The sequence below is a fragment of the Nocardioides sp. genome (genome assembly GCF_031397825.1).
Taxonomy (GTDB): Bacteria; Actinomycetota; Actinomycetes; order Propionibacteriales; family Nocardioidaceae; genus Nocardioides.
On record NZ_JANNML010000242.1, the window covers coordinates 1 to 56,629 of the forward strand.

Annotated in this window: 53 protein-coding genes, 1 pseudogene and 1 CRISPR repeat array (1 of these 55 cut by a window edge); of the genes and pseudogenes, 36 read left to right on the forward strand and 18 right to left on the reverse strand. The window is 70.4% G+C overall.

Features of this window, described 5'->3' with window-relative positions; all coding sequences use genetic code 11:
• Together RMN98_RS20410 and RMN98_RS20415 are read left to right on the forward strand one after the other, a co-directional pair.
• Positions 1-573, forward strand: a 573-nt coding sequence (locus tag RMN98_RS20410) for an ATP-binding protein (protein WP_309650660.1), incomplete at its 5' end; no start/stop codon positions are given.
• Complete coding sequence (locus RMN98_RS20415; protein WP_309650661.1) at positions 566-1,195, forward strand: response regulator transcription factor; 630 nt, start codon at positions 566-568, stop codon at positions 1,193-1,195. The genes RMN98_RS20410 and RMN98_RS20415, both read left to right, overlap by 8 nt.
• A gap of 31 nt (positions 1,196-1,226) precedes the next feature.
• Positions 1,227-1,376: a CRISPR direct-repeat array (repeat unit 19 nt; unit sequence GGTTGGTGACCAATCCGCA).
• Between the two features lie 13 nt (positions 1,377-1,389).
• Here the strand turns inward: RMN98_RS20415 and RMN98_RS20420 are convergent.
• Positions 1,390-2,268, reverse strand: a pseudogene (locus RMN98_RS20420) (RecB family exonuclease); the annotation flags it as partial.
• Positions 2,269-2,356: 88 nt separating this feature from the next.
• Here RMN98_RS20420 and RMN98_RS20425 point away from each other — a divergent pair.
• The 4 genes from RMN98_RS20425 (at position 2,357) to arc (ending at position 7,209) form a co-directional block, all read left to right on the forward strand.
• Positions 2,357-3,490 (forward strand): M50 family metallopeptidase, encoded by a 1,134-nt coding sequence (locus RMN98_RS20425; protein WP_309650662.1) that lies wholly within the window; start codon positions 2,357-2,359, stop codon positions 3,488-3,490.
• A 42-nt stretch (positions 3,491-3,532) separates the two neighbouring features.
• Entirely contained in the window at positions 3,533-4,549 is a 1,017-nt protein-coding gene (locus tag RMN98_RS20430) for a tRNA (adenine-N1)-methyltransferase (protein WP_309650663.1), read from the forward strand.
• The gene (locus RMN98_RS20435; RefSeq protein ID WP_309650664.1) at positions 4,546-5,277 is read left to right on the forward strand and encodes a glutamine amidotransferase; all 732 of its coding nucleotides are present in this window, start codon (positions 4,546-4,548) and stop codon (positions 5,275-5,277) included. The genes RMN98_RS20430 and RMN98_RS20435 overlap by 4 nt, the downstream gene beginning before the upstream one ends.
• A gap of 177 nt (positions 5,278-5,454) precedes the next feature.
• Positions 5,455-7,209, forward strand: a complete 1,755-nt coding sequence (gene arc / locus RMN98_RS20440; protein WP_309650665.1) for a proteasome ATPase — start codon at positions 5,455-5,457, stop codon at positions 7,207-7,209.
• Positions 7,210-7,335: 126 nt separating this feature from the next.
• Here arc and RMN98_RS20445 read toward each other — a convergent pair whose 3' ends face one another.
• Positions 7,336-7,959, reverse strand: a complete 624-nt coding sequence (locus RMN98_RS20445) for a class I SAM-dependent methyltransferase (protein ID WP_309650666.1) — start codon at positions 7,957-7,959, stop codon at positions 7,336-7,338.
• 210 nt (positions 7,960-8,169) lie between these two features.
• Here RMN98_RS20445 and dop point away from each other — a divergent pair, with 210 nt between their 5' ends.
• The 15 genes from dop (at position 8,170) to RMN98_RS20520 (ending at position 23,529) form a co-directional block, all read left to right on the forward strand.
• Positions 8,170-9,678 carry a depupylase/deamidase Dop gene (gene dop, locus RMN98_RS20450; RefSeq protein ID WP_309650667.1) on the forward strand — a complete coding sequence of 503 codons (1,509 nt, stop codon included), beginning with the start codon at positions 8,170-8,172 and terminating at the stop codon, positions 9,676-9,678.
• A 155-nt stretch (positions 9,679-9,833) separates the two neighbouring features.
• Entirely contained in the window at positions 9,834-10,031 is a 198-nt protein-coding gene (locus tag RMN98_RS20455; protein ID WP_309650668.1) for a ubiquitin-like protein Pup, read from the forward strand.
• Positions 10,028-10,882 (forward strand): proteasome subunit beta, encoded by an 855-nt coding sequence (gene prcB, locus RMN98_RS20460; protein WP_309650669.1) that lies wholly within the window; start codon positions 10,028-10,030, stop codon positions 10,880-10,882. Before RMN98_RS20455 ends, prcB begins: the two co-directional genes overlap by 4 nt.
• Positions 10,879-11,772, forward strand: a complete 894-nt coding sequence (prcA, locus tag RMN98_RS20465) for a proteasome subunit alpha (RefSeq protein ID WP_309650670.1) — start codon at positions 10,879-10,881, stop codon at positions 11,770-11,772. The genes prcB and prcA overlap by 4 nt, the downstream gene beginning before the upstream one ends.
• A gap of 11 nt (positions 11,773-11,783) precedes the next feature.
• Positions 11,784-12,308: an NUDIX hydrolase gene (locus RMN98_RS20470; protein ID WP_309650671.1), complete on the forward strand. Its 525-nt coding sequence runs from the start codon at positions 11,784-11,786 to the stop codon at positions 12,306-12,308.
• A gap of 163 nt (positions 12,309-12,471) precedes the next feature.
• The gene (locus RMN98_RS20475) at positions 12,472-13,479 is read left to right on the forward strand and encodes a hypothetical protein (protein ID WP_309650672.1); all 1,008 of its coding nucleotides are present in this window, start codon (positions 12,472-12,474) and stop codon (positions 13,477-13,479) included.
• A 90-nt stretch (positions 13,480-13,569) separates the two neighbouring features.
• Entirely contained in the window at positions 13,570-14,931 is a 1,362-nt protein-coding gene (pafA, locus tag RMN98_RS20480; RefSeq protein ID WP_309650673.1) for a Pup--protein ligase, read from the forward strand.
• Between the two features lie 284 nt (positions 14,932-15,215).
• Positions 15,216-16,025 (forward strand): FKBP-type peptidyl-prolyl cis-trans isomerase, encoded by an 810-nt coding sequence (locus RMN98_RS20485; RefSeq protein ID WP_309650674.1) that lies wholly within the window; start codon positions 15,216-15,218, stop codon positions 16,023-16,025.
• A gap of 63 nt (positions 16,026-16,088) precedes the next feature.
• Positions 16,089-17,069, forward strand: a complete 981-nt coding sequence (locus RMN98_RS20490; protein WP_309650675.1) for a WYL domain-containing protein — start codon at positions 16,089-16,091, stop codon at positions 17,067-17,069.
• Positions 17,066-18,040, forward strand: a complete 975-nt coding sequence (locus RMN98_RS20495) for a WYL domain-containing protein (protein WP_309650676.1) — start codon at positions 17,066-17,068, stop codon at positions 18,038-18,040. The genes RMN98_RS20490 and RMN98_RS20495 overlap by 4 nt, the downstream gene beginning before the upstream one ends.
• A gap of 48 nt (positions 18,041-18,088) precedes the next feature.
• Complete coding sequence (tatA, locus tag RMN98_RS20500; RefSeq protein WP_309650677.1) at positions 18,089-18,406, forward strand: twin-arginine translocase TatA/TatE family subunit; 318 nt, start codon at positions 18,089-18,091, stop codon at positions 18,404-18,406.
• 28 nt (positions 18,407-18,434) lie between these two features.
• Positions 18,435-19,271, forward strand: coding sequence for a twin-arginine translocase subunit TatC (gene tatC, locus RMN98_RS20505; RefSeq protein ID WP_309650678.1), 837 nt, complete (start codon positions 18,435-18,437; stop codon positions 19,269-19,271).
• On the forward strand, positions 19,268-19,663 hold the full coding sequence (locus RMN98_RS20510; RefSeq protein ID WP_309650679.1) for a hypothetical protein: 396 nt from the start codon (positions 19,268-19,270) through the stop codon (positions 19,661-19,663). Before tatC ends, RMN98_RS20510 begins: the two co-directional genes overlap by 4 nt.
• Positions 19,664-19,846: 183 nt before the next feature.
• The gene (locus tag RMN98_RS20515) at positions 19,847-20,728 is read left to right on the forward strand and encodes a diacylglycerol kinase (protein WP_309650680.1); all 882 of its coding nucleotides are present in this window, start codon (positions 19,847-19,849) and stop codon (positions 20,726-20,728) included.
• The gene (locus RMN98_RS20520) at positions 20,725-23,529 is read left to right on the forward strand and encodes a DEAD/DEAH box helicase (RefSeq protein ID WP_309650681.1); all 2,805 of its coding nucleotides are present in this window, start codon (positions 20,725-20,727) and stop codon (positions 23,527-23,529) included. Before RMN98_RS20515 ends, RMN98_RS20520 begins: the two co-directional genes overlap by 4 nt.
• A gap of 117 nt (positions 23,530-23,646) precedes the next feature.
• Here RMN98_RS20520 and RMN98_RS20525 read toward each other — a convergent pair whose 3' ends face one another.
• Positions 23,647-24,306 carry an SDR family oxidoreductase gene (locus tag RMN98_RS20525; protein WP_309650682.1) on the reverse strand — a complete coding sequence of 220 codons (660 nt, stop codon included), beginning with the start codon at positions 24,304-24,306 and terminating at the stop codon, positions 23,647-23,649.
• Between the two features lie 24 nt (positions 24,307-24,330).
• Positions 24,331-25,233: a 5'-3' exonuclease H3TH domain-containing protein gene (locus tag RMN98_RS20530; RefSeq protein WP_397210400.1), complete on the reverse strand. Its 903-nt coding sequence runs from the start codon at positions 25,231-25,233 to the stop codon at positions 24,331-24,333.
• Between the two features lie 95 nt (positions 25,234-25,328).
• On the opposite strand from RMN98_RS20530, the gene RMN98_RS20535 reads away from it, so the two are divergent.
• Together RMN98_RS20535 and RMN98_RS20540 are read left to right on the forward strand one after the other, a co-directional pair.
• A complete protein-coding gene (locus RMN98_RS20535; RefSeq protein WP_309650684.1) occupies positions 25,329-25,811 on the forward strand; it encodes an Lrp/AsnC family transcriptional regulator in 483 nt (160 codons plus the stop codon).
• Between the two features lie 78 nt (positions 25,812-25,889).
• Positions 25,890-28,229: a neutral/alkaline non-lysosomal ceramidase N-terminal domain-containing protein gene (locus RMN98_RS20540; RefSeq protein ID WP_309650685.1), complete on the forward strand. Its 2,340-nt coding sequence runs from the start codon at positions 25,890-25,892 to the stop codon at positions 28,227-28,229.
• A 145-nt stretch (positions 28,230-28,374) separates the two neighbouring features.
• Here the strand turns inward: RMN98_RS20540 and RMN98_RS20545 are convergent, their stop codons facing one another.
• Positions 28,375-29,841: a lysine 2,3-aminomutase gene (locus tag RMN98_RS20545; protein ID WP_309650686.1), complete on the reverse strand. Its 1,467-nt coding sequence runs from the start codon at positions 29,839-29,841 to the stop codon at positions 28,375-28,377.
• Positions 29,842-30,002: 161 nt separating this feature from the next.
• Between RMN98_RS20545 and RMN98_RS20550 the strand changes: the two genes are divergently transcribed.
• The 8 genes from RMN98_RS20550 (at position 30,003) to RMN98_RS20585 (ending at position 38,662) form a co-directional block, all read left to right on the forward strand.
• Positions 30,003-31,079, forward strand: coding sequence for an L-erythro-3,5-diaminohexanoate dehydrogenase (locus RMN98_RS20550; protein WP_309650687.1), 1,077 nt, complete (start codon positions 30,003-30,005; stop codon positions 31,077-31,079).
• Positions 31,079-32,680 carry an amidohydrolase family protein gene (locus RMN98_RS20555; RefSeq protein WP_309650688.1) on the forward strand — a complete coding sequence of 534 codons (1,602 nt, stop codon included), beginning with the start codon at positions 31,079-31,081 and terminating at the stop codon, positions 32,678-32,680. The genes RMN98_RS20550 and RMN98_RS20555 overlap by 1 nt, the downstream gene beginning before the upstream one ends.
• On the forward strand, positions 32,677-34,239 hold the full coding sequence (locus tag RMN98_RS20560; protein ID WP_309650689.1) for a lysine 5,6-aminomutase subunit alpha: 1,563 nt from the start codon (positions 32,677-32,679) through the stop codon (positions 34,237-34,239). Before RMN98_RS20555 ends, RMN98_RS20560 begins: the two co-directional genes overlap by 4 nt.
• Positions 34,236-34,994 (forward strand): OAM dimerization domain-containing protein, encoded by a 759-nt coding sequence (locus tag RMN98_RS20565; RefSeq protein WP_309650690.1) that lies wholly within the window; start codon positions 34,236-34,238, stop codon positions 34,992-34,994. The genes RMN98_RS20560 and RMN98_RS20565 overlap by 4 nt, the downstream gene beginning before the upstream one ends.
• A 1-nt stretch (position 34,995) precedes the next feature.
• Complete coding sequence (locus RMN98_RS20570; RefSeq protein ID WP_309650691.1) at positions 34,996-35,391, forward strand: hotdog domain-containing protein; 396 nt, start codon at positions 34,996-34,998, stop codon at positions 35,389-35,391.
• A gap of 426 nt (positions 35,392-35,817) precedes the next feature.
• Entirely contained in the window at positions 35,818-37,356 is a 1,539-nt protein-coding gene (lnt, locus tag RMN98_RS20575; RefSeq protein ID WP_309650692.1) for an apolipoprotein N-acyltransferase, read from the forward strand.
• Positions 37,353-38,120 (forward strand): polyprenol monophosphomannose synthase, encoded by a 768-nt coding sequence (locus RMN98_RS20580; protein WP_309650693.1) that lies wholly within the window; start codon positions 37,353-37,355, stop codon positions 38,118-38,120. Before lnt ends, RMN98_RS20580 begins: the two co-directional genes overlap by 4 nt.
• Positions 38,117-38,662 (forward strand): FxsA family protein, encoded by a 546-nt coding sequence (locus RMN98_RS20585; RefSeq protein WP_309650694.1) that lies wholly within the window; start codon positions 38,117-38,119, stop codon positions 38,660-38,662. The genes RMN98_RS20580 and RMN98_RS20585 overlap by 4 nt, the downstream gene beginning before the upstream one ends.
• A gap of 86 nt (positions 38,663-38,748) precedes the next feature.
• Here RMN98_RS20585 and RMN98_RS20590 read toward each other — a convergent pair whose 3' ends face one another.
• The 4 genes from RMN98_RS20590 to RMN98_RS20605 form a co-directional block, all read right to left on the reverse strand.
• Positions 38,749-39,138, reverse strand: coding sequence for an RNA polymerase-binding protein RbpA (locus tag RMN98_RS20590; RefSeq protein WP_309650695.1), 390 nt, complete (start codon positions 39,136-39,138; stop codon positions 38,749-38,751).
• Between the two features lie 225 nt (positions 39,139-39,363).
• Entirely contained in the window at positions 39,364-40,755 is a 1,392-nt protein-coding gene (locus RMN98_RS20595; protein ID WP_309650696.1) for an MFS transporter, read from the reverse strand.
• Positions 40,752-41,564, reverse strand: a complete 813-nt coding sequence (locus RMN98_RS20600; protein WP_309650697.1) for a glycerophosphodiester phosphodiesterase — start codon at positions 41,562-41,564, stop codon at positions 40,752-40,754. The genes RMN98_RS20595 and RMN98_RS20600 overlap by 4 nt, the downstream gene beginning before the upstream one ends.
• A gap of 40 nt (positions 41,565-41,604) precedes the next feature.
• On the reverse strand, positions 41,605-42,228 hold the full coding sequence (locus RMN98_RS20605; RefSeq protein WP_309650698.1) for a TetR/AcrR family transcriptional regulator: 624 nt from the start codon (positions 42,226-42,228) through the stop codon (positions 41,605-41,607).
• A gap of 68 nt (positions 42,229-42,296) precedes the next feature.
• Here RMN98_RS20605 and RMN98_RS20610 point away from each other — a divergent pair, with 68 nt between their 5' ends.
• Positions 42,297-45,290: a crotonase/enoyl-CoA hydratase family protein gene (locus RMN98_RS20610; protein WP_309650699.1), complete on the forward strand. Its 2,994-nt coding sequence runs from the start codon at positions 42,297-42,299 to the stop codon at positions 45,288-45,290.
• Positions 45,291-45,410: 120 nt separating this feature from the next.
• Here the strand turns inward: RMN98_RS20610 and RMN98_RS20615 are convergent, their stop codons facing one another.
• A complete protein-coding gene (locus RMN98_RS20615) occupies positions 45,411-46,937 on the reverse strand; it encodes a UDP-N-acetylglucosamine 1-carboxyvinyltransferase (protein WP_309650700.1) in 1,527 nt (508 codons plus the stop codon).
• Between the two features lie 114 nt (positions 46,938-47,051).
• Between RMN98_RS20615 and RMN98_RS20620 the strand changes: the two genes are divergently transcribed.
• The gene (locus RMN98_RS20620) at positions 47,052-48,074 is read left to right on the forward strand and encodes a zinc-dependent alcohol dehydrogenase family protein (protein ID WP_309650701.1); all 1,023 of its coding nucleotides are present in this window, start codon (positions 47,052-47,054) and stop codon (positions 48,072-48,074) included.
• 353 nt (positions 48,075-48,427) lie between these two features.
• Here RMN98_RS20620 and RMN98_RS20625 read toward each other — a convergent pair whose 3' ends face one another.
• A complete protein-coding gene (locus tag RMN98_RS20625) occupies positions 48,428-48,589 on the reverse strand; it encodes a hypothetical protein (RefSeq protein ID WP_309650702.1) in 162 nt (53 codons plus the stop codon).
• A 134-nt stretch (positions 48,590-48,723) separates the two neighbouring features.
• Complete coding sequence (locus RMN98_RS20630; protein ID WP_309650703.1) at positions 48,724-49,515, reverse strand: DNA-formamidopyrimidine glycosylase family protein; 792 nt, start codon at positions 49,513-49,515, stop codon at positions 48,724-48,726.
• Between the two features lie 98 nt (positions 49,516-49,613).
• Between RMN98_RS20630 and RMN98_RS20635 the strand changes: the two genes are divergently transcribed.
• Positions 49,614-49,892, forward strand: a complete 279-nt coding sequence (locus RMN98_RS20635; RefSeq protein WP_309650704.1) for a DUF3072 domain-containing protein — start codon at positions 49,614-49,616, stop codon at positions 49,890-49,892.
• A 2-nt stretch (positions 49,893-49,894) separates the two neighbouring features.
• On the opposite strand, the gene RMN98_RS20640 is transcribed toward RMN98_RS20635, so the two are convergent.
• The 4 genes from RMN98_RS20640 to RMN98_RS20655 form a co-directional block, all read right to left on the reverse strand.
• The gene (locus RMN98_RS20640) at positions 49,895-50,779 is read right to left on the reverse strand and encodes a GNAT family N-acetyltransferase (RefSeq protein WP_309650705.1); all 885 of its coding nucleotides are present in this window, start codon (positions 50,777-50,779) and stop codon (positions 49,895-49,897) included.
• 177 nt (positions 50,780-50,956) lie between these two features.
• A complete protein-coding gene (locus RMN98_RS20645; RefSeq protein ID WP_309650706.1) occupies positions 50,957-51,151 on the reverse strand; it encodes a hypothetical protein in 195 nt (64 codons plus the stop codon).
• 73 nt (positions 51,152-51,224) lie between these two features.
• Complete coding sequence (gene chrA / locus RMN98_RS20650) at positions 51,225-52,607, reverse strand: chromate efflux transporter (RefSeq protein ID WP_309650707.1); 1,383 nt, start codon at positions 52,605-52,607, stop codon at positions 51,225-51,227.
• Positions 52,604-53,473, reverse strand: a complete 870-nt coding sequence (locus RMN98_RS20655) for an LLM class F420-dependent oxidoreductase (protein ID WP_309650708.1) — start codon at positions 53,471-53,473, stop codon at positions 52,604-52,606. The genes chrA and RMN98_RS20655 overlap by 4 nt, the downstream gene beginning before the upstream one ends.
• Before the next feature lie 51 nt (positions 53,474-53,524).
• On the opposite strand from RMN98_RS20655, the gene RMN98_RS20660 reads away from it, so the two are divergent.
• The gene (locus RMN98_RS20660; protein WP_309650709.1) at positions 53,525-54,193 is read left to right on the forward strand and encodes a peptidylprolyl isomerase; all 669 of its coding nucleotides are present in this window, start codon (positions 53,525-53,527) and stop codon (positions 54,191-54,193) included.
• Here the strand turns inward: RMN98_RS20660 and RMN98_RS20665 are convergent.
• The gene (locus RMN98_RS20665; protein WP_309650710.1) at positions 54,190-55,089 is read right to left on the reverse strand and encodes an oxidoreductase; all 900 of its coding nucleotides are present in this window, start codon (positions 55,087-55,089) and stop codon (positions 54,190-54,192) included. The genes RMN98_RS20660 and RMN98_RS20665 overlap by 4 nt on opposite strands.
• Positions 55,089-55,550, reverse strand: coding sequence for an OsmC family protein (locus RMN98_RS20670; protein WP_309650711.1), 462 nt, complete (start codon positions 55,548-55,550; stop codon positions 55,089-55,091). Before RMN98_RS20670 ends, RMN98_RS20665 begins: the two co-directional genes overlap by 1 nt.
• Before the next feature lie 389 nt (positions 55,551-55,939).
• Between RMN98_RS20670 and RMN98_RS20675 the strand changes: the two genes are divergently transcribed.
• Positions 55,940-56,629, forward strand: the 5' portion of a protein-coding gene (locus RMN98_RS20675; protein WP_309650712.1) for an NADP-dependent oxidoreductase. Its footprint extends 309 nt past the window's final position; 690 of the gene's 999 nt are visible here — the first part of the coding sequence; its start codon is at positions 55,940-55,942; its stop codon lies beyond the right edge, outside the window.

Genomic DNA, 56,629 nt, shown 5'->3' on the forward strand with positions numbered 1-56,629 from the left:
GACCTGCACGACGGTGTTGTCCAGGACCTCGCCGGCACGTCCTTCTCGATCGCAGCAGCAGCCCGCGAGCCCAACCTCTCGCCCACGGTCAAGACCTCGCTCACGTCCGCCAACCAGGCGATCCGCGACACCCTGAAGTCCCTGCGGGCCCTTCTCGCCGAGATCCATCCGCCCGAGATCCACGCCGAAGGCCTCGCCGCAGCTCTGGAAGACCTGACAGCGCCGGCGAGCGCCCTGGGCATCCAGGCGTCGATCAGCGTCGAGGGCGCCGAGACCGCGACCGACCAACAGGCGGCCTTGGTCTGGCGGGTGGCGCAGGAGGCTGTGCGCAACGCGTTGCGCCACGCGCAGGCCTCCACCATCGCCGTCACCGTCCGCAGCGACGGCAAGGTGCTCGTGCTCGAGGTGGTGGACGACGGCATCGGCTTCGCCGCCGACGCCGCCCCTGCCTCGGACCGCTACGGTCTGAGGGGCATGGCCAGCCTGGTCAGGGACAGCGGCGGGAGGCTCCGAGTGGATTCGGCAGCAGGCGAGGGAACCGCCGTACGGCTCGAGGTGGCCGTCGATGACTGACCCCACCAGCCCCATCCGCGTCGTCCTGGTCGACGACCACGCCGTGATCCGGCTCGGGATGGGCCAGCTCCTGGCGGCCACGGACGACATCGTCGTCGTGGGGGAGGCCAGTGACGGCGCCGAGGCCATCGAGGTCGCCGAGCGCACGCGCCCAGACGTCGTCCTCATGGACCTGCAGATGCCCGGGATGGACGGAGTGAAGGCCACCCGCCACATCGTGAGCGCCAAGCTCGCCGACGTGCTGGTCCTCACGTCCTTCTCCGACAGCGAGCGCATCTTCGGCGCGCTGGACGCGGGCGCGGTGGGCTACTTGCTCAAGGACGCCGACCCCGACGACGTCCTCAACGGGATCCGCGCGGTCAGCCGCGGCGAGTCACCGATCCACCCTCGCGCCGCGCGTGCCCTCATCGGCACCCGGGCGGGGTCTGCCAACGTGCAGCTCACGGGACGCGAGTCTGAGGTGCTGGGGCTGGTGAAGGAGGGGCTCGCCAACAAGCAGATCGCCCGGCGCCTCGGCATCAGCGAGCGCACCGTTAAGGCCCACCTGACCTCTGCCTTCGCCCGGATCGGCGTGAGCGACCGCACCCAGGCGGCGCTGTGGGTCGAGCGCAACGGGCTCTGACCGCCTGGTCGTCGGGCGCCTGCGTCGCTGCGGTTTGGTCACACTCCGCAAGTCCTCGGCAGCTCGGCCTGCGGTTGGTGACCAATCCGCAATGAGCTGGCGGCTGACCCTCGTGGCTTGTGGTTGGTGACCAATCCGCAGGTTCAGGGCGATTCGGGTTGTGGTTGGTGACCAATCCGCACGTCTGCGACGAGCGGAAGCGGCGGCGGCGTGCCACCCCACTCAGGACACAGCGCCTGGTGCGCGCACCAGTCGCAGAGACGGCTGCGCCGAGGCTGCCAGTCACCCGTGTCGCGAGCGATGGCTATCGCAGCCCAGATCGCCTCGACCTTCCGCTCGGTCGCGAGCAGGTCCTGCTCATCGGGGACGTAGCGCACCATCTCGCCGTTGCCGAGGTAGACCAGCTGCAGCATCGCCGGCACCACACCACGCGTGCGCCACAGCACCAGCGCGTAGAACTTCATCTGGAACAGCGCCTTGCCCTCGAACCCCTCGGCAGGAGACCGGCCGGTCTTGTAGTCGACCACCCGGATCGCGCCGTCCGGGGCGACGTCGATGCGGTCCACGAAGCCGCGGAGCAGGAGGCGGGAGTCCAGGAGCGTCTCGACGTAGAGCTCCCTCTCGGCCGGCTCGAGACGCTGCGGGTCCTCCAGCTCGAAGTAGCGATCGATCACCGTCCGGCACGACGCGAGCCACGACACCACGTCCGGGCCCTCGGTCCCGAACATCTCGGCCACGCTCGGCTCGGCGTCGAGGAGCGCGTCCCAGGCCGGCATCAGCAGGTCGCGCGCCCGCTCCGGCGTACGGTTCAGGGCCGGTAGGTCGAACAGGTTCTCGAGGACCTTGTGGACCACCGTGCCCCTGACCGCGTCGGGCGAGGGAGGCTCGGGCAGGCGGTCGATCGTGCGGAAGCGGTAGAGCAACGGGCAGGTCAGGAAGTCCCCGGCCCGGCTGGGGGAGAGGGCGCCAACGACCTCGACCCCGTCGACCGGCGTGGACACGCTCTCGGCGGGGGAGGGTCCGACCTCGATCGTCTCAGCGTGACCGGCACCGTGGCCGGCGACCTCGCTCATCCTCGCCTCACGCCATCGAGCCTAGGGGAGGGCGCCGACACACCACTCCGCCCAGGGCCGGCAGGGTGCGGTCGGCTAGATTCGACACGTGTCCGAGCCTGCGCAACGCCGAGAGCCCCGCCCCGCGGGGACGTTCAAGCTCGGCACCATCGCGGGCAGCGACGTGCTCGTCTCGTCGTCCTGGTTCCTCATCGCCGCGCTCATCGCCTTCCTGATGGCTCCCCGGGTGGAGCAGGTCCAGCCCGGTCTGGGCCCGTGGAAGTACGTCGCCGGGCTGACCTTCGCGGTCGTCCTCTACGGCTCGGTGCTCCTGCACGAGGCATCGCACGCCGTCGTCGCACGACGCTTCGGTTTCCCGGTCAAGTCCATCACCTTGCACTTCCTCGGCGGGATGACCGCCATCGAGGGGGAGTCGCGCACGCCGCGCCAGGAGTTCTGGATCGCCGTGGTCGGACCGCTCACCTCGATCGCGGTCGGGCTGGCCGCGCTCGGGCTCTGGTTCGTCACCCCCGACGGCCTCCTGCTCATGGCAGTCGAGGGACTCGCCGGCGCCAACCTGCTCGTCGGCGTCCTCAACCTCGTGCCCGGACTGCCGCTCGACGGCGGCCGCGTCCTCAAGTCCGCGGTCTGGCGCGCCACCGGCGACGTCCACCGCGGCACGATCGCGGCTGCATGGGGTGGCCGCGTGACGGCGTTCGCCGTCCTGCTCTACCCCATCGCCCAGGAGCAGCTATTCGGGCGTCCTCCTGACATCTTCGACTTCGTCCTGTCCTTCGTGATCGCCACGTTCCTGTGGGCGGGCGCCACCCAGGCCATGACATCGGCACGGCTCCGCTCGCGACTCCCGTCGCTGCGGGCCCGCGACCTCGCGCGGCGTACCCTCTCGGTCCCCGACGACCTGCCGCTCGCCGAGGCCGTACGACGTGCCCAGGCCGCCGAGGCCGGAAGCATCGTGACGGTCACCGGCAGCGGCAAGCCCGTCGGTGTCGTCAACGAGGCCGCGCTGCTGGCGACTCCTGAGGACCGCCGCCCCTGGGTCGCCGTCTCCACCGTCGCGCGCACCCTGGAGGAGGGGCTCTCCATCCCGGTAGGACTCTCCGGCGAGGCGCTGATCCAGGCGATCCAGCGGGCACCCGCAGCCGAGTACGTCCTGGTCGAGGAGGACGGCACGGTCTACGGCGTGCTTGCGACCGCCGACGTCGATCGGGCGGTGCGGCAGTAGCCGGTACGTCGACCCTCGACGCGCTGGCAGTAGGGTTCCGCGGTGTCCTCGACTACTCCTGATGCCGCCACCTCCACCGACGACGTCGCACCTCAGGCGTGGTCAGGGGTCCATCGCGGCCCCCTGCGGGCCGGTGAGTGGGTGCGCCTGGTCGACACCAAGGGCCGCAAGCACAACATCTGCCTCGAGGCGGGCAAGTCCTTCCACACCAATCGTGGCGGGATGTCCCACGACGACCTGATCGGACGTGAGGAGGGGTTCACGATCACCTCGACCTCGGGTGGGCAGTACCTCGTGTTCCGGCCCCTCCTGTCGGAGTTCGTGGTCTCGATGCCGCGCGGCGCTGCGGTGGTCTACCCCAAGGACGCTGCCCAGATCGTGGCGATGGCCGACATCTTCCCCGGGGCCGACGTGGTCGAGGCCGGGGTCGGGTCCGGCGCACTGACCTGCTCGTTGCTGCGCGCCGTCGGACCCTTCGGGCACGTGACCTCCTACGAGCGGCGCGAGGAGTTCGCCGACGTCGCGCGCAAGAACGTGCACCAGTTCTTCGGTGCCCCTGACGGCGAGACCCACCCGGCCTGGTCGCTGGAGCTGGGTGACCTCGCCGAGGAGCTGCCCCGCTCCGGGAAGCGCGCGGACCGTGTCATCCTCGACATGCTCGCCCCATGGGAGTGCATCGAGGCCACCGCCGACGCGCTGCGACCCGGCGGGATCGTCTGTGCCTACGTCGCCACGACCACCCAGCTCTCCCGCTTCATGGAGACCGTGCGGCTGCACGGCGGCTTCACCGAGCCGCAGGCCTGGGAGTCGCTCGTGCGCGACTGGCACGTCGAAGGCCTCGCCGTACGCCCCGGGCACAAGATGATCGGTCACACCGCCTTCCTCGTCACCGCGCGCCGCATGGCGCCGGGGGAGACGGCGCCGCGCAAGACCAGGCGCCCCGCTCCCGGCGCGTACGGCCCCGACTACACCGGCCCGCGGCCTGCTGACGTACCCAAGGTCGAGGTGTCTGAGGTCGAGGTGTCGGAGGTCGAGGTGTCGGGGACCGAGGAGTCGTGAGGCCCTTCCTCCTGCTGTCGATCCGAGCCGAGCCGGAGGCGGCGGAGGAGGAGCACGACGCGTTCGCCCGGTTCCTCGAGGTCGGCTCCGCCGGGCTCGAGCGACGCCAGCTCGGAGTGGCCGCTCTGGGTCGGGTGGACCTGGGCGAGTGGTCCGGCATCGTCCTCGGCGGTGGCGCGTTCTGCGTCTCCGACCCGGAGGCGACGAAGACGGCCGAGCAGCGTCGTACGGAGGAGGACCTGGCCACGTTGCTGGACCAGGTCGTCGAAGCCGACTTCCCGTTCCTGGGCGCCTGCTACGGCATCGGCACCCTCGGCCGGCACCAGGGCGGTGTGGTGGACCGGTCCCACCCGGAGCCGGTCGGGCCGTGCTCCGTGACGGTGAGCGCCGAGGGGACCCTGGACCCGCTCTTCGCCGGCGTGCCGCAGACCTTCGCGGCGTACGGCGGGCACAAGGAGGCTCTCGCGGTCGTCCCCGACGGCGCCACGGTGCTGGCGACCTCGGCTGCCTGTCCGGTCCAGGCCTTCCGGGTGGGGGCCAACGTCTACGCCACCCAGTTCCACCCCGAGCTCGACCTGGACGGGATCCGGACGCGGATCGCGGTCTACGCCGGACACGGCTACTTCGACCCCGCCGAGGTCGTCGCCCTGCAGACAGCGGCCGCCGCGGTCCAGGTCGATCGCCCCGGGTCGCTGTTGCGCAACTTCGCGAGACTGCACGCGCGCTGACCGTGGGTCTGCGGTTGGTGACCAATCCGCAGGTCCCGGGGCCCCGGTGCTGTGGTTGGTGACCACTCCGCAAACCCACATGCCCGCGGGTGATGGAAAACGTGACCAACACCGGCGCATATCCGCTTCCCTTGTATGGCCACCCCGGTAAGGTCGCAAGAACAGGAGGTGGACCTCATGTCGTCGACAGATGGTGTGTCCAGCGGTAGCGGTCGTAAGAGCGACGAGCTCGAGAGCCAGGTGCGCTTCCTCGAGTCCGAAGTGACCGAGCTGCGCCGACGTCTCAACGAAGCACCCACGCAGTCGCGCGGTGTCGAGCTTCGTCTGGCTGATGCTCAGCGGTCCTTGTCTGCCGTGACCTCGCAGAACGAGCGGCTCGCGGAAACGCTGCGTGAGGCCCGTGACCAGATCATGAAGCTCAAGGAAGAGGTCGACCGCCTCGCCCAGCCGCCGGCCGGCTTCGGCACCTTCCTGACGCGCAACGAGGACGACTCGGTGGACGTCTTCACAGGTGGTCGCAAGCTGCGCGTCAACGTCAGCCCAGGCGTCGAGCTGGACGGGCTTCGCCGCGGCCAGGAAGTGATGCTCAACGAGGCTCTCAACGTCGTCGCCGCATTCGACTTCGAGCAGGTCGGTGAAGTGGTGATGTTCAAGGAGCTGCTCGCTGATGGCGAGCGCGCGCTCGTGATCGCCAACGCCGACGAGGAGCGCGTCGTACGACTTGCGGAGCCGTTGCTCCAGGAGACGATCCGCGCTGGCGACTCGCTGCTGCTCGACTCGCGAGCGGGCTACGTCTACGAGAAGGTGCCCAAGTCCGAGGTCGAGGAGCTCGTCCTCGAAGAGGTCCCGGACATCGCCTACGAGTCGATCGGTGGGCTCGCCGGCCAGATCGAGCAGATCCGCGACGCCGTGGAGCTGCCCTACCTGCACCCCGAGCTCTTCAAGGAGCACCAGCTCAAGCCCCCCAAGGGCGTGCTGCTCTACGGACCTCCGGGATGTGGCAAGACGCTGATCGCGAAGGCGGTCGCCAACTCGCTAGCCAAGAAGGTCGCGGCCAAGACGGGCCAGGAGGGGAAGTCCTACTTCCTCAACATCAAGGGCCCCGAGCTGCTCAACAAGTACGTCGGCGAGACCGAGCGCCACATCCGCCTGGTCTTCCAGCGGGCCCGAGAGAAGGCCAGCGAAGGCACTCCGGTCATCGTGTTCTTCGACGAGATGGACTCCCTCTTCCGCACCCGCGGCTCCGGGGTCTCCTCCGACGTGGAGAACACGATCGTGCCCCAGCTGCTCAGCGAGATCGACGGCGTGGAGCTGCTCGAGAACGTGCTGGTCATCGGAGCCTCGAACCGCGAGGACATGATCGACCCCGCCATCCTGCGACCGGGGCGGCTCGACGTGAAGATCAAGATCGAGCGACCAGACGCTGAGTCCGCGCGCGACATCTTCACCAAGTACCTGCTCGCCGAGCTGCCGCTGCACGCGGACGACCTGGCCGAGTTCGGTGGGGACCGGCAGGCGTGCGTGGACGGGATGATCCGGGCCACGGTGGAGCGGATGTACACCGAGACCGAGGAGAACCGCTTCCTCGAGGTCACCTACGCCAACGGTGACAAGGAGGTCCTGTACTTCAAGGACTTCAACTCCGGCGCCATGATCCAGAACATCGTGGACCGGGCCAAGAAGATGGCCATCAAGGACCTCCTCGATCACGACCAGAAGGGGCTGCGCGTCTCGCACCTGCTCCAGGCGTGCGTCGACGAGTTCAAGGAGAACGAGGACCTCCCCAACACCACCAACCCCGACGACTGGGCCCGCATCTCCGGGAAGAAGGGCGAGCGGATCGTCTTCATCCGCACGCTCATCACCGGCAAGCAGGGCACCGAGCCCGGTCGATCGATCGACACGGTGGCCAACACCGGTCAGTACCTCTAGCTCACCCGACTGTCACGGCCGGTCGCTCTGCGGCCGGCCGTTGGCATTCCGTCGGGGTGTGCGGTTTGGTCACCCACCCCATGCCGATGGCCCCGGTTGTTGCGGTTGGTGACCAAACCGCAGCCCTCAGCGAGGTGCGGCCCGCCCCAGGTATCCGAACGACCACGGTCGGGTGATGCGCGGACCGGGAAGGTACTCGGCCGAGAGGTCCACGATCTCCAGATCGGCCGAGCGCACCAAGCCCGCGATGTCGCGGGTCAGATGACACCCGCCGGCGACGCGTCGCTGCAACGGCTCCAACCGGGCCTGCCAGGCTGCGACGCGCGGCTGCGGGGCCAGGCCGTGCTCCAGGAAGTGGAAGGTCCCCGCCGGCCTCAGGACCCGGCGTACCTCGGTCAGCGCCAGCTCGACGTCGGGGATCGTGCACAGCGTGAAGGTGCACAGGACCACGTCGTACGACGCGTCGCTCGCGGCAAGACGTTGACCGTCCAGGCCGACACGCTCGACGTGAAGCGGGCTGGCCTGGCGGCGTGCTTCGGACATCGACCAGCCGAGGTCGGACGGCTCGACAGCGGACAGGGTGGCCACGGCCCGGGAGAGGTGGGGCAGGTTGAGGCCACTGCCGAAGCCGAGCTCGAGCACGTCGCCCGCTATCCCGGCGCACACGCGCGCCCGCAACGCCTGGATGTCGGGGGCGCGCAGCGCCCGGTCGACGAGTCGCGGGACGACCCGTTCTTCCCATCTGCCCATCTCTCGGCTCCTCCGCCACCACCCGGGGGGTGAGCCCACCGGTGGACCCAGCGTGCTACAGATGTCGGGTGCCGTCACGGTGGCGGCCGCACCTCGAAAGGTTGCCCGTGAAGATCCTCATCATCATCGTCGTCGTCCTCGTGATCATCTACCTCGCCCAGATGGTGCTCCGCAAGCGCTGAGCCTGACCGTGGCCCGTACGCTCGACCCATGAGCGTCCGGCGAGTGATGGGCACCGAGGTCGAGTACGGCATCTCGGTCCAGGGACAACCCCTGGCCAACCCGATGGTGGCCACGTCCCAGGTGGTGAACGCCTATGCGTCCGCCACGGTCAAGGCTCGCCGGGCGCGGTGGGACTTCGAGGAGGAGTCGCCGCTGCGTGACGCCCGCGGGTTCGACATGGCACGCCAGGTCGCGGACCCGAGCCAGCTCACCGACGAGGACCTCGGCCTCGCGAATGTGATCCTCACCAACGGCGCGCGCCTCGACGTGGACCACGCCCACCCCGAGTACTCCACGCCCGAGGTCACGAGTCCTCTCGACATCGTCTTGTGGGACAAGGCCGGCGAGCAGGTCATGCTCGACGCCCAGCGGCGCGCGGGCCTGCTTCCGGGTGGGGCGCCCATCGCGATGTACAAGAACAACACCGACAACAAGGGAGCGTCGTACGGCGCCCACGAGAACTACCTGATGCGCCGCAGCACCCCCTTCGCGGACATCGTGCGCCACCTGACGCCGTTCTTCGTCAGCAGGCAGGTCGTGTGCGGGGCCGGGCGTGTGGGGATCGGCCAGGACGGTCGCCAGCACGGCTTCCAGGTCAGCCAGCGCGCCGACTTCTTCGAGGTCGAGGTGGGCCTCGAGACGACCCTCAAGCGGCCCATCATCAACACCCGCGACGAGCCACACGCGGATCCGGAGAAGTACCGGCGCCTGCACGTCATCATCGGCGATGCCAACCTCTCGGAGGTCTCGACCTATCTCAAGGTGGGCACGACCTCGTTGGTGCTGGCGATGATCGAGGACAAGTTCATCGGTTCCGACTTCAGCGTGAGCGGTCCGGTCTCGGCCCTGCGGGCGGTGTCGCACGACCCGTCCTTGAAGCAGACCTTCACCCTCGGTGACGGGCGGACCCTGACGGCGGTGCAGCTGCAGCTGGAGTACCTCGACCTGGCGAAGAAGTACGTCGAGGACCGGCTCGGCTCGGTCGCCGACGCCCCGACCGTCGACGTCCTCGCGCGCTGGGAGTCGGTCCTCGACCGCCTCGAGCGGGACCCGATGCTGTGCGCCCGTGAGCTGGACTGGGTTGCCAAGCTCCAGCTGCTGGAGCAGTACCGCGACCGCGACGGCCTGGCGTGGGACGACGCCAAGCTCGCGCTGATCGATCTGCAGTACTCCGACATCCGCCCCGAGAAGGGCCTCTACAACAAGCTGGTGGCCGCGGGGCGCGTCGACCGGCTCCTCGACGACGTCGCGGTCGAGCGCGCCATGCACGACCCGCCGACCGACACCCGCGCCTACTTTCGAGGCAGGTGCTTGGAGAAGTACGCCGAGCACGTCGCCGCCGCCTCTTGGGACTCGGTCATCTTCGACCTTCCGGGGCGGGAGTCGCTGCAGCGCGTGCCCACCATCGACCCGTTGCGCGGCAGCAAGGCGCACGTCGGTGAGCTGCTGGACCGCTGTGACACCGCTGAGCAGCTGTTCACGGCACTGACTCGCTGAGGGCTGGGCTGCGGTTTTGTCACCAACCACACGCGCAGACGTCCGTGGATTGCGGTTGGTGACCAAACCGCAGGTCGCCCCCGTCTGCGCACTCGCGGCGATTCCGCTGCTCGAGCCTGTCGAACCGACTGGGGGTGAGTGGATAGGGTCGGGACATGGCCCAAGAGCAGAAGCAGCCGCGCAAGTCCTCGGAGACCGAGGAGGCGACCCAGGTCGCCCCCGAGACCGACGTCGCCGAGCGCAAGGAAGCCCTGGACGGTGACATCGACGCGATCCTCGACGAGATCGACGAGGTCCTGGAGTCGAACGCCGAGGACTTCGTGAAGTCGTTCATCCAGAAGGGCGGCCAGTGACCGACCCGCGCCTCCCCGCCGCCTACCTGCAGCCGGGGACCTCGTCGTTCAGCGACTTCCTGTCCTCGCAGTCCCCGGACCTCTTGCCGGGACGTCGCGCACTGCCCCAGGGGCAGGCCGGCGATCTCGCCCCGCACGGGACGACGATCGTCGCGGCGACGTTCCCCGGCGGTGTCGTCATGGCCGGTGACCGGCGAGCGACGATGGGCAACATCATCGCCCAGCGCGACATCGAGAAGGTGTTCCCCTCCGACGAGTACTCCGTAGTCGGCATCGCCGGTGCTGCCGGCCTCGCGGTCGAGATGGTCCGGCTGTTCCAGACCGAGCTCGAGCACTACGAGAAGATCGAGGGCACCACGCTCTCGATGGACGGCAAGGCCAACCGTCTCGCCGCCCTGATCCGGGCCAACCTGGGGATGGCCATGCAGGGCCTCGCCGTCGTACCCCTCTTCGCCGGCTACGACCTGCGCCAGGGCCACGGGCGGATCTTCAGCTACGACGTGACCGGGGGACGCTACGAGGAGCAGGCCTTCTTCTCGGTCGGCTCCGGCTCTCTCTTCGCCAAGGGCTCCCTCAAGAAGCTCTACCGCGAGGACCTCGACGAGACGGGCTGCGTGACCGCGTTGGTCCAGGCGCTGTACGACGCCGCGGACGACGACTCCGCCACCGGTGGGCCGGACCTCACACGGCGGATCTTTCCCGTCGTCCGGGTGATCACCGCCGACGGTGGGCGACGCGTCCCCGACGAGGAGGTCGCAGAGATCGCCGACCGGGTGATCGCGGGTCGGATGATCCGTCCCGACGGCCCGGGAGCACCCTTGACCGGCGGCACGACGGGAGGCACCCGATGAGCATGCCGTTCTACGTCTCGCCCGAGCAGCTGATGAAGGACCGGGCGGACTTCGCACGCAAGGGCATCGCGCGCGGTCGTTCGGTCGTCACGATCCAGTACGCCGAGGGCATCCTCTTCGCCTCCGAGAACCCCTCGCAGGCCCTGCACAAGGTGTCGGAGATCTACGACCGGATCGCGTTCGCTGCCGTGGGTCGCTACAACGAGTTCGAGAACCTCCGCATCGCCGGCGTACGTCTTGCCGACATGCGCGGCTATGCCTACGACCGCCGCGACGTCACCGGTCGCGGCCTGGCCAACGCCTATGCCCAGACCCTGGGCACCATCTTCTCCAGCGGTGGTGAGAAGCCCTACGAGGTCGAGCTCTTCGTTGCCGAGATCGGGGACACCGCCGATGAGGACCAGATCTTCCGGCTCACCTACGACGGACAGGTGGCCGACGAGCAGGGCTTCGCGGTGATGGGCGGGGCGTCCGACATGGTCGCCAAGTACATCAAGGAGCACTACGAGCCCCACCAGTCTCTCGAGAGCGCCGTACGTCTCGCGGTGGCAGCCCTCGGTCACACCGATGACGCCGACCGCGTCATCGACGTGGACCACCTCGAGGTGGCCATCTTGGACCGCACCCGGACTCAGCCCCGCAAGTTCAGCCGTCTCAGCCCGGCACGCCTCTCCACGCTGCTCGGGGAGCGCGGTCCCTCGACCCCCGACGAGGCGGACCCGGAGGACACCCGTCCCGGCACCGCGGCCAGGGCTGGTGGCCCGGACGATCCCAGTGACCCGACGGACCAGACCAGTGGGCACGTCCCGCCCCTCGAGGACCCTCTTACCGGTGAGCCGGAGCCGCCCGTGGCGCCGCCTCCGGGTGGTGCCGGTGGCCCTGCTCTGTGACACATGACGGTATGGCTGGCTGGGAGCAGGTGGGGGAGGACCAGCCCGTCTACAGCGGCTACACGCACGTCGTACGCCGTCGGATGCGTCAGGCCGACGGTCGTGAGAGCGACTGGGACCTGATCGACAGCCCCGACTCGGTAGTGGTGCTCGCCCTCACTCCCGAGCAGCAGGTCGTGGCCATCCGGCAGTTCCGCCCTGGGCCGGACCGGGTCATGCCCTCCTTGCCCGGCGGTCTGGTCGATGACGGTGAGAGTGTCCTGGACGCGGCGGCCCGCGAGCTGCGCGAGGAGACCGGCTACGTCGGGACTGGGTGGAAGATCATCACCCACACCACGCCCTACAAGAGCACGGAGAGCCGGTGGGTCGTGGTCGCACACGACTGCACCCGGTCCGCTCCGCAGTCACTCGACGAGCACGAGGACATCGCGGTGACCCTGCTGTCCTTGGCGCAGCTTCGCGGCGAGCTTCGCTCCGGTGGCTTCGGCACCACCGACCAGGCCTACCTGGCGCTGGATCACCTGGGCCTGCTCTGAGTGCCCGGGGGTTGCGGTTTGGTCACCAACCGCATTCTCAGGTCACCTGTCCTTGCGGTTGGTGACCAAACCACAGCCCGGTCCTCGGCTGGCGATCGCACCCGCATCCACAGGCTCATCTGAGCCGTGTTTGCCGGCGTCGCCAAATGCCCATGTTGTCGCCATGACTGAGACGTCCGAGGATCGACGCGAGCCGCACTGGCGCCGGTTGACCCCTGATGAGGTGGGTGATGCCCAGCGCGGGGAGGTGCGCACCGTCGGGCACCGCCGTGTCAGCTTCGGTCTCTACCGGTCAGAAACTCAGGGCGACGAGTGGTCCGAGCTGGTCCGCGACCTGCAGGCCTTTCGTCTGGTCTTGCCGGAGGGTGCGGCGTTCACCCACGTCACGGGGGCGCGGATCCGCGGCTGGAACCTCCCGCATCTGCCGAGCCAGGTCCCGGTCTTCGCCTCCGCCCCCGGTGACGTGGCGCGGCCGCGACGTTCGGGCCTGATCGTGTCGCGACTGGTCAGTGACGCCCCCAGCGAGACGCGGCACGGTCTGCCCGTGGCCGCCGCCGAGGAGATCCTCCTCCGTGCCAGTCGTGACCTCGGAACCCTCGACATCGCGATCATGATCACCTCGGCGATGCGCCTCGGCGACCTCGACCACCAGCGGATGGAGAGCCTCCTTGCCTCCCGGCGTCCCGGCGTGCGACGTCTGCGAGCCGCCTGGCACCTCGCAGACGTGAGGTGCGAATCCCCGGGCGAGGTGCTGCTCAAGATCCTCCACGACGTGTGCGACGTGCAGACCGAACCACAGGTCGAGCTCTTCGATGACCAGGGGACGTCGCTGGGTCGAGCGGACCTGCTGTTGCGGGGAACGCGCCATGTCCACGAGTACGACGGCGGGCACCATCGGGACAAGGACCAGCACCGCACCGACTTGCGACGTGAGCGCGGCCTCTCACCGCACTACACGAGGCGAGGGTTCACCCTCGACGACCTGCTCAACCATCCGCTTGCCGTCATGCACGAGCTGGACCGGCTCCTGGATCGCCCGCACCAGCTGCGACGGCTCCACCGGTGGCGCTCACTGGTCCGCGCCTCGTGCTACTCCGAGGACTGCCGAGAACGCCTGCACATGCGGTGGCAGCGACTGACGGGACAGGTCGAGTGGCAACCCACGGGCTAGGTCCCGGCGGCTGCAGTTCGGGACCAAACCGCAACCATGTCGCACCCACAATGAGCAGACGGGTTGGATCGTGGGCCGTAGGGTCTGGGTGTGGACCGACGGATCTTCGGCATCGAGAACGAGTACGGCGTGACGTGCACGTTCAAGGGCCAACGGCGCCTGAGTCCCGACGAGGTCGCGCGCTACCTGTTCCGCAAGGTGGTGAGCTGGGGCAGGTCGAGCAACGTGTTCCTGCGCAACGGCGCACGGCTCTACCTCGACGTCGGCAGCCACCCCGAGTACGCCACTCCCGAATGTGACGACATCGCCGAGCTCGTGACGCACGACAAGGCCGGTGAGCGCGTCCTTGAAGGCCTGCTGCTCGACGCCGAGCAGCGTCTCCACGACGAGGGCATCCAGGGGGAGATCTACCTCTTCAAGAACAACACCGACTCGGCCGGCAACTCCTACGGCTGCCATGAGAACTACCTGGTCGGACGAGCGGGGGAGTTCAGCCGACTGGCGGACATCTTGATCCCCTTCCTGGTGACTCGGCAGATCGTCGTCGGCGCCGGCAAGATCACCCAGACGCCGCGAGGTGCGTCGTTCTCGGTCTCCCAGCGAGCTGAGCACATCTGGGAGGGCGTCAGTAGCGCCACCACTCGTAGCCGCCCGATCATCAACACCCGCGACGAGCCGCACGCGGACGCGGAGAAGTACCGACGCCTGCACGTCATCGTCGGTGACTCCAACATGAGCGAGACCACCACCATGCTCAAGGTCGCCAGCTGCGACCTGGTGCTGCGGATGATCGAGGAGGGCGTGGTGATGCGCGACCTCACGATGGAGAACCCCATCCGTGCCATCCGCGAGATCTCCCACGACATGACGGGCTGCCGCAAGGTGCGGCTGGCCAACGGTCGGGAGGCGAGTGCGCTCGAGATCCAGGGCGAGTACCTCTCCAAGGCACGTGACTTCGTGGACCGGCGCCAGATCAGCACCCCCCTCATCGAGCGGTCGCTGGACCTGTGGGAGCGGGGCCTGAAGGCGGTGGAGTCCGACGACCTCGGTCTGGTCGACCGCGAGCTCGACTGGGTGATCAAGTGGAAGCTGATCGAGCGCTACCGGGCCAAGCACGGCCTGCCGCTGGGTCACCCCAGGATCGCGCAGCTCGACCTCGCTTACCATGACATCCACCGCGGTCGCGGCCTCTACTACCTGCTCGAGAAGCGAGGAGCCGTGGCCCGGGTCAGCACCGACCTGAAGATCTTCGAGGCCAAGTCGGTCCCACCCCAGACGACGCGTGCCCGGTTGCGCGGTGAGTTCATCCGCAAAGCGCAGGAGCGCCGTCGTGACTTCACCGTGGACTGGGTGCACCTCAAGCTCAACGACCAGGCGCAACGAACAGTGCTGTGCAAGGACCCGTTCCGGGCCTACGACGAGCGTGTGCAGCGGCTCATCGACGGCATGTGATCTGACTGGGTGATGCGGTTTGGTCACCAACCGCAACCCGACGGCCCCGCCAGCTGCGGTTGGTGACCAAACCGCAGGCCGCGAGGCCTGTCGGCGCTCTTCAGGCACGGCTTGTAGGGTGACGGCGCCGTACTGACCTGCTCCCGAAGGACATCCCTGTGCTCTCGCGTCTTCGTCGCCCTGCGACCCTGGCCGTCTCCGTCCTGCTCCTGACGACTCTCGCTGCGTGCGGCGACGACACGCAGGAGGCAGCGTCGGGCCTTGACCGGCTGGAGGCCGTCAGCGTGAGTGGCGACCAGGGCAAGCAGCCGAAGGTGACCTGGAAGGACCAGATGTCGGCGGACGACATCGAGGTCGAGACGCTCGTCGAGGGCGACGGGGACGTCGTTGCCGAGGATGACCAGGTGACGGTCAACTACTGGGTCGGCAACGGCTTCACCCAGCGCAAGACCTTCAGCACCTATGACGACGGCGGTCAGCCCGAGACCGTGACGGTCAACGACGAGCTGCTCGCGGTGTTCAAGGACGCTCTGCTCGACCACACGATCGGGTCCCGCGTCGCCGTGACGGCGTCCGCGCCCGAGGCCTTCGGCGAGGCGGGCAACCCGCAGCTCGGTATCGGCAACCAGGACTCCGTGCTGGTCGTGGTGGACCTGATGGAGCTCTACGAGGACCCCGAGCCCGTCGACGTACCCCAGTCGAAGATGCCCAAGATCCTCGAGGAGAAGGGCAAGCCCACAGCCCTGGACTTCACCGGGCTCCCGGAGCCGAAGGCCGACGGCGACCTGATGCGCACCGTCCTCAAGGAGGGCAAGGGCAAGGTCCTCACGACCGACCTGAAGGTCAAGGTCAACTACCTGGGATCGGTCTACGACGCTGACGCGCCCTTCGACGAGAGCTTCTCCGGCGAGCCGCTCTCCCTGGAGCTCTCGAGCTTCGTCCCGGGCTTCACGTTCGGCCTCGAGGGTGTCAAGGCCGGCAGCCGCGTGCTGCTGGCCATCCCGCCGGCGCTCGGCTACGGCGCCCAGGAGCAGGAGAACATCCCGGCCAACAGCACGCTCTACTTCGTGGTCGACATCATCTCGGCCGCCTGACGCGGGCCGAGGAGGCCTGACCCACCCGCCCGAGCAGCTTCTCGACCTGCAAGGATCCACCCCATGGCCGGCAGCAAGAGCGAACGACTGCTCAACCTGCTCATCATGTTGCTCGTCCAACGGCACTTCGTGCCGAAGGAGCGGATCCGCAGCATGCTCTACGCAGACTCCTCCACCGACGCCTTCGAGAAGATGTTCGAGCGCGACAAGGAGGAGCTGCGCAGTCTCGGTGTGCCCGTCGAGGTGGGCAACATGGACGCCTACTTCGACGACGAGCCGGGCTACCGGATCCGCCCCGACGAGTTCGCCCTGCCCGACATCGACCTCGAGCCCGACGAGGCGGCCGTCATCGGCCTGGCCACCAAGGTCTGGGAGCACGCCAGGCTCGCCCAGGCGACCACCGAGGTGGTCCGCAAGCTGACCGCCCTCGGCGTACCCGTCGACGTGTCCGCCCTCGACATCGCCCAGCCCCGCCTCAGCGCCGACGAGCCGGCCTTCGACGTGTTCTTCGAGGCAGTGCAGGAGCGCAGCGTCGTCGAGTTCGACTACGGCCGCACCGGCCAGGCCAAGCCCACCAGGCGCCGCCTCCAGCCGTGGGGCGTCGCGCGCTACTCGGGACGCTGGTATGTCGTCGGCCTCGACCTCGACCGGGATGCCGAACGCGTCTTCCGGCTCTCCCGCATCCAGGGCGCCGCGCGCAAGGTCGGCCAGCCCGGCGCCTACGAGGTGCCTGCCGGCACCGACGTCAGCGAGGTCGCCCGTCGGCTCGCGCCCCCGCCCAGCACGGAGCGCGCCGTCGTCCTGGCGCGTGCTGGCGCCGGCGTGCCCCTGCGACGCGACGCCGACGAGGTCCACGAGGGCGTCCCCGGACCCGACGAGCGCACCACCTGGGACCGCCTGGTCCTCACCCGCGCCACCGTCGGGCTCACCGACGACCTGCTGGGCTACGGTGCCGACGTGTACGTCGAGGAGCCGGCCGCGGTGCGCGAGGCGCTGGTGGCGCGGCTCACCGCGGCCCTCGCCACACCCGAGGACAGCCCATGAGCACCCCACCCCCCGGCGCCAAGGACCAGGTCGCCCGGCTCCTCACGCTGGTGCCGTTCCTGCACACGCACGGCCAGGTCCGCATCGACGACGCCGCTGCGGCCCTCGGCGTGCCGGCAGACCAGCTCGTCACCGACCTGATGGTGCTCCTGATGTGCGGGCTGCCTGGCGGCTACCCCGACGACCTCATCGACGTCGATCTCGATGCCCTCGACGCGGGCGTCATCCGGGTCTCCAACGCCGACTACCTCGCCCGACCGCTGCGGCTCAACCCCACCGAGGCCTCGGCCATCATCGTGGCGCTCCGGGCATTGCGCGACGGCGCCAAGGATGAGACCCGCGAGGTGGTCGACCGGGCGCTGGCCAAGCTGGAGGTTGCTGCGGCTGAGGCTGGTGGCACCGGCCACATCGACCCCGGCGTCGACACGGGAGACGCCGACCGTGCCGTGCTCGCCGTCCGTCTGCGTGAAGCGGTGACCGCCCAGCGGCAGGTCCGGCTCACCTACTACGTGCCCACGCGCGACGAGGAGTCCGAGCGGGTCGTCGACCCCCGGGCGGTGACGACGCACGGTGGCATCGCCTACCTCGACGCGTGGTGCCACAGTGCTGAGGCGCCCCGCCTCTTCCGCCTGGACCGGATCGCCGGCGCCGAGGTACTGGACACACCGGTCGCCGAGCCCACCGCCGCGCCGCGCGACCTGGGGGAGGGGCTCTTCACGTCCTCCGCGGAGACGACCCCCGTGACGCTGCGGCTGCACGCACCGGCCCACTGGGTGACCGAGTACTACCCCGTCGAGGCCGTACGACGCCGTCGTGGCAACCTCCTCGAGGTCGACCTCCAGGTGGCCGACGAGCGCTGGCTCACACGGCTCCTGCTGCGTCTGTCGCCCCACGCCGAAGTGGTCGCTCCTGCCGCCTACGGCACGGCTTTCAGGGAAGCCGCACGGGGCGCACTAAATCTGTATGCCTGACCCGCGACGTACTATGACCATGCAACGACACCAACAGATGAGGTCACGATGATCAACCCGATGATTGGTATGCCCCAGGGAGCCGAGTGGCTGGTGATCCTGGCCATCGTCGTGCTCGTGTTCGGAGCAGCGAAGCTGCCCGACCTCGCCCGCGGCACCGGCCAGGCCCTGCGCATCTTCAAGGCCGAGACCAAGGGTCTCAAGGACGACGAGGACGACACGACCGAGGGTGACGCGAACCCGCCGGCTCCCAAGGCCGAGATCCCCCCCGCTGCGCCCGTCACCCCCGCTGCCCCGGTCGACCCGGCTCCGTCCGTGGCTCCCGTGACTCCGAGCAGCGAGCAGACCGACACCCGCAACGGCTGAGACGCGGGTCGGCTGAGAGCATCTGCGCGTGCGCATCACTGGAATCGTCCAGCTCTTCGTCGGCAAGCCGGTCCACCCCGTCGGTGCCGACGGGCGTATGGCCTTGTCCGACCACCTCCGCGAGCTCCGAGCGCGGATCCTCAAGATCGCGCTCGTCGTCATCGTCGGCCTCGCGGTCTCGCTGGTGTTCTTCGACCAGCTCTTCGATCTTGTCTACGGGCCCTACCAGCAGGCTCAGGAAGCGCTGCCCAACGGCACGACGGTGCCGACGACCTCCGGGGCCGGAGCCGGCCTGCTGCTCTACCTCAAGCTCTGCGGCCTCGCCTCGGTCGTGCTGACGAGCCCGATCTGGCTCTACCAGATCTGGGCGTTCATCCTGCCGGGGCTGCACGCCAAGGAGCGTCGCTGGTCGCGGGTCTTCGCCGCCATCGCGGGCCCGCTCTTCCTCGCTGGCATCTTCCTGGGCTACGTCACCTTGCCCAAGGGTCTTGAGATCCTGATCGGCTTCACGCCCGAAGGCCTGACCAACCTCGTGGAGTTCAACGACTACCTGAGCTTCTTCAGCCGGACCCTCCTGGTCTTCGGCATCGCCTTCGAGATCCCGCTCTTCGTCGTGCTGCTCAACCTCGCCGGCGTCGTGTCCGGCAAGGCCCTCGGCGCGCACCGGCCCTGGATCATCGTCGGCGTCTTCGTCTTCGCCGCGGTCGCCACTCCGTCGGCCGACCCGTTCACGATGACCCTGATGGCCGGGCCGATGGTGGTGCTGTTCCTGATCTCCGAGGTCATCGCGCGCTACAACGACCGCCGCAAGGCCAAACGCAACAAGTTTGCCGGGCTCTCGCCCGACGAGGCCTCCCCCCTGTGACGGGTCTCGACCCGGTCGAGGTGGACCCGTTCGACCTGCCCGAGTGGCTGGGGGAGCGTGACGTCATCTGGTCCTCCGACGCCGGCCTGCGCACCGGCCACCGTGTCCCCGGCCGGCTCGTCTCGCCCCCCGACGAGATCGCCTGCGACCTGCTGGCCGTCGACGAGGCCTATCCCGAACCCGTGACAGCGACCCCCCTGCGATCAGCCGCCCACCAGGCCTGGCGGCACGGGCAGATCCACCTGGCGTCGTACGACGGCAGGCTGGCGCTGCTGGTGCCCGGCACGTCGTTCGACGCCGACCTGGCGCTCGAGGCGGTCGGCCGGCTCGCCAAGGCCGTCGGTGCCGCGCCGGTGCGCTATGTGGTGCAGCTGCGGGTCGGTCAGCGCTGATCCGGCCCGGACCTGCGGATTGGTCACCAACCGCAAGATTGGGGGCGCTGGGACTGCGGTTGGTGACCAGTCCGCAGCCCCCGGCGACCAAGACGCCACCCCGGAGGCGGCTCGCTGAGGACCTCGAACGCCGCCGTGTGAGTCGAGGCCCTGGGAGCCGGCCGGCGCACTAGTGTCAGCAGCGTGGCCGGCAGCACCCGTGTGATCGCGCTCCTGACGAACCCGACGTCCGGGAAGGGCAAGGGCGCGCGGGTCAGCGCGCTGGCCGAGGTGCAGCTGCGTGGGGCGGGGATCGACGTACGCCCGATGCAGGGGCGCGACGCCGACGAGGCCCTGGATCTCGCACGGCAGTCCGTCGCCGAGGGGGTCGAGGCGCTGGTGGTCGTCGGTGGCGACGGGATGGTCAACCTGGGGCTGCAGGCGGTCGCCACGACCACGACCGCGCTCGGGGTCATCCCGGCCGGCACCGGCAACGACGTGGCGCGCTACGTCGACATCCCACGCAAGGACGTCGCCGCAGCAGTCGACATCGTCATCCGCGGGCGCACCCGCACCCTTGACCTGGCCCGCTGCGGCGGCCGCTACTTCGCCACCGTGATGGCAGCCGGCTTCGACGCGGTCGCCAACGAGCGTGCCAACTCGATGACCTGGCCGCGTGGCCAGATGCGTTACAACCTCGCGACGCTCGCCGAGCTGCGCACCTTCCGGCCGCGCTCCTACACGCTCGACCTCGACGGCGAGACGCTGCGTCTGGAGGCGATGCTGGTCACCATCGGCAACGGTCCCTCCTACGGCGGGGGCCTGCGTATCACCGAGGGTGCCAAGATGGACGACGGGCTGCTCGACGTCGTCATCATCAAGCCGATCACCAAGCCCGACCTGATCCGGACCTACCCCAAGCTCTTCTCCGGCACCCACACCAGCCACCCGCAGTACGAGCACCACCTCGCCCGGACCGTCACCGTCGCCGCCCCCGGGATCGTGGGCTATGCCGACGGAGAGCGGTTCGGCCCCCTGCCGATCACCATCGAGAGCGTTCCAGGAGCACTGACCGTCCTGTCATGAGCACCGACGAAGAGACCACCCCCGCCCAGCGGTACGCCGACTTCCGCAGGACCCGCTCGCACCCGGTCCTGAAGGACTTCCAGGCGCACTACGACTTCCCGCTCGACGACTTCCAGCTGCGTGCGTGCCGCGAGATCGAGGAGGGGCGCGGCGTGCTCGTCGCGGCCCCCACGGGCTCCGGCAAGACGATCGTCGGCGAGTTCGCCATCCACCTGGCGATGGCGACCGGGCGCAAGTGCTTCTACACGACCCCCATCAAGGCGCTGAGCAACCAGAAGTACCACGACCTCGTGGCCCGCTACGGGCCCGACCGGGTCGGTCTGCTGACCGGTGACAACACGATCAACGGGGAAGCCCCGATCGTCGTCATGACGACCGAGGTGCTGCGCAACATGCTCTACGCCGGCTCCCGGACGCTGATGGGGCTCGGCTTCGTGGTCATGGACGAGGTCCACTACCTCGCCGACCGGGCCCGTGGCGCGGTCTGGGAGGAGGTGATCATCCACCTGCCCGAGTCGGTCTCGGTGGTGTCGCTGTCCGCGACCGTCTCCAATGCCGAGGAGTTCGGTGAGTGGCTGGCCACGGTGCGCGGCGAGACCACCACCATCGTCGAGGAGCGGCGACCCGTGCCGCTGTACCAGCACGTGATGGTCGGGCGCCGACTGCTCGACCTCTTCGCCTCCAGTGACGTCGACGCCGCGGCGGGTTTCGTCAAGGAGGGCGCACCGGTCAACGACGAGCTCACCAAGATCGCCCGTGACGACTGGGCTTCCTCGCGCATGAAGGACCGTCGTACGCCGAAAGGCCGCGGCAAGACCCCCCGCACCAGTGGGTCGCGCGACGTCGGCAACGGACGGCGGGTGTGGATCCCCAGCCGGGCCGACGTGATCGAGCGGCTCGACCGTGAGCGGCTGCTGCCGGCGATCGTGTTCATCTTCAGCCGCGTCGGGTGCGACGCCGCCGTGACCCAGTGCCTCAACGCCGGGATCCGGCTGACGTCGGCCGCCGAGCGCGACGAGATCTTCCGGTTCGTGGAGCAGAGCTGTCGCGACCTGCCCGAGGACGACCTGCACGTGCTCGGCTACCACGACTTCCTCGACGGCCTCACGCGCGGCGTCGCTGCGCACCACGCCGGGATGCTGCCGGCGTTCAAGCAGGTCGTGGAGGAGCTCTACATCCGCGGCCTCTGCAAGGTCGTCTTCGCCACCGAGACCCTGGCGCTCGGCATCAACATGCCCGCGCGCACGGTGGTCATCGAGAAGCTCTCGAAGTGGAACGGCGAGACCCACGCCGACATCACGCCGGGGGAGTACACCCAGCTCACCGGCCGGGCGGGACGACGCGGCCTGGACGTCGAGGGCCACGGCGTCGTGCTGTGGCAGCCGGGGATGAACCCGCGGGAGGTGGCCGGCCTCGCGTCGACGCGCACCTATCCGCTGCGCTCGTCCTTCCGACCGTCCTACAACATGGCGGTCAACCTGGTCCACCAGTTCGGCCGGGAGACGTCGCGCGAGCTGCTGGAGCAGTCCTTCGCGCAGTTCCAGGCCGACAAGGCCGTCGTCGGGATGGCGCGGCAGCTGCGCAAGAGCGAGGACGCGCTGGCGGGCTACGTCGAGGCGGCGACCTGCCACCTCGGGGACTTCATGGAGTACGCCGGGCTCCGGCGCCAGATCAGCGACCTCGAGAAGACTGCGAGCAAGGCCAAGCGATCCGACCGTCGCGACGAGGCGATGGCCTCGCTGGCCGAGCTCAAGGTGGGCGACGTGATCCAGGTGCCGGCCGGCAAGTTCGCCGGCTTCGCCGTGGTGGTGGACCCCGGCTTCTCGCCCGAGGGCCCGCGCCCCTACGTCGTCACAGCCGACCGGCAGGCCCGCCGGCTGGCGATGATGGACTTCCCGACGCCGGTCGTGGCGCTGACACGGCTGAAGGTGCCGCGCAGCTTCAACGGGCGCAACCCGCAGATGCGCCGCAACCTCGCCTCGGCGCTGCGATCGCGCACCCACGACCTGACGCCTCCGCCGCCGAGCGCGGGTGCACGGTCCGGCGGGCCAGCGCTCCCGCCGGCCGTGGAGCAGGAGATCACGGCGCTGCGCACGGCGATGAAGGCCCACCCGTGCCACGGCTGCTCGGACCGGGAGGAGCACGCCCGGTGGGCCGAGCGCTACTACAAGCTGCAGCGCGACGCCGACACGCTGCGGCGGCGGGTGGAGCAGCGCACCAACACGGTGGCGCGACAGTTCGACCGGGTGTGCGAGGTGCTGACCCGGCTGGAGTACCTGGACGGCAACGAGGTCACCGAGCGTGGCTCGCACCTGCGTCGGATCTACTCCGACATGGACCTCGTAGCGGCCGAGTCGCTGCGCCGCGGGCTCTGGGACGACCTGTCTCCCGCCGGCCTGGCCGCGGCGCTCTCGACGCTCGTCTTCGAGTCCCGGCGACCCGACGACGCCAGCTCCCCGAAGCTGCCCGGCGGCAACGTCAAGCCCGTCATCGCCGAGATGGTGCACCTGTGGGCCGAGCTCGACCAGCTCGAGCGCGAGCACAAGCTCGACTTCCTGCGCCAGCCCGACCTCGGCTTCGCGTGGATCGCCTACCGCTGGGCCGAGGGCGACGACCTCGACGAGGTCCTCGGCACCTCCGAGCTCGCCGCCGGTGACTTCGTGCGCTGGATGAAGCAGCTGCTCGACCTCGCCGGCCAGGTCGCCGACGCCGCCGGCGACACCGCCTTGCGTGGCACAGCGCGCGAGGTCGTCAAGCGGCTCCGGCGGGGTGTGGTGGCCTACTCGAGCCTGGCGGAGTGATCGCTCGCCGGTGTCAACGGTTGCGGTTTGGTCACCAACCGCAGGTTTACAGCCGCTCGAGCTGCGGTTGGTGACCAATCCGCAGGTCCGGCAGACCCTCCGTGGCGCGCGCCGGTGTCAGGAGGTCAAGGCACGGACGGCGTCAGCCACCGGCACGGAGCCGTTGACCAGGTTGCACTGCTGACCGACGGTGGCGTCGTCATCGAGGATCGCGGCGACGACATCGGCGACGTCGGCGCGGGTGACCTCTCCGCCCTCGACGTCGAGCCCCAGCGCGACCTGCCCCGTGGCAGGGTCGTCCGTGAGGGCCCCGGGCCGCACGATGGTCCAGGCGAGATCGCTGTCGCGCAGGGCGGCGTCGGCGTCGCGCTTCGCCTCGACGTACGCGCGCCAGACCTCCGAGGTGTCGGCAGGCAGCGCGGCGTCGACCCCCATCGCGGAGACCTGGACGAAGCGGGCGATGCCGGCTTGCCGGGCTCCCTCGATCGACTTCAGCGAGCCCTCGAGGTCCACGGTGCGCTTGCGCTCGATGTCGCCGTCAGCGCCGCCACCGGCGGCGAAGACGACCGCATCACAGCCCGCGAAGGCCATGGCGAAGGCAGATGCATCGTCCTGCTCGATGTCCAGGATGCCGACGTCGGCGCCGAGCGCCTCCAGCTCCGCGCGGTACTCCTCCTTGCGGACGAGAGCGACGGGGGTGTGGCCACGGGCTACGAGGGAGGGGTGAAGGAGCATGGCCACCTTGCCGTGGCCTCCGACTACTGCGATTCGACTCATGGCTCCACCGTACGAGCGGCCTGGTCAGGCGCCCAGGACCCCGAGGAGTCGCTCGGTCGGGCTCTCGAGCCCCCAGGTCGCGGCCAGCTCGGCGACGCGCGGCGCGTCGCGCGGCGTACGCGGCAGGGACAGGTCGCTGCGGTCCAGGTCGATCTCACGGGCGACGGCCACGACCGTCGGCGCGACCTGGAGGTAGTCCAGCGCAGCCTTGATCTTGCCGCGCGGACCCGGACCAAGGTCGCTGTCGGGATCCAGGGCGGCAGCGACGATGCCGTCGATGTCGCCGAAGCGCTGCAGCAAGGTGGCCGCGGTCTTCTCCCCGACCCCGGCGACGCCCGGCAGGCCGTCGGAGGCGTCGCCGCGCATGGTGGCGAAGTCGGCGTACTGGTGTGCGTCGATCGCGTACTTCTCCCGCACCCAGTCGTTGGTCACCCGCTCGTGCCGCCCGACGCCACGGGCGATGTAGAGGACACGGACGTCGGCCTCGTCGTCGACGAGCTGGAAGAGGTCGCGGTCCCCGGTCACGATGTCGACCGGCTGGCCGGCGCCGGTGGCCAGGGTGCCGATCACGTCGTCGGCCTCGTAGCCGTCGGCGCCTATGACGGTGATGCCGAACGCATCGAGGACCTCGAGGATGATCGGGACCTGGACCTGCAGCGGGTCCGGGACCTCCTCGACGTCGGGGGCGGACGCGACCTCCTCGACGACGCGGTGGGTCTTGTACGTCGGGATCAGGTCGACCCGCCACTGCGGCCGCCAGTCGTTGTCCCAGCAGCAGACCAGGTGCGTCGGCTCGTACTCGTCGACCAGGCGCGAGATGAAGTCCATCAGTCCGCGGACCGCGTTGACGGGGGTGCCGTCGGGACCGGTGATCTCGGGAACCCCGAAGAAGGCCCGGAAGTACATCGAGGCCGTGTCCAGCAGCATCAGCCGTCCGGGCTCGCGGCTGGTCTCATCACTCGTGGTCTGCGGGTCGGTCACGTCGCGCATCCTGCCACGGTCCTGGGGCTACCCTGTCGCGCGTGGCGACAGAGCTTGAGACGACCGACCGCAAGATCCTCGAGCTCCTGGCCCGGGACGGGAGGATGTCCTTCACCGACCTCGGCAAGGCGACCGGGTTGTCGACCTCGGCCGTCCACCAGCGGGTCAAGCGGCTCGAGCAGCGTGGACTGATCCTCGGCTACGGCGCCACGATCAACCACGACGAGATCGGCCTCCCGCTCACCGCGTTCATCTCGATCCGACCGATCGATCCCTCCCAGCCCGACGACTCTCCGGAGCGTCTGCGCGACATCCCGGAGATCGAGTCGTGCTGGTCGGTGGCCGGTGAGGAGTCCTACATCCTCAAGATCCGGGTGCCGACGCCAGCACACCTGGAGAACCTGCTGGCCCGTGTCCGTGCCGCCGCCAACGTCTCCACACGGACCACGATCGTGCTGTCCACGCCCTACGAGGGCCGGCCCGTCCTCAGCGTCAGTCCCAGACCTCCGCGGGGTCTGGCGTGATGGGGCTGCGCAGCAGACGTGACCCGAGTCGGGCCACCTCGTTGAGGCGTTGTGCCCACTCGCGCTCGCAGAGTTCCTGTGTTCAGACTGTTTGCTGCTGGCGTTGCGCTGCTCCTAGCGGGGTTGGCTGGTGGTGGCCCGTCAGGTCCGGGACGTGCAGAGGCTGCTCCCGCGCCGGCTCCATCCCGACTGCAGGTCGGGGTCGGCCGCGCTGACATCACGCCACCTACGGGGTACTTCACGATGGGCAACGTCCGCTCCGACGCGCGAGCCAAGGGTGCGCACGGACGGCTCGAGGCGCGCGCCATCGTCCTGGAGCGGGACGGTCGCAAGGTTGCGCTCGTCGTGGCCGAGCTGTGCTGCTTCGCCGGGGGGCTCCTCACCGAGGCCGTCAAGCAGCTGCCTGGTCGCGGCTTCGACGAGACCAACATCGTGGTCTCGGCGACCCACACGCACAGCGCGCCCGGACAGTACTTCCCGTACAGCGCCTACGACCTGACGCTGCCGAACGCCAACACGATCACCCAGTTCGAGGCTCGGCCCGACCCGCAGCTCTACGCCTTCCTAGCCCGACGTCTCGCGGTCGCGATCGCCCGCGCGGACGACGACCGCGCACCCGGTGCGGCTGCCTGGGGACACGCCGCGATCCCGGTCGGGTTGACCGAGAACCGGTCCATCGAGGCGCACCTGGCCAACTACGGCATTGCCAAGAAGCTGGGGGAGGGGCGCGCCTCCGACAGCCCACGGGGTGCCGACAGCACCATCGACCCCGAGCTCGACGTTCTCCGCGTGGACAAGCGCATCGGCGGCCGGCTGGTGCCGGTCGGGATGTGGTCCACGTTCGCCAATCACGGCACGGTCAACCTCGGTACTCGCTCGAGCAACTACAACGGTGACCACCTCGGCGCGGCGATGGTGGCCAGCGAGGACGCCCTGCGTCGCGCGGGGGGAGCACCTCGAGGACAAGACGTCGTGACGGCGTTCTCCAACGCCGACGAGGGGGACACCTCCTCAGCCCTGCACCGTACCGGCCCGGCGGCGGCGGATTACGTCGGACGGGTGGAGGCCGCGGCCATGGTGCGGGCCTGGCGCGATGCCGGGCGCCGTCTCTCGGACAGGCCGACCCTGGACCTGCGCTGGACGCGCTTCTGCTTCTGCGGTCAGGAGACGGAGCAGGGTCCCGTCGACGACAAGGCGGTGCCCGGCCTTCCGTTGCTCACCGGCTCCGACGAGCACCGGGGACAGCTCCACGACAACACCGGCATGGTCTACGAGGGCTACCGGCTGCCGACCGAGGTCGGCCCTCAAGGCAACAAGATCCAGCTCTTCCCGCAGGGCGTGCCGGTCCCGAACGGTGCGCCGCTCGCGATCGTACGGGTGGGCGACGGCGTGATCATCTCCAATCCCGGCGAGACCACGGTCGAGGTAGGTCGGGACCTGCGCGCTGCCGTGCGCGACGCGCTGTCCGGCACGGGAGTGCGCTCGGTCGCGATCAGCGGCCTGGCCAACGAGTACCAGGGCTACTTCACCAGCCCCGACGAGTACGCCTGGCAGGCCTATGAGGGCGGACAGACCAATTTCGGGAAGTTCAGCTCGATCCTGCTGATCGAGAAGTCAGCCGAGCTGGCCGGGACCCTGGCCAACGGTGGGCCGGCGCCGGCTGCGTACCCCTTCGACCCGACGAACGGGCTGCAGCCGGACCCGACGCCGTTCCCACTCGGGGCGCCCGAAGCCACGATCACGGCTCAGCCCGACGCTGTACGTCGGCTGCAGCGGGCTCACTTCGGGTGGCAGGGCGGGGCCCGCGGCACGGACCGTCCGCTGGATCGTGCGTTCGTGAGCATCCAGCACCGCAACGGGTCGACGTGGCGTCGGGTGGCCGACGACCTCGGGACCACCATCGCGTGGAGTGTCGAGGGGAACGAAGCCGTGCCCCTGGGGCCCGGCTACGTCAAGGAGGCGAACGAGGGCCGTTACGACGCTCGCTGGGAGGTGCCGGGTGACGCCCGCCCCGGCAGCTACCGCTTCGTGGTGACCGCGAAGCGCTACCGGATCGTGTCCGAGACGTTCGGTGTCGAACGCTCCCGCGCCTTGTCGGTGCAGCCGGTCCGCGCCCGGTCGGGGCGGGCTGCGTTCACCGTGGCGTACCCCGAGGCGGTGCCGTACGACGACATCACCTACCGACCGGCCGTGGCCAGGCGGGCCCGCGCGGTCGTCAGCGTCGCTGGTCACCGGCGGGTGCTTCAGGCGAGTCGCAAGGGCGTCTTCGACTTCGCGGTGAGGCCGGGGACGCGGGTGACGGTCCAGTCGGCGCGCGACACCTGGGGCAACACGAGCCGCGGCTCGGTCCACTTCACGGCCGGCAGGCCGACCGCCCCACGTCCGCGCGAGGCGTACCCCGTCCTCCGTCCCTGGTGAGTCGTCCCCAGCCGGTGGACGTGGCGATGATCGTGAGCGCGGCTCCGGGTGACGTCGTGAGCGCAGGGATCGACCAGCTCCACGTAGGGCGCACCGTGATCATCGCGGTGGGCAACGGTGTGCCTGGCTCGCTGCAGAGCCGTGCTCAGTAGGCCTGGAGCGCCGCGGTACGACGGGACGCCTCGGCGACCTCGGCGGCCTTGAGGGCGGAGGTGTCGAGGTCGGCGTGCTGGGCCCACCAGGCCTGGCCCTCGGGGGGCAGGGTGTGGATGGGGTCGTAGTACTCGTAGGTCTTGGACAGGGCGTCGAGAGAGGTGGCCTCGATGGAGGTGCGGTAGTTCTTCGTCCACGACGAGATGCCGCGGACCTCGTCGTAGGCGGCGAGCTGGTGGACCCAGCGCTTCCCGACGAAGGGCACGTCGCAGACGATGCGCGGGGTGGCGAAGCCGGGGAGGTAGCCCATGATGTGGTGCTGCAGCTTCTGCGCGTCGGCGACCGAGACCCGCCAGTGCTCCGAGAACGGGATCATGTCGCACATGTAGAAGTAGTAGGGCATGATCTGCGCGCCGTCGAGGAGCGCGAAGCAGAGGTCGAGGAGCGCGTGCGGGTCGGCGTTGACGCCGTTGAGCAGCACGCCCTGGTTGCGCACGTCGCGGATGCCGGTGTCGAGCAGCGCCCGGGTCGCGTCGGCGACGAGCGGTGTCACCGAGTTGGCGTGGTTGGTGTGGGTGTGCACGGCGATGGAGACCCCGCGCGAGCGGGCCAGCGTGGCCACGCGCGTCATCCCCTCCAGCACCTCGGGCTGCAGCCAGTGCTGCGGCAGGCCGATGAGGGCCTTGGTGGCCAGGCGAACGTCGCGGATGTTGTCGATCTCGAGCAACGACATCAAGAACGCCTCGAGGCGGGGCCACGGCATGTTGGCCACGTCGCCGCCGGAGACGACGACGTCGCGCACCGACGGGTTGGCGCGCAGGTAGGTCATCATGTCACCGAGCCGGTCGGTGGGCTTGGCGGTGAACTTCAGCTTCTCGATGACCGGCGTCGAGTTGCCGACGAGGTCCATGCGGGTGCAGTGGCCGCAGTACTGCGGGCAGGTCGGCAGCAGCTCGGCCAGCACCTTGGTGGGGTAGCGATGGGTGAGACCCTCCGCGACCCACATGTCGTGCTCGTGGAGCGAGTCGCGCGTGGCGTGCGGGTGCGAGGACCAGTCCGTGCGGCGGTCGGAGAACACCGGGAGCATGTAGTGGCGCACCGGGTCGGCGTAGAACGCGTCGGTCAGGGAGCCGGGCCCGCCGACGGGGGCGTGGGGGACCATCGTGTTCATCATCTGCGGCGGCACCAGCATCGACATGGTGGCGCGCTCGGCCTGGTCGCGCTCGAGGTCGGCGTAGAACCGCTCGTCGACCAGGTCGCCGAGAAGCTCGCGGAGCTGGCGGACGTTCTTGATGCAGTGCGCGCGCTGCCACTGCACCGACGCCCACTCCTCGCCGGTCACGTCCTTCCACCCGGGGAAGCGGGTCCAGTCCGGCTCGACGAGCTCGACGCGGGAGTAGGGGTAGGGCTGTCCCGCCTCATCGAGCAGGTGGGTCGCGATCGAGGTCTCGATGCTCATGGTCGCTCCTGGGTGCGGGAGTAGGGCCGTGTGGAGGTGCGGCGCGTCGGTTGTGTCACATTCGCTCGCAGTGCGAGACTACGCGCAGATCATCCGGTGTGCACATCACCACGCCGAATAATTTCCTGTACATGTTCGATAGAAGCGAAGGACGGTCTGCCATGTCAGCCCGCAACGGCGATCCGACCGGTCTGCACCGGGTCCTCGACGACACCCTGGTCCTGCCCCAGGCGGCCCAGCGCCTCGACACCCGCCGCGAGCTGTGGCCCGACGAGGTCCGCGTCCGGGTCGAGCGGCTCAACCTCGACGCCGCGTCCTTCCGCCAGCTCGAGCGCACGCACCTGGCCGCCGACGGCACTCCCGACGGCGACGCCGTACGACGCGCGGTCCTCGACATCGTCGCCGCCCGCGGCAAGATGCAGAACCCCGAGACCGGCTCCGGGGGCATGCTCGTCGGGACCGTCGAGGAGGTCGGACCCGAGTGCACGCTCGGCCTCACGGTCGGCGACCGCGTCACGACCCTGGTCTCGCTGACCCTCACGCCCCTGGTCATCGAGGACGACCTCGCCGGCTGGGACGGCCGCGACGAGCAGGTGCCGTGCGACGGCTACGCCGTGCTCTTCGGTCGCTCGATCGCCGCCGTCATCCCCGACGACCTCCCCACCGGGCTGAGCCTGTCGGTGATGGACGTGTGCGGCGCGCCGGCGCTGACCGCCCGCGTCGTCGCGGAGTACGCCGACGCGGGACGCAGCGACGTCGTCGTCGCCGTGGTCGGTGGTGCCGGCAAGTCCGGCTCGCTGAGCCTCGCAGCCGCCCGTGATGCTGGCGCCGGCCGCACGATCGGGGTCGTGCCGCACCAGGCAGAGGCCGACCTGCTGACCGCGTCCGGCCTCGCCGACCAGGTCGTGGTGGCCGACGCCCGTCACCCCCTGGCCCTGCGCGACGCCGTCGTCGCAGCGGGCGGCCCAGCCGACGTCACGGTGGTCTGCGTCGACGTGCCCGGGTGCGAGGGCGGTGCGATCCTCGCCACCGCTGACCGTGGGACCGTCATCTTCTTCTCCATGGCGACCTCGTTCTCGGGCGCGGCACTCGGCGCCGAGGGCCTGGCCGCCGACGTGCGGATGCTGGTCGGCAACGGCTACGTGCCCGGCCACGCCGCCTACGCGATGGACCTCCTGCGTGGCAACGACGGGGTGCGCGGCCTCTTCGAGCGACGCCTGACGCACCAGGACGCCTGATGGTCGAGGCGTCCCGCAGGCTGCTCCTGCGCAACGGTCGCGTCCTGGGCGGTCGTCCCAGCGTCCCGGCCACCAGCATCGCCGTCGAGGACGGTCATGTCGTGTCGGTCGGCGACGAGCAGCACGCCGATCGCGTCGCCGGCAGCGGTCACGGCGCCCCCGAGGTCGTGGACCTCGACGGGGCCCTCGTCGCCCCGGCCTTCGTCGACAGCCACGTCCACACGGTGCGCACGGGTCTGGCCCTGACGGGGCTGGACCTCACCGGCCGTCGCAGCCTCACCGAGGTCCTCGACGCCCTGGCCGTCCACGCCGCCAGCCACCCTGATGCCGGCGTGGTGGTCGGCCAGGGATGGGACGAGACCGGCTGGTCCGAGCCACGGCCGCCGACGGGTGACGAGCTCGAGCGCGCCGCCCCGGGACGCCGGACCTACCTCACCCGCGTCGACGGCCACTCCTCGGTGATCTCGCCCGCCCTCGCCGGCCTCGTGCCCGGGCTCCAGCAGCTCGCCGGGTGGACCGACGACGGGCGCGTCGAGCGCGACGCCCACCACGCCGTGCGCAACGTCCTGGAGGGGCTCATCGGCCCCGACGAGCGGCTCGCCGCGGCCAGGACGGCCTGCCGCGCGATGGCCGCCCAGGGCATCGTCGCCTTCCACGAGAACGCCGCGCCCCACATCGGCCCCGAGCACGAGATCGAGGTGGTCCGTCAGGCGGCCACCGAGACCGGGCTGCGTGCCACCGTCTACTGGGGCGAGCTCATGGCCGTCGACACCGCCCGCCGGCTCGGCGTCGCAGGGCTGGCCGGCGACCTGGTCGCCGACGGCGCCTTCGGCTCGCGCACGGCCGCGCTCACCTCCGCCTACGACGACCGCCACGACACCTGCGGGCACGCCTACGTCTCCGCCGAGCAGGTGCGCGACCACGTCGTCGCCTGCACCGAGGCCGGGCTCCAAGCGGGCTTCCACTGCATCGGCGACGCGGCGCTTGATGCCATCGGCGAGGGGTTCGCGCGAGCCGAGGAGATCGTCGGCGGCGACGCCCTGCGTCGCGCCCGCCACCGGCTCGAGCACGTCGAGATGCCCTCGGCCACCGTCATCGAGGTCCTCGCCCGTCTTGAGGTCGTGGCCAGCGTCCAGCCCATGTTCGACGCGCTGTGGGGTGGCCCCGAGGGCATGTACGCCGCCCGACTGGGGGAGCGGTGGCGTGACACCAACCCGTTCCTCGACCTCGAGATGGCGCCGGTCCGGCTGGCGTTCGGCTCGGACTCACCGGTCACCGCGCTCGGCCCCTGGGCCGCGGTGCGCGCGGCGGTCCAGCACCATCACGAGGCCCAGCGGCTCCCGGCCTCGTTCGCGTTCCGGGCGCACACCCGCGGCGGCGCCTTCGCCGCCCACGACGACCTCGGGGGCCACCTGGGACAGGGTGCCCGCGCCGACCTCGCCGTCTGGGACGTCCCTGGAGGCTTCGCGGCGAGCACAGCCGACGAGCCCCCGGACGCGATGCCCGACCTCACCCCGGGAGCCCCGCTCCCGGTCCTGCGCCGCCTGCTCGCCGGGGGCGCCGACGTCCACCCCACCAGCAACCCCGAGGAGACGGCATGACCGGCAAGCTCGACCTGGACCCGGCCACCGTCAAGCAGGCCCGCGCACTGGCCCGCAAGGTCGGTCGCCCGATCGTCACGACCGCCAAGAAGCACACCACCGTCGCCGTCGAGCGGGCCACGCTGCGGCTGGCCGGCCTGGAGGGAGCCGACGCCGAGGGCACCCCGTGGGTCAACCGGCTGATGGACGTCGTACGCGCCGACACCGGTCTCGAGCACGGGGTCGCCCTCCCCGTCTGGGACGCACTGGGCCGCGGAGAGGCCGACGACCTGACGAGCCTGGCGCAGAAGGCCTCGGCGGGCTCGGTCACCTTCCGGATGCCCGAGGGCAAGGACGCCATCCGGGCCCGTGCCGCCTCGCGCAAGCAGGTCGGCAAGGGCATCAGCCTGATGGACAAGCGCCGCGTCGAGCGCGAGCGGCTGATCAAGCGCCACGGCGACGCCCCCCGCAAGCCCTGGATCTACCTCATCGTCGCCACCGGCGACATCTACGAGGACATCCCGCAGGCCCAGCAGGCGGCGCGCGAGGGTGCCGACGTCATCGCCGTCATCCGCTCCACCGGTCAGAGCCTCCTCGACTACGTGCCCGAGGGTGCGACGCGCGAGGGCTTCGCGGGCACCTACGCGACCCAGGAGAACTTCCGGCTCATGCGCGCGGCGCTCGACGAGTCGAGCAAGGAGCTGGGTCGCTACGTCCGGCTGACCAACTACGCGTCCGGGTTGTGCATGCCCGAGATCGCGGCCCTGGCCGGGATGCAGCGCCTCGACATGATGCTCAACGACTCGATGTACGGCATCCTCTTCCGCGACATCAACCCGATCCGCACCTTCGTCGACCAGCGCTTCAGCCGGCAGGTGCACGCCCGCGCGGGGATCATCATCAACACCGGCGAGGACAACTACCTCACCACCGCCGACGCCGTCGAGGCCGCACACACCGTCACGACCAGCCAGCTGCTCAACGAGTACTTCGCCAAGGAGGCCGGCCTCGAGGACTGGCAGCTGGGGCTGGGACACGCCTTCGAGATCGACCCCGAGGTTCCCGACTCGTTCCGGCTCGAGCTGGCCCACGCGATGCTCGCGCGCGACCTCTTCCCGAACGCTCCGCTCAAGTGGATGCCGCCCACGCGGCACATGACCGGCGACGTCTTCCGCGGCTACCTCCTCGACGGGTTCTTCAACCTCGTCGGGGCGCTGACCGGCCAGGGGATCCTGCTGGTCGGGATGATGACCGAGGCCGTCGTGACGCCGTGGCTCTCCGACCGCGACCTGGCACTGCAGAACGTCCGCTACGTCATGAACGCCGCCGGCAACCTGCACGAGGACTTCCGACCGACCCCCGACGGGTTCATCGCCCAGCGCGCCCGCCAGGTGCTGGGGGAGTCGATCGACCTGCTCGAGAAGATCGTCGAGCACGACAACGGTCTGCTGGACGCCATCGCCGACGGCACCTTCGGGCTGATGAAGCGCCCGGCCGACGCCGGTCGCGGTCTCGAGGGCGTGGCGAAGAAGTCCAGCGCCTACTACAACCCGGCCACCGAGCTGCTGGAGGAACGATGAGCGACGACAGCCAGATCATCCGCCCCTACGGTGACACCACCGGCGACGGGATGGTGCAGCTGAGCTTCACCCTGCCGATGGCCCACTCCAAGGTCGCGGAGGGCGCTGCGGCCCAGCTGGCCAACAAGATGGGCATGGACCCGGCCCTGGTCGTGCACGCCAAGCCGATGGGTCCCGACTTCACGTTCTTCGTCGTCTACGGCCGCGTCCACCACCTCGTCGACCCCAGCAAGGTCGTCGTCGTCGAGCGCGACTACCCGTTGTTGACCCCCAAGGAGGCCAACGCGGCGATCAAGCGGTCGCTGCGTCGCAGGCTCACGGTCGTCGGCGCCTGCATCGGCACCGACGCCCACACCGTCGGCATCGACGCGATCCTCAACATCAAGGGGTTCGCCGGCGAGAAGGGCCTGGAGTACTACCGCGAGCTCAAGGTGGTCAACCTCGGCGCCCAGGTCTCGGTGCCGCAGCTCGTCGAGCGCGCCCGGGCCGAGAAGGCCGACGCGGTCCTGGTCTCGCAGGTCGTCACCCAGCGCGACGCCCACCTGCTCAACACCCGGGAGATGTCGGCTGCCTTCCGCGAGTCCTACCCCTCGGGCAAGGCGCCGCTGCTGATCGTCGGTGGGCCGCGCTTCGACGAGGCGATGGCGGCCGAGCTCGGCGTCGACCGGGTCTTCAGCCGCGGCACCACGCCCGGAGAGGTCGCCTCCTACATCGTCCACCAGCTCGCCCCCGCCCCCGACTCGAAGGCTTCCTGACATGACCACCGACTCGACACCGACCGTCGGCACCCGCGTCGTCCACCGCCGCTACGTGCCCTACTCCCACGCCCACTACGCCGGCAACCTGGTGGACGGCGCCTACAGCCTCGGGCTCTTCGGTGACGTCGCGACCGAGATGTGCATCCTCACCGACGGCGACGAGGGGCTGTTCGCCTCCTACAGCGACGTGCAGTTCCGGGCTCCCGTCCGCGCCGGCGACGTCCTCGAGATCACCTGTGACCTCACCCGTGTCGGCACGCGATCACGGGTCATGGACTTCGCCGTGCTCGTCGTTGCGCGCGGTGCGGCGACGCCCGAGAAGCCCGGCGCGGCCCGGGTCCTGACCGACCCCGTCGTGGCCACGACGGCCACCGGCACCGTCGTCGTTCCCTGATCCGGCGTGGCGTTGGCCGACACGCCGATCCGAGGGGAAATTTGTCGAAGTTTTCCTCGCCGACAGCGATCGCGCTGACCTGCGACGACGCGAGTTCGTGCAGGTCAGCGACCGGTTGACACGCGGCCCCGGTCGGCCAAACTGTAGGCCGTCCGCTCACGCAGATCGTGGCCGGCGTACCGACGTCCGAGTGGCCGGGTCGGAGGGTGAAGGCGCCAATCACCTGTCCGACGTGGTTCGCGGAGGTCGGTGCGCCTCTACGAGAGCGACCCGGAAGGGCCCCTCGCCCCCTAGACAACGTCGCAGGCCTCGGCAGCCCGTCGTCGCCTGGATGGCCGAAGGGGCCCGGGGCCCTTCCGGAACTGCGCAGCCGCCGTGACGACCGCCGGCGCCGTCGATGCCGGCCGACCCGGTAGTTTTCACCGTGTGCTCCTGCGGACGTCCCTCGCGCTGGTCGCGGGGCTGACGCTCTCGCTGGCCTTCGAACCCGTCGCGCTTCCCCTCGTGATGCCCTTCGCGGTGGCGGCGTTCTTCGTCTCCACGCGCGGGCTGCGGGCCAGGTCGGCGTGGATCCCGGGCCTCGCCTTCGGGGTGGCGTTCTACTTCACCCACATCTCGTGGCTGCGCGACTCGATCGGCCCCGACGCGTGGGTGGCGCTGGGCACCATCGAGTCGCTCTTCTACGCCGCCCTCGGCTCGGTGACCGCTGCCCTGCACCGGCGGCGGCTCTGGGCGCTGTGGATGGCGCCGGCGTGGGTGACGATGGAGGTCGTGCGCAGCGGCTGGCCCTTCAGCGGCATGCCCTGGGGACGCCTCGCGTTCGGCGTCGTCGACACCCCGGTCGCCCCCGCCCTGCCCTACGTCGGCTCCGTCGGGGTCAGCCTGCTCCTGGCACTGGTGAGCTCGTTGATCGCCTGGACCGTCGTCGCCCGCGGACGCGAACGACGCCTGGCTGGGGGAGCGACCCTCGCGGTCCTCGCGCTGACCCTCCTACCGGCCCTGACGCCGTACGACGTCGAGGAGACCGGCCAGGCGACCGTGGCCGCCGTGCAGGGCAATCTCCCCGGCCCGGCCGACAACATCCTCTTCGACTCCCAGCAGGTCACCGCCAACCACGTGCAGGCGACGATCGACCTCGCCGACGAGATCGCGGCTGGCACACAGCCCGAGGTCGACTTCGTGCTCTGGCCGGAGAACTCCACGGCCAGCGACCCGTTCGGCAACGCCGAGGTCAACGCCGGCATCCGTGCGGCCTCGGCCGCGATCGGAGTCCCGATCCTGGTCGGCGCCATCGTCGACGCCGGCCCCGAGCACGTCCTCAACCAGGGGATCGTGTGGGACCCGGTGACGGGAGCGGGGGAGCGCTACACCAAGCGGCACCCGGTGCCCTACGGCGAGTACATCCCGCTGCGCGACTACCTCGACGGCACCTTCGGGAAGCTGGCACTGATCCCGCGCGACATGCTCAGCGGCTCCCGCAAGACCCCCCTGGAGATCGCCGGGATCAGCGTGGCCGACGCGATCTGCTTCGACATCGCCTACGACGACGGCCTCTACGACCAGGTCAGCCGGGGCGCCGAGCTGCTCACCGTGCAGACCAGCAACGCCAGCTTCATCTTCACCGACCAGATCGACCAGCAGTTCGCGATGACACGGCTGCGGGCCATCGAGGCCGGCCGGTGGTTGGTCGTGGCGTCGCCCAACGGCATCTCCGGGGTGGTGTCGCCGGACGGGGAGGTGGTCGCCACCGCGGATCCACGCACGCAGGCGGTGCTGGTCGAGTCGGTAGGCCTGTCGAGCGAGATCACGCTCGCAGTGCGTCTCGGACCGTGGGTCGGACGTTCATCTGCCGTCCTCACCGGAGTCGGCCTGCTGCTGGGATTGCTGGCGTATCGTCGATCACGACACAGTCCGGCGCCGGGAGGGGCTCCGGCCGAGACCCCCGGGGACGAGGTCCTGCCATGAGCATCGACGAGCTCGGTCGCATCGTGATGGTCGTGCCGACCTACAACGAGGCCGACAACCTCGCCTGGATCGTGGAGCGCCTGCGCCGCGCGCAGCCCGGGGTCGACGTGCTGGTGGTCGACGACGGCTCGCCCGACGGCACCGGACGCATCGCCGACGAGCTCGCGGCCGCCGATCCCCAGGTGCAGGTCCTCCACCGCACGACCAAGGAGGGCCTCGGCGCGGCCTACCTGGCCGGCTTCCGCTGGGCTCTTGCCGAGGGTTACGACGTCATCGGCGAGATGGACGCCGACGGCTCGCACCAGCCCGAGCAGCTCGGAGGCCTGATCGACGCCCTCGCCGACGCAGACCTGGTGATCGGCTCGCGCTGGGTGCCCGGTGGGTCCGTGGTCAACTGGCCCTGGTCCCGCGAGCTGCTCTCGCGGGGCGGCAACCTCTACGTGCGGCTGCTGCTCGGCATCAGCGTCAAGGACGCGACGGCCGGCTTCCGGCTCTTCCGCCGTCACACCCTCGAGAAGGTCGACCTCGACCTCGTGCGCTCGACCGGTTACGTCTTCCAGACCGACCTGGTCGCGCGCACCCTCCACGCCGGACTCACCGTGCGCGAGGTGCCCATCGAGTTCGTCGAGCGGGTGCGTGGCGACTCCAAGATGACTCCCGACGTTGCCAGCGAGTCGCTGAAGCGGATCACGCAGTGGGGCCTCAGCGAGCGCCGCGAGCAGGCGCGTCGCGCGCTGGCCCGCCGGCGAGACCGGACCCGATGAGTCGCCCCTTCCCCGATCCCTCCTCCTCGACAGCCCCGAGGGGCCAGGCGCGTGGACGCAGCCGGGGCCGCCTCGGCTGGCTGGTCATCCTGCTGCTGGTCGTGGTGCCACTGGCCGAGATCTATGTCCTGATCCAGGTCGGGCAGGTCATCGGGCCGTGGTGGACCATCCTGCTGCTGATCGTGGACAGCATCATCGGCGGCTGGCTGATCCGGCGTGAGGGAGCCCGCGCCTGGAAGGCGCTGAATGCCGCCATCGGCAGCGGCCGGATGCCCGCGAGGGAGCTGGCCGACGGTGCGCTGATCCTGATCGGTGGCACCCTGATGCTCAGCCCGGGCTTCGTCACCGACGCCTTCGGCATCCTGCTGATCCTGCCGGTGACCCGGCCGCTCTTCCGCGGGCTGCTCACCGGCTTCGTGACCCGGCGCGTGGTCATGACCGCGACCGGCGGCACCTTGCGCGGACCCGGGCGACCCGGTGGTCCGACCGGCCCGGACGGGCCCGTCGTGCGCGGTGACGTCATCGACGACCCGCCGCGCTGACCCCACGGCGTTCGGGGTGACATGACACTCGCCCCGACCCGGCGTACCGGATCGGGGCGAGAGAGGTCGGTGGAACCGGAGCTGTGTCAGGCCGAGGCGGCCTTGCGCTTCTTGGCGTTGGCCCGGTGCAGGTGCGCCGGACCGATCTCGCCCCCGCGCAGCAGCTCGAGGCGCTCCTTGAGGATGTCCTCGAGCTCCTTCTCCGAGCGGCGCTCCAGCAGCATGTCCCAGTGGGTGCGAGCGGGCTTCTCGGCCTTCTCGATCGGCTTGATGCCGGCCGTGCTCAGACCCTCGGCGCCGCAGCGCGGGCACTCCCAGAGCGCCGGGATGTCTGCCTCGATGGACATCGTGATCTCGAACTCGTGCCCGTGCGAGCACCGGTAACCGACCTGCTGACGTGCTGCGAACTCGATGCCGCGCTCGTCCTCGAAGCTCTGGCCTCCGAGTCGTGCGCCACGCAATGTGCGTTCCGCCATGAGGCACCTCCAAACTTGTGTTTCCCCCGTGGAATGTTCCTGAGGTGCCGTGTACCCAAGGGCCGCGCTCTTGACACTCGGCAAGGGGGTGGTCAGGGACACCTCTTCCCGTCCAACGGTAGCGACCTCGCCAAGAGTTCCGCCAATTACGACACATTCCCTGGGTATGTCAATGTCGCGGTCAGGAAGTGGGACATCCGGGGGTGGTGACCAGGACCTGGTGGGTCAGACCACCCGTGGGACCACGTTGCCGGCCTCCTCGATGCCCCGGCGGGGATCCACCCGGTAGAGCAGGGCGCCACCCACGACGAAGAACACGATGAGCGCGAAGATCGCCGGGCGGTAGGAGTCGGTGAGCTGGTGGACCAGACCGAAGACGAGGGTGCCGAGCCAGCTCGTGCCACGCTCGCAGGCCTGGTAGAGCGAGAAGTACTCCGCCTCGCGGCCGCGGGGGATCAGCTGGCTGAAGAACGAGCGGGACAACGCCTGGGTGCCGCCGAGGACCAGGCCGATGCCGACCGCGAGGGCCAGGAAGAGCCCGACGTTCTTCTCCGGCAGGAAGTAGCCCACGGTCACGATGACCATCCAGACCACGAGCCCGCCCAGGATCACCTGGCGGCTCCCGCGCTTGGCTGCCAGCCGGCCGAAGAGCAGCGCACCGAAGAACGCGACGAACTGCACGAGCAGGATCGTGGCGATCAGCACCGAGGTGCTGAAGCCGAGCTCCTTCTCGCCGTAGATCGAGGCCGATGCGATCACGGTCTGGATGCCGTCGTTGTAGAACAGGTAGCCCAGCAGGAAGGTCAGCGTCATCGGGTAGTTGCGCATGTCCTTCAACGTGGCGCCGAGCTGGCCGAAGCTCTGGCGCACCAGCCCCCCGGGCTCACGCTCGACGTGCACCGGCTCGCGGTTGCGGATCACGCGGTAGGGGATGACGGTGAACGCCGCCCACCAGATGGCGGCCGAGAGCATGCTGACCCGCACGGCCATGCCGGTGCCCATGCCCAGGGAGTCGTGCAGCGTGACGACGGCCAGGTTGACCGCGAGCAGCAGCCCGCCACCCAGGTAGCCCATCGCCCAGCCACGCGAGGAGACGCGGTCGCGCTCGTCGGGCTCGGCGATCTCGCACAGGATGGCGTCGTAGACCACCAAGGACGAGCCCAGGCAGATGTTGGCCACGAAGAGCAGCCCCACGCCGAGCTGCCAGTTGTCGCCGGTGACGAAGAACATGCAGCCGGCGGCCAGGCTGCCGGCCCAGGCGAAGCCCGCCATGATGTTCTTCTTCTTCGCCGTGCGGTCGGCGGCCGCGCCCACGATGGGCAGCAGCAGGGCGGAGGCGATCGTGGCGATGGTGACGACGTAGAACACCAGGGAGCCCGGTGAGATCCCGACCCCGAGGACCTGCAGGTTGTCGGTGCACTTCAGGCCGGCGTCCTCGTCGGTGACGAAGCCGCAGGCGGCCTGCTCGGCGACCGAGGTGAGGTAGGGCGCGAAGAGCACCGTCGCGATGGTCGTGACGTAGGCACTGTTGGCCCAGTCGTACCAGTACCAGGCCTTCTGCTCCTTGGCCCGGTTGAGCGGGTCGAGGTCAGCGACCCCCGGTGTCTGTGTCGTCATGCTGTCTCCCTCCATTGCCCGCGCTCCTCGAGCACGGTCCTCAGCACATCGGTCCGGTCTGTGAACATCCCGTCGACGCCCCGGTCGAGAAGCTCCCTCATCTCGTCCGGGTGGTCGATCGTCCACACGTGCACGTGCTTGCCGGCCGCGTGCGCACGACGCACGAGACCGGGTGTCGCGACGACCCACCGGCCACGCCGGTGGGGGATCTGGAGGGCGGCCACGCGCCCACGGGTCACGAGGTCGGCGAGCCGCCCGCTCGGCAGGAACCGGAAGGCGACTGCCTCGAGGGGGTGCGCCGACGTCGGCACCAGGCCGCCCGTGAGCTCGCGGAAGTGCCGCAGCCGGCTCCGGGAGAACGATCCGACGAGCACCCGTTCCTCGGCGTCCCGCGCGGAGATGAAGTCCGCCAACGGGGCCACCGCGCCGTGGGACTTGAGGTCGATGTTGAAGCGCGCCCGCGGGAACTGCTCGAAGAGCTCGGCGAGGGTGGGCACCCGCTCACGCCCGCCGACCAGGGCGTCGCGCACCTCGGCGTACGACGCGGAGGCGATCTCGCCAGTCCGGTCGGTGACGCGGTCGAGGACCCGGTCGTGGAAGGCCAGCAGGACCCCGTCACGGGTGACGTGCACGTCGGTCTCGAGGTAGTCGTAGCCGAGATCGACAGCGTGACGGAAGGCCGACATCGTGTTCTCGAGACCCTCGATGTCGGGGTGGTAGACCCCGCCGCGGTGCGCGAACGCGAGCACCGAGCCCGGCTGGTCCAGGACCTCGTCGAGGTAGGGGAATCCGGTCCTCGGCGACGTCACGGATGCAGTATTCACCCAGATGACGGGTTTGGGTGGCGGCTCAGAACCACGAGTCTGCGTCGGTGTCGCCGAGCAGGACCGGCAGGGCGGCGACCCAGCGGCGGACGAGGCGCTCGTGGGAGGCGCGGTCGCCCCCGAGGAGGCCGGTCATGGCGGCCCCTGTGAGCAGGTCGATGGTGAACTGGACCAGGGTCGGGACGCGGGCGTCGGTCGTGCCGACGACCCCGGTGACGGCGTGGTGCACGGCCTCGAACACGGTCCGCTCGACCGGCACCAGGGCCTCGCGGAGGGCGGTGTCGGCGCGCGCCGCGACCCACAGCTCGAGGACCACCAGGAAGGCCGGGTGTTCGAGGTCGCTGCGCACGACGGCGACGGCTCGCTCCCACGAGCGCTCGGTGGGGGCATTCTCGTCCGTGCCGGCGCGCAGGACGCCGAGACGACGTCGGGCGACGTCCTCGACGACGGCGACCATGAGCGAGGCGCGGGTGGGGAAGTGGTGCAGGAGGGTGCCGCGGGCGACGCCGGCCCGGTCCTGGACCTCGGCAATGGTCGTGGCCGCGTGGCCGCGCTCCAGCAGGCAGTCGAAGGTGGCGTCCAGGACCCGGGCCCGGGTGGTGGCCGTGCGCTCGCCCTGGGTACGCCGGGGGGCTGGGCTGGGTGACATGGGGTCACCGTAGCGACCGGGACAGGGCATACTGGCATAAACAGTCCGAACGTACGGGAAGTGTGCCCATGAGTCCCTCGAACCCCCGGCGACAGCTGAGTCGCACCCTGCGTCAGGGCGGCGCCCTCGCGCGGGTCGCGGTCACCGCAGCCCGCAACCCGGACCTGCGCCGGGGGTTGGTGGCGCAGGTCAGCGGCGGGCTGCTCGGGGGAGAGACGGCCGGTGGGGGACCGGCCGCCGCGTCGGACGCGGTCGCCGGCGGCGTGGTGGTCCCCGCACCGGCCGGGGTGGCCGACTTCCCCCGCCACGTCCACGCCCAGGCGGGGTGCGGGGCAGGACCGGCCGACGTGGCGTCGTACGTCCGTGACCTCGGGCAGGTCGCGCAGTGGCTCACCATCCACTCGACCTGGCGCGGCGAGGGTCCGGGCGTGATCGAGGAGGGTGACCGCTTCGCCCAGCAGATCCTGCTGATGGAGATCCCGGCCGAGGCGCGCTGGACGGTGGCGCGGGTGGACGAGACCGGATTCGAGCTGAGGGGGACCGGGCCGATGGGCATCACCTTGGGGCTGTGGTGCACCGTCGCTGCCTCCGCGAGCGGCTCGGTCGTGCGGCTCGACGCCGGGCTCGACGGCGCGCCCGTGCGCGGGCCGGTGGGCTCGACCGCCGTGCGGAGCGTCGAGAAGGCGCTCGTGGCGTCGCTGGAGCTCCTGACCTCCCAGGTGTCGGGCTCGGCGCCGGCGCGGTTGCGGGTGTCCGCCGACCCGGTCCTGCACGTGGCCTCGGGGCGGTTCCTCGACCCGTGGACGCCGGTCATCGTCGGGGTCGGCCAGGTCGTCCAGCGCGAGCCCGACGCCTCCCAGGACCCGGTCGCCCTGTCGGCCGACGCGCTGCGTGCCGCGCTCGTCGACAGCGGCGCGAGCGTCGACCTGCTGGCGCTCGCGGACGCTGTCTACGCCGTGCCGAGCGCGTCGTGGACCTACGCCGACCAGGCCCTGCTGGTCGCGGACGCGGTCGGGGCGCGGCCCGACGAGACCGTGCAGTCGAGCCCCTACGGCGGTGACGGTGGTCAGCTGGTCATCAACGACGCCGCCGAGCTGGTGGCCGGCGGTCGTGCTCAGGTGGTGCTGGTCAGCGGGGCCGAGGCGGGCTCGACGCTGGCCTGGGCACAGAAGAACGACGTCACGCTGCCCTGGGCGCGCCAGGACGAGTCGGTCGTGCCGAGCCGCGTGATCGGTCTCGACAGGCGACCCAACAACGAGGCCGAGACCGCGGTGGGCCTCGGGGCACCCATCTACACCTACGCGCTGATGGAGTCGGCGGTCCGTGCTCGGCTCGGTCGCACGCCCGCGGAGCACACGAGCGCCGTGGCGCGGCTGTGGGCGGGCTTCTCGGAGATCGCGTCGCGCAACCCGTTCGCCTGGTCGCCGACGCGTCAGGGTGCCGAGCGCATCGCAACGGTGGCACCGGACAACCGCGCCGTCTCGTCGCCCTACACGAAGCTGATGTGCGCCAACCTCCAGGTCGACCTCGCGGCGGGGTCGATCGTGACCAGCGTCGCTGCAGCCGAGGCCGCCGGGGTGCCGCAGGAACGATGGGTGTTCGTGCACGCCGGCGCGTCGGCGTACGACGAGTGGTTCGTCTCGGAGCGCGCCGACCTGTCCCGCTCGCCGGCGATCGCGGCGCTCGGGGCTGCGGCACTCGACCACGCGGGCGTGGGCATCGATGACGTGGCGCACATCGACCTCTACGCGTGCTTCCCGTCCGCGGTCGAGATCGGCGCCGACGCGCTGGGGCTGCCGATCGACGACCCGGCGCGCCCGTTGACGGTCACGGGCGGTCTGACCTTCGCGGGCGGTCCGGGCAACAACTACGGCAGCCACGCGATCGCCTCGATGGTGCCGGTGCTGCGCGCCGACCCGGGCGCGCGCGGGCTGTGCACGTCGCTGGGCTGGTATGCCACCAAGCACGCGCTCGGCCTCTACTCGGCGACCCCGCCCGAGCGCACCTACGCGCACCTGCGCCCCGTGGTCGAGCAACCGCCGAAGCGACCGGTCGTGACGTCGTACGACGGCGAGACGGTCGTCGAGGCGTTCACGGTGCCCTTCGACCGGTCCGGTGCGGCCGAGGCCGGGATCCTCAGCCTGCTGACGCCGTCGGGGACGCGGGTGCTGGTGCGCACGGTGGACCCGACGGTCGTCGGAGCCCTCGAGGACGGGGACCTGCTGGGAGCTCGGGTGCTCGTCGCCGGGGAGTCGGTGACGGTGCTCGGTTCCGGCTCCTACGAGCTGCCGGCTCCGCCGCGCTCACCGGTGCGCCGATCTCTCGAGGGTGCGGTGCTGGTCGTGACGCTGGACCGGCCCGAGGTGCGCAACGCCGTCGACGCACGGACCGCGGAGGCGCTCGAGAGCGCGATCGACGACGCCGAGGCGGACCCACGCGTGCGGGCCATCGTGCTGACGGGTGCCGGCGACACGTTCTGCGCCGGGATGGACCTCAAGGCCGCGGCGCGCGGCGAGCTGCCGCTGACCGCCGGGCGAGGCCCCCTGGGCCTGACCGGTCGGCCGTCGGTGAAGCCGCTGGTCGTCGCGGTGGAGGGGAGCGCGCTCGCCGGTGGCTGCGAGCTCGCGCTCGCCGCCGACCTCGTCGTGGCCGCCTCCGACGCGGTCTTCGGCATCCCCGAGGTCAAGCGCGGCCTGGCCGCGGCCGCCGGGGGAGTGCTCCGACTGCGCGAGCGGCTCCCGCGCAACGTCGCGATGGAGATGGCCTTGCTGGGCGAGCCGATGTCGGCCGTGCGGCTCGCCGAGCTGGGCCTGGTCAACCGGGTCACGTCACCCGGAGCCGCCCTCGATGTCGCTCTCGAGCTCGCTCAGGCGATCGCTGCCAACGCGCCGCTCAGCGTCGCCGTCGGCAAGCGGATCGTCGACGAGTCACCCGGCTGGCCCGCCGACGAGGCCTTCGACCGGCAGACCGAGCTCGCCTCGCCCGTCATCCTCTCCGACGACGCCCGGGAGGGTGTCGAGGCCTTCGGTGCGCGGCGCCCGCCGGTGTGGTCCGGGCGTTGAGCTGGTTGGTCCCTGGGGTTGCGGTCTGGTCACCAACCGCAGTCCCCGGGGCCGAAAACATGCGGTTGGTGACCAATCCGCATGCCCGGGACGGGCGCGAGCATCCCGGCCCACCCCGCGTCAGATGTCGCGGAACGTCTCGATGGAGGCGCCGAGCTCGTTGAGCCGCTCGGCGAGGTCCTCGTAGCCACGGTGGATGACGTAGGTGCCGCGGAGGACCGAGGTACCCTTGGAGGCGAGCATCGCGAGCAGGATGACCACCGCGGGGCGCAGGGCCGGGGGACACATGAGCTCGGCACCGGTCCAGGTGGTGGGGCCCTCGATCATCACGCGGTGCGGGTCGAGGAGCTTGACGTGGCCGCCGAGCTTGTTGAGGTCGGTGAGGTAGATCGCCCGGTTGTCGTAGACCCAGTCGTGCAGGTAGGTCTGGCCATCGGCGACGGCTGCGATGACCGCGAAGAACGGCAGGTTGTCGATGTTGAGCCCGGGGAACGGCATCGGGTGGATCTTGTCCAGCGGCGCGTGCAGGTCCGAGGGCTGGGTGGTGAGGTCGACGAGGCGGGTGTTGCCGTTGGCGGCGACGTACTCCTCGGTGCGCGAGTAGTTGAGACCCATCTCCTCGAGCAGCGCGAGCTCGATCTCGAGGAACTCGATCGGCACCCGACGGATGGTGATGGAGGACTTCGTCACGATGGCCGCGGCCAGCAGCGACATCGCCTCGATCGGGTCCTCGCTGGGGGAGTAGTCGACGTCCACGTCGATCTCGGCCAGGCCGCTGACCGTGAGCGTGGTCGTGCCGATGCCCTCGACGCTCACGCCGAGGCGCTGGAGGTAGAAGCACAGGTCCTGGACCATGTAGTTGGACGAGGCGTTGCGGATGATCGTCGTGCCGGGGTGCAGCGCCGCTGCCATCAGCGCGTTCTCCGTGACGGTGTCGCCGCGCTCGGTCAGCACGATCGGGCGCGTCGGCTCGATCGCCCGGTTGACCTGCGCGTGGTAGAACCGGTCGCTCGCCTTGACCTCGAGCCCGAAGGGGCGCAGGGCGCTCATGTGCGGCTCGACGGTGCGGGTGCCGAGGTTGCAGCCGCCGGCGTAGGGCAGCTCGAAGGTCTCCATCCGGTGCAGCAGCGGGCCGAGGAACATGATCACCGAGCGCGTACGACGAGCCGCCTCCTCGTCGAGGTTGCTGAGGTCGAGCTCCTTGGGCGGGATGATCTCGAGGTCGTTCTCCTCGTTGAGCCACTTGGTCTGCACGCCGAGGCTGTTGAGGACCTCGAGCAGCCGGTTGACCTCCTCGATGCGCGCCACCTTGCGCAGCGTCGTACGCCCGCGGTTGAGCAGCGAGGCACACAGCAGCGCGACACCGGCGTTCTTGGACGTCTTGACGTCGATCGAGCCCGAGAGCGTGGTGGGGCCGGTGACGCGCAGGTGCGTCGGACCGGCGCCGAGGGCCACGATCTCGGAGTCGAGCGCCTCGCCGATGCGGGCCAGCATCTCGAGCGACAGGTTCTGGTGGCCCTTCTCGATGCGGTTGATCGCGCTCTGGCTCGTGCCGAGGACCCCGGCGAGCTGGTGCTGCGTCAGGCCGCGGTGCTTGCGCGCGTCCCGGATGAGGTTGCCGATACGACCCTTGTAGTCCGTTGCCATGCGTCGACGGTAACTCACATGTGAGATAACGCCAATCTGCCTCGCCCGGGGTGGAGCTACCCCCCGGACGGTTGGCTTGACCGCGCTCACCAGGGGGGTGCGAGGATCGGCGCCATGCGAGCAACCACCATCCACGCGCCCCGCGACATTCGGGTCTCCGAGGTCCCGGACCCGACCATCACCGCTCCGACGGACGCCATCATCAAGGTGACCGCGGGCTGCATCTGCGGCTCCGACCTGTGGCCCTACCGCGGCGAGAACCCGATCACCGAGGGCGCGACGATCGGCCACGAGTGCGTCGGCGTCGTCGAGGAGGTCGGCTCCGAGGTCCGCTCGTTCAAGCCGGGCGACTTCGTGGTCGTGCCGTTCTGCCACAGCGACAACATCTGCGCCCACTGCCAGCACGGCGCCCACTCGGTCTGCACCAACCTCGGGATGACCGTGAGCGGTCAGGCGGAGTACGCGCTGGCGACCCAGGCCGAGGGCAGCCTGGTCAAGCTCGACGAGATGCCGGACGCGTCGATGGTCCCGTCGCTGCTGGCCCTCTCGGACGTCATGCCGACCGGCTGGCACGCAGCGGTGTGCGCGGGGGTGCCCGAGGGCGGCACCGTGGTCGTCGTCGGCGACGGCGCCGTCGGCCTGTGTGGCGTCCTCGCCGCGTCCGTGATGGGCGCCGAGAAGGTCATCGTGATGTCCCGGCACGAGCCCCGACAGAAGATCGCGACGGCCTTCGGTGCCACCCACGTCGTCGCCGCCCGCGGCAAGGAGGGTGCGGCGGCGGTCAAGGAGATCACCGGCGGCGTCGGGGCCGACGCCGTCCTCGAGTGCGTCGGCACCGACGACGCGATGGGCACGGCCTTCGCCGTCGCCCGCCCCGGCTCGATGGTCGGCTTCGTGGGCGTGCCCCACGGCGTCCAGCTGCCGGTGCAGAAGATGTTCCAGAAGAACGTCGGCCTGCGCGGCGGCATGGCCCCCGTGCGCCGCTACCTGCCCGAGCTGCTCGACCTGGTCACCTCGGGCACGATCGAGCCGGGCCTCGTCTTCGACTCGACGCTGCCGCTGGACCAGGTCGCGGACGGCTACCGCGCGATGGACGAGCGACGCGCCATCAAGGTGATGCTCGACCTGCAGGCCTGAGGACACGACGCCCGGCTCAGCGAGCGGTCACCCGCGCCACGTCCGACCACGGCGCTACCCATGCGTTGCCGGTGAAGCGCACCGGGTAGGTGTCCCGGCCCAGACCGCTTGCCCGGCACCTGGTCAGGATGCGATCTGGCCGGGGATCGGTGACGGCGCGCACGGGCACTGGTCACCGCAGGCGAGGAAGGTGTGGATGCCGTGACCGCACCGGGCGCACGGCATGTCGTGCGACAGGTGGGTCTGGCTGTCCTGATGGGTGTCCCACATGGTCTGACCTCCTCTCCCTGGTCCGATCGGACGGCTGCTGGCCGACCTTCGGAGTTTGCGGGATCCTCGGGCAGCGGTGTCGCTCAGACGCGTGCGAGGTCGCGCTCGGCGCGCGTGGGCTGACCCGAGGGCGTGCAGTCGCACGAGTCGGAGCAGGCCAGGAAGGTGTGCATCGCGTGGCCGCAGTGACCACACGGCATGTCGTGGCTCAGCAGGTGGTTGTTGCCCTGCGCGGTGTCCCACATGGAAGTGCCCCCAGAGAAGAGTCGGTTCCCCACGAAGGTAGGCCTCCTCAGGCCCCGGCGCGGGGAGAATCACACGGAAGTAGTCCGTTCGGACTACGGGAAATGACCCGCCGGGGCCGGTCGTGGGTCGGGGGTCACCCCTGGCAGACCGGGCACCAGTAGAGGGTGCGAGCGGCCATGGGCCCCGAGTGGACCTCCGCCCCGCAGCGACGGCAGGGGAGACCGGTCCTGCCGTAGACGTAGTGTGCGTCGTCCCGGCGTGGCCTACCGTGTGGTCGTGCGCGGTCCTCGGGCTCGGTGGTCACGATGCGGCCCGCGCTCACGCCGGCGCGCAGGAGCACCACCAGGTCGTCCCAGATCGCCTGGACGACAGCCGGGTCGACGTCGCGCCCGGGGACGAACGGGCTGGTCTCGTGGCGCAGCAGCACCTCGGCGCGGTAGACGTTGCCGACGCCGGCGATGACCGCCTGGTCCATCAGCAGGGTGCCGATCGGGGCGCGGCTGCGCCCGACGCGTGACACGAACGCCCCGGCGTCGGCGTCGCGGCGCAGGGGATCGGGCCCGAGTCGCGCCAGCAGCACGTCGCGCTCTGGATCGGTCATCAGCTCGCACGCGGTCGGCCCGCGCAGCTCGACCCAGTGGTCGTCGGTGGTGAGCAGGAGACGCAGCGCTCCGCGCGGGTCGGGCGCCGGTGCCTCCCCGTCACGGAACTTGCCGAACAGCCCGAGGTGCACGTGCAGCCACAGGTCGTCGTAGCGGTGGAAGAGGTGCTTGCCCCAGGCATCGGTCGCGTCGACCACCTGGCCGTCGATCAGCGCGGCTCCCTCGGCGAAGCGACCCTGGGGGCTCGACGCGGCGACGCGGCGCCCGGCCAGCAAGGTCCGGTGGCGACGCGCAAGACGGTGGATGGTGTGTCCCTCTGGCACGGACCGAGTGTGCGGTGGGGCTCCAAGGAGCCGGCGCTGTCTGTGGTTTCACCCCAAAGTGTCCTTGCGTCGTCGGCGCGGCGACGTACGTTGGGGTCATGACCGCATCGAACACGCATTCGACCAACCCCGACGACGCAGCCACCGACGCAGCCGCTCAGCCGGGCGAGACCGACGTCCTCGGCGGCGAGGCGTCCAACACGACGGAGAAGGACCCCGCTGATTGGGTCACGGGCGATGAGCCGATGACCGGCGCCCAGCGCAGCTACCTCGACACGCTGGCCCGTGACGCCGGCGAGACGCTGTCGGCCGACCTCACCAAGGCCGAGGCCTCCGAGCAGATCGAGCGACTGCAGGCGGCGTCAGACCGGGCCTGACGTCAGGCGGATGTCCGGAGCGCCGACACGGGAGCCTCGAACCACGCCGCCGTCGAGGTCGGTTTGAACCCGACGCCGGTGTAGACAGCACCCGCGGCTTCGGTGCCGAAGCCGATCTTGACCCGGCGGGCGCCGGCCGCCGCGAGCCGTTCGACACCTTCGGAGACCATGGCTGTCGCGAGTCCACGCCGCTGGTGGTCGTCCTCGACCCGCACCGGCTCGACCAGACCGACGCCGGTCACGGGGTCGGACCAGCACAGCACGTAGCCCGCGACACCACCGTCGGCCGTCTCGACCGCGAGGTCGAGCGCGGGGTCGTAGAGCGGGCACACGCCGAGTCGCTCCGCGACGTCGTCGCCGTTGCGGGGGCGCATCGGGTGCGGAGAGCCCGCGCGTCCGGTGCGGTCGACGATCCGGTAGCCAGGAGCAGGGGAGCGTGCTGCTTGACGCTCATCGATGTCGAGCCACGCCGTGTGGTCGCGCGACCCCACGACCATGTCCGCTGTCAGGGCCAGTGCCTCCAGGGCCGGATCGGTGCTCGGCACGGGTACGACGACCTTGCCCGATGCGTGCCGCCCGACCTGCTCCCGCGCCTGGGCCCACACGATGTCGAGCGCAGGGCCAGTTGCGCCCGGGACGAGGATCGGGTCGCAGTTCCACAGGTCTGCACCCCAGCTCGTGAGCCACACACCGGCAACGGGTCCGTCATCGTCGACCCAGAAATGCTGCTCCAGGTCGTCGGACTCGCGCGGTCTGCGCCACCACCACTGGACGTCTGCCGCCTCCCACATGCCCGCCAGCGGGTCGACGAGTCGGACGCGCTGCAGCAGCGTCGAGACCAGCAGCAGGGCGTCGTGTCCGGAGGCGGTGGTCCGGCGGATCGTCACGGCCTCAGTCTCATCCGCCCGCCGTGACCGCGCATCTGGTTTTCAGCGCTGCGAACGGCCCGACTGTCGGCGAGCGGAGCCATGGTGGATAGTGCCGATAACTGACATTATGTCAACTAACAAGCGCACGGGCGCCTCCCAAGGCCGTAGCACCCGCCGCCTGACCGTGGCGTGTCGCTACCAGCCGCCGCCGCGAGCGCCCCTGTTGACCCGTCGCTCAGCGTCCCGGTGAGCGTCCAGGTTGCGCTGCGCGTGAGGATCCAGCGGCTCGCCCCTCGTCCTCCGGACGTCGATGACCACCAGGACGAGAAAGGCGACGGCAACGGTAGCCAGGAACAGCACCGCTACGACGGCCACCATGGTGTGCAGCATGAGGTCGAGGGTACTGCGACCAGCCGAGCCCGGCCACACGTGCACGTGCGGCGGTGCCGCCGGAGGGTGCCGGTCATAGTCCGGTCGCGACCAAGCCCCAGAGCACCCCGGCCAGCGTGCACACGCCGAGGGTGCGCAGCACGCTCCAGCGCAGTCGGAAGATCAGCAGGCAGCCGAGCGCCGTGATGACCACGGCCGAGGCATGGAGCGAGTCGAGGACCGGGACGTCGAGGTCGAGGGGCCCGGAGGTCAGCCGACGCGTGTCGTCGAAGAGCGTGTGCACGGCGAAGAACACCGCCAGGCTGCCGATGACGCCGACGACGGCGGCGGTGATGCCGCTCAGGGCTGAGGCCAGGGTCCGGTTGCCGCGCAGGCGTTCGACGTAGGGCGCGCCCAGCAGGATGAAGAGGAAGCAGGGCACGAAGGTCACCCAGGTGGTCAGCAGCGCCGCCAGCAGCGCGGCCACCCACGGGTCGAGACTGCCGGGAGCTCGGTAGGCGCCGACGAACGCCACGAACTGGACGACCATGATCAGCGGCCCGGGCGTCGTCTCGGCCAGGGCGAGTCCTCGGACCATCTCCCCCGGCGCCAGCCAGCCGTAGACATCGACGGCCTGCTGGGCGACGTAGGCGAGCACGGCGTAGGCGCCGCCGAAGGTGACGACTGCCGCGCCCGAGAAGAAGACGCCCTGGTCGACGAAGATGCTGGAGCGTCCGGCGAGCACCGCCGCCAGCACGACGGGTGCTGCCCAGAGAGTGAGCCCCACGCCGAGGATGAGGGCGGCCCGGCGGCCCGAAGGGCGCTCCGTGTGCAGGGCGTCGTCGCTGACCAGGGGTGGTGGTCCTTCGTCCTCCGCCGCAGGCCGTGGCTTCGCCAGGGTCGGCACGGCGCGGCCGAGCAGCCACCCACCGGCCGCGCCAGCCAGGACCACCAGGGGGAACGGGACGGCGAACAAGGTCAGCGCCACGAAGGCCGCGACGGCCAGTCCGACGAGCCCGGGATGGCCGAGCCCCTTGCTCCCGACGCGGATCACCGCCTGGATGACGATGGCGATCACCGCGGGCGCGAGACCGAGGAACACCGACTCCACGAGCGTGGTGTCGCCGTAGCCGACGTAGATCGCCGAGAGCGCCAGCAGGGCCACGACCCCAGGGAGCACGAAGAGGATGCCGGCGACGAGCGCTCCCTTGACACCGTTGAGGAGCCACCCGATGTAGGTCGCGAGCTGCTGGGCCTCCGGGCCGGGCAGCAGCGTGCAGTAGGAGAGGGCGAAGAGGAAGCGCTGCTGCCCGATCCACCGACGCTCGTCGACCAGCGTGCGCTGCATGACGGCGATCTGGCCGGCCGGACCGCCGAAGGTCTGCAGCGAGATGAGGAACCACGCCTTGGTGGCCTCGCGCAGCGGGATGACGTGGTGGCTGTGCGCCGACGTGGGCCGCTCGGCGGCCTCGCTCACAGCTGCTGGAGACGCGGGAGCACCTGCTCGCACATCTCCGTGGTCCAGGCGACGGGGTCGTCCCCCTGCGGCATGAGGGTGACCAGCTCGATGCCGAGCGCGGCGTAGGCCTCCATGTCGGCGAGGAACGCGTCGGTGTCACCGGTGGGGTCGGCGTCGAGGACCATCGACTTCTCGATGGTGTCGTAGTCACGCCCCAGGTCGTCGCAGTGGCGACGCAGGACGTCGAGCTTGTGCGCCATCACGTCGGGGCCCTGGCCGAAGATGTTGCAGGCGTCGGCGTACTGGGCGACCATCCGCAGCGTCTTGCGCTCCCCCGCTCCCCCGATCAGGATCCGCGGCCCGGGCTGCTGGACCGGCGGCGGGACGCACACGGTCTCGGCGAGCTGGAAGTGCGTGCCGTCGAAGGCGCCGTCGTCGTCGCTCCACATCTGGCGGCAGACCCGGAGGGTCTCCTCGAGCCGCTCGAAGCGCTCGCTGGTGGAGGGGAACGGGACGCCGAGACCGGCGTGCTCGCGGTCGTACCACGCGGCGCCGATCCCGAGCATCGCTCGGCCGCCCGACAGCCGGTCGACGGTCGTGACGGTCTTGGCGAGGAGCCCGGGGTGGCGGTAGGTGACACCGGTGACCAGCAGGCTGAGGCGCACCCGCTCGGTGACGGCCGCGAGGTAGCCGAGGGTCGTGTAGCCCTCCAGCATCGGCTCCGCCGGTCCGCCGAAGTCCTCCATCTGGAACCAGTGGTCCATGACGGTGAACCACGCTGCTCCGCCCTGGTCGGCCACGCGCGCCGTCGCGGTCAGGCGCTCCTCGAGGGTGTGTGCCCAGTCGGGGTGGCTGAAGTTGGCGTAGTGGACTCCCAGCTGCATGGGGCGAGCCTAGGGGTCGGCGGTGAACGGCGCTCCCCTACCATCGGGCGCATGTCGAAACGACCCCTGACCCTCATCGCCGCCCTGGTGCTCGCTGCTGGCCTGACCGCCTGCGGCGGCGAGGACGAGACCGCCGCTGACAGCGCGCCCGTCGACAACGCCAACTCCGTGCCGTGCACCTACACCGAGGAGGGGGGTGCGGCGAAGGAGGCCGACCTGCCTCCCGACATGTCGGCCTACGACGGCGACGTGCCGGTCACGATCACGACGTCGGCCGGTGAGGTCTCGGCCACGCTCGACGCCTCGGCGGCCCCCTGCACGGTCAACTCCTTCGTCTCGCTGGCCGAGCAGGGCTACTTCGACGACACGATCTGCCACCGGCTCACCACCCAGGGGATCTTCGTGCTCCAGTGCGGTGACCCGAGCGGCACCGGTGGCGGCGGCCCGGGCTACTCCTTCCCCGACGAGGTCACCGGCGACGAGAAGTACGGGCCCGCCACGATCGCCATGGCCAACGCGGGACCGGACACCAACGGCTCGCAGTTCTTCCTGGTCTACGGCGACTCCTCCGTCCTGCAGCCCGACTACACCGTCTTCGGCGAGATGGACCCCGAGGGTCTGAAGGTCGTCGAGGAGGTCGGTGCTGCCGGCACCGCTGACGGCGGCCCGGACGGAGCACCCGCCACCGAGATCGGCATCAGCGCCGTCACCGTCGACTAGTTCCTTCCCCCGAGGGGGAACCCCACCCCGCTCAGCGACTCCGACCTCTCCCAGCACGCGCGGGCGAGGTCGGGGTCGCTGGCACTTCGGCTGCGCCCGACGCTGACCGGCCACCCGCTCATCTCCTTGAAGCGGTGGGGGCCGAGGTAGCTGTTGCCCGGCACGTCCATCGTGGCGGCGTAGAGCGTGGGCAGCGCGCCCTGCCAGGGCTTCATGCCGACGAGGCCGTGGCCCCACGACCCGACCCAGGTCTTGAGGCCGTTTCCGGTGTTGGCGGTGATCGCGGTCGCCGTGGACCCGGGGTGGGCGCCGGTGACGCGCAGGGTGCTCCCCACCGAGGTGAGACGCCGCTGCAGCTCGGCGAGGAACAGCATGTTGGCGAGCTTGGACTGCGCATAGGCGGCGTACGCCGAGTAGCCGCGCCGCGACCAGTCCAGGTCGTCGAGCTCGAGGACCCCGGAGCGGTGCGACTGGGAGCTGACGACGACGACCCGGTCGGTGAGACGCGGCAGCAGCAGGTTGCTCAGGGCGAAGTGCCCGAGGTGGTTGGTCGCGAGGTGGAGCTCGATCCCGTCGACGCTGAGGCCGAACGGCACCCCGAGGATGCCCGCGTTGTTGACGAGCACGTCGACCTCGCCGGTGTCGTCGGCGAAGGCGCGCACGGAGGACAGGTCGGAGACGTCGAGCCGCCGTACCTCCACGTCGCCCTGGATGCTCGCGGCGGCGACCTCGCCCTTGGCGACGCTGCGCACGGCGAGCACCACGTGCGCGCCGGCCTCGGCCAGGGCCCGAGCGGTCTCGAGGCCGATCCCGCTGTTGGCGCCGGTGACGACGAAGCGTCGTCCATCCTGACGTGGCACGCGGGTCCACGGGGCCACCCGCGGAGCGCCTGGCATCAGGCTCGTTCCTCGGCGATGGCGTAGTCCACGGGCTCGCCCAGCGTCACCGTCCTGGAGACCGTGCAGATCCGGTCGTGGGTCTGCTGGACGGCGCGTGGGAGGAACGCGCGGGCCTGGTCGCCGGCCTCGCCCTCGGGGAAGACCACGTCGAAGGTGACCGTGAGCCCGACCAGGTGGCTGCCGCCCTCGTCCCTGACCTTGTGGCCCTCAGCCGTCACGTCGAAGGACAGCGGCTGCGCACGACGGCTGGTCAGCTCGTCGACGGTGACCCCGGCGCACCCGGCGAGTGCAGCCAGCAGCAGCTCGACGGGGGTGAAGTCCGGGTCCTCACCGCTGCCGATCGGGACGATCCCGCCACGCTGGTTGGTGGCCTTGTAGCGGCCCTCCCCGATGCGGGTCAGGTCGACCCCCCGCCAGGTGTCGGCATGCTTGTCGGGCGTCGGCGTCGGGTCGCTCATGGCGCACAGACTGCCAGACCGCGGACTCCCCCGTGGGCGGGATCAGCGCGAGCGCGTGACCCAGCGCAGTCGACCCCGGCGGGCCGCCCGTGCGTCCGCCGCGGCGAGTTCCACGTCTCGGAGCTGCGCGTGGTCCCGATCGGCGTGGACCCGTCCGTTGACGATTCCTCGGGCCAGGTGCAGCTGCGTCGACATGGGTGCTCATCCTCTCGACCCCCGGCGTGGGAGTCACGGTTGGTGTAACAAGTAGTGCCGCTCGTGCGACTCTTACATCGTAGTGAGGTGCAGGGTCCGCTCCCGCATCCACGACAGGGTGATCTCGCCCACCTCCTGACGGGCGCCCCGGGGGGTCCTGCTGCGCTGCTGCGTGGCCTGGGAGGATCGAGGGCATGGCTACGACGACCCGCGAGATCCACCTGTCCACCCGCCCCGTGGGGCTGCCCGGTCCGGAGCACTTCGACACCGCCTCCGTCGACCTGCCCGACCTCGCCGACGGCGAGGTGCTCGTGCGCAACACCGTGCTGTCGGTCGACCCCTACATGCGCGGTCGCATGAACGACGTGAAGTCCTACGTGCCGCCCTTCCAGCTCGGCGCCCCGATGGACGGCGGCGCCATCGGCGTCGTCGAGGAGTCGCGCTCGGACAAGCTCGCCGTCGGCGACACCGTGCTGACGATGGCCGGCTGGCGCGAGCACGCGGTCCTGCCCGCGGCCGCGGCCCGCAAGCTCGACGTCTCCCAGGTCCCCGCCAGCGCCTACCTCGGCGTGCTCGGCATGCCCGGCCTCACGGCGTACGTCGGGCTCAAGCGCATCGCGGAGCTCCGCGAGGGTGACATCGTGTTCATCTCGGGCGCGGCCGGTGCTGTCGGCTCGGTCGCCGGCCAGGTCGCGCGCCAGCTCGGTGCGGGCAAGGTCATCGGGTCGGCGGGCTCGCCGGAGAAGGTCTCGTGGCTGGTCGACGAGCTGGGCTTCGACGCGGCGTTCGACTACCACGACGGCCCCGTGGCCAAGCAGCTCAAGGAGCACGGGCCGGTCGACGTCTACTTCGACAACGTCGGTGGCGAGCACCTCGAGGGAGCG

What these genes read in the sequence shown, in the direction of transcription:
- RMN98_RS20415 (WP_309650661.1), top strand. Translation starts at nt 566, where the DNA reads ATGACTGACCCCACCAGCCCCATCCGCGTCGTCCTGGTCGACGACCAC.
- arc (WP_309650665.1), top strand. Translation starts at nt 5,455, where the DNA reads ATGTCGTCGACAGATGGTGTGTCCAGCGGTAGCGGTCGTAAGAGCGAC.
- RMN98_RS20445 (WP_309650666.1), bottom strand. Translation starts at nt 7,959, where the DNA reads ATGGGCAGATGGGAAGAACGGGTCGTCCCGCGACTCGTCGACCGGGCG.
- dop (WP_309650667.1), top strand. Translation starts at nt 8,170, where the DNA reads ATGAGCGTCCGGCGAGTGATGGGCACCGAGGTCGAGTACGGCATCTCG.
- RMN98_RS20455 (WP_309650668.1), top strand. Translation starts at nt 9,834, where the DNA reads ATGGCCCAAGAGCAGAAGCAGCCGCGCAAGTCCTCGGAGACCGAGGAG.
- prcA (WP_309650670.1), top strand. Translation starts at nt 10,879, where the DNA reads ATGAGCATGCCGTTCTACGTCTCGCCCGAGCAGCTGATGAAGGACCGG.
- RMN98_RS20470 (WP_309650671.1), top strand. Translation starts at nt 11,784, where the DNA reads ATGGCTGGCTGGGAGCAGGTGGGGGAGGACCAGCCCGTCTACAGCGGC.
- RMN98_RS20475 (WP_309650672.1), top strand. Translation starts at nt 12,472, where the DNA reads ATGACTGAGACGTCCGAGGATCGACGCGAGCCGCACTGGCGCCGGTTG.
- RMN98_RS20490 (WP_309650675.1), top strand. Translation starts at nt 16,089, where the DNA reads ATGGCCGGCAGCAAGAGCGAACGACTGCTCAACCTGCTCATCATGTTG.
- RMN98_RS20495 (WP_309650676.1), top strand. Translation starts at nt 17,066, where the DNA reads ATGAGCACCCCACCCCCCGGCGCCAAGGACCAGGTCGCCCGGCTCCTC.
- tatA (WP_309650677.1), top strand. Translation starts at nt 18,089, where the DNA reads ATGATCAACCCGATGATTGGTATGCCCCAGGGAGCCGAGTGGCTGGTG.
- RMN98_RS20520 (WP_309650681.1), top strand. Translation starts at nt 20,725, where the DNA reads ATGAGCACCGACGAAGAGACCACCCCCGCCCAGCGGTACGCCGACTTC.
- RMN98_RS20525 (WP_309650682.1), bottom strand. Translation starts at nt 24,306, where the DNA reads ATGAGTCGAATCGCAGTAGTCGGAGGCCACGGCAAGGTGGCCATGCTC.
- RMN98_RS20530 (WP_397210400.1), bottom strand. Translation starts at nt 25,233, where the DNA reads ATGCTGCTGGACACGGCCTCGATGTACTTCCGGGCCTTCTTCGGGGTT.
- RMN98_RS20545 (WP_309650686.1), bottom strand. Translation starts at nt 29,841, where the DNA reads ATGAGCATCGAGACCTCGATCGCGACCCACCTGCTCGATGAGGCGGGA.
- RMN98_RS20550 (WP_309650687.1), top strand. Translation starts at nt 30,003, where the DNA reads ATGTCAGCCCGCAACGGCGATCCGACCGGTCTGCACCGGGTCCTCGAC.
- RMN98_RS20555 (WP_309650688.1), top strand. Translation starts at nt 31,079, where the DNA reads ATGGTCGAGGCGTCCCGCAGGCTGCTCCTGCGCAACGGTCGCGTCCTG.
- RMN98_RS20560 (WP_309650689.1), top strand. Translation starts at nt 32,677, where the DNA reads ATGACCGGCAAGCTCGACCTGGACCCGGCCACCGTCAAGCAGGCCCGC.
- RMN98_RS20565 (WP_309650690.1), top strand. Translation starts at nt 34,236, where the DNA reads ATGAGCGACGACAGCCAGATCATCCGCCCCTACGGTGACACCACCGGC.
- RMN98_RS20570 (WP_309650691.1), top strand. Translation starts at nt 34,996, where the DNA reads ATGACCACCGACTCGACACCGACCGTCGGCACCCGCGTCGTCCACCGC.
- RMN98_RS20580 (WP_309650693.1), top strand. Translation starts at nt 37,353, where the DNA reads ATGAGCATCGACGAGCTCGGTCGCATCGTGATGGTCGTGCCGACCTAC.
- RMN98_RS20585 (WP_309650694.1), top strand. Translation starts at nt 38,117, where the DNA reads ATGAGTCGCCCCTTCCCCGATCCCTCCTCCTCGACAGCCCCGAGGGGC.
- RMN98_RS20590 (WP_309650695.1), bottom strand. Translation starts at nt 39,138, where the DNA reads ATGGCGGAACGCACATTGCGTGGCGCACGACTCGGAGGCCAGAGCTTC.
- RMN98_RS20595 (WP_309650696.1), bottom strand. Translation starts at nt 40,755, where the DNA reads ATGACGACACAGACACCGGGGGTCGCTGACCTCGACCCGCTCAACCGG.
- RMN98_RS20605 (WP_309650698.1), bottom strand. Translation starts at nt 42,228, where the DNA reads ATGTCACCCAGCCCAGCCCCCCGGCGTACCCAGGGCGAGCGCACGGCC.
- RMN98_RS20610 (WP_309650699.1), top strand. Translation starts at nt 42,297, where the DNA reads ATGAGTCCCTCGAACCCCCGGCGACAGCTGAGTCGCACCCTGCGTCAG.
- RMN98_RS20615 (WP_309650700.1), bottom strand. Translation starts at nt 46,937, where the DNA reads ATGGCAACGGACTACAAGGGTCGTATCGGCAACCTCATCCGGGACGCG.
- RMN98_RS20620 (WP_309650701.1), top strand. Translation starts at nt 47,052, where the DNA reads ATGCGAGCAACCACCATCCACGCGCCCCGCGACATTCGGGTCTCCGAG.
- RMN98_RS20625 (WP_309650702.1), bottom strand. Translation starts at nt 48,589, where the DNA reads ATGTGGGACACCGCGCAGGGCAACAACCACCTGCTGAGCCACGACATG.
- RMN98_RS20635 (WP_309650704.1), top strand. Translation starts at nt 49,614, where the DNA reads ATGACCGCATCGAACACGCATTCGACCAACCCCGACGACGCAGCCACC.
- RMN98_RS20645 (WP_309650706.1), bottom strand. Translation starts at nt 51,151, where the DNA reads ATGCTGCACACCATGGTGGCCGTCGTAGCGGTGCTGTTCCTGGCTACC.
- RMN98_RS20655 (WP_309650708.1), bottom strand. Translation starts at nt 53,473, where the DNA reads ATGCAGCTGGGAGTCCACTACGCCAACTTCAGCCACCCCGACTGGGCA.
- RMN98_RS20660 (WP_309650709.1), top strand. Translation starts at nt 53,525, where the DNA reads ATGTCGAAACGACCCCTGACCCTCATCGCCGCCCTGGTGCTCGCTGCT.
- RMN98_RS20665 (WP_309650710.1), bottom strand. Translation starts at nt 55,089, where the DNA reads ATGCCAGGCGCTCCGCGGGTGGCCCCGTGGACCCGCGTGCCACGTCAG.
- RMN98_RS20670 (WP_309650711.1), bottom strand. Translation starts at nt 55,550, where the DNA reads ATGAGCGACCCGACGCCGACGCCCGACAAGCATGCCGACACCTGGCGG.